The organism is Nonomuraea helvata, from assembly GCF_039535785.1.
GTDB lineage: Bacteria > Actinomycetota > Actinomycetes > Streptosporangiales > Streptosporangiaceae > Nonomuraea > Nonomuraea helvata.
In genome coordinates this window covers 1-55,175 of record NZ_BAAAXV010000002.1, presented here as the reverse complement: position 1 = coordinate 55,175, position 55,175 = coordinate 1, and the positions used below count along the sequence as shown (strand labels likewise).

The window sequence follows — 55,175 nt, the reverse complement described above, 5'->3', positions numbered from 1 at the left end:
GGCGCTCGCGCCCAGTTCGTCGGCGGGGACGTCGGCGGCGGTGAGCGGCGGGTGCAGGTTCTCGGCCCAGTGCTGGGCGGCGACACCGGCGATGGAGAAGTCACCGGGCACGCTCAGGCCCGCCTCGGCCAGCGCGCGGTACATGCCGGCGACGGCGGCCTCGTTGATGGTGGCGATGGCGGTCAGCTCCGGGTGCTGGGCGAGAAGCTGCCCGAGACAGGACTGCCCGGCCTGGGCGTCGTCGGCGCAGCAGACGTGCACGCCGTGCAGGCCGCGTTCGGCGATGGCGCGGTCGAAGCCGGCCTGCGCGCGGTGGCCGGGACCGTAGCCGGCGGCGACCAGTTCGGCGTTGCGGTTGACCAGCGCCAGGTGCCGGTGGCCGAGGTCGGCGAGGTGGTGGACGCACTTGGCGATGAGCGTCTCGTAGTCGATGTCCACCCAGGACATGTCCTCCGGGTGGCCGGTACGGCCGATGCCGACGAACGGCAGGCCGCTCTGCAGCAGCCGGGCGACCCGGTCGTCCTCCAGCCGGATCTCCATGAGGACGACGCCGTCCACGCGCCGGCCGGTGACGACGCGCTCGAAGGAGCGGTCGTGCTCGCCGCCCGAGGGCGACAGCAGGACGTCGAGATCGGCGCGGGCGGCGGCGTCGACCACGCTGGCCACGAAGCCGAGCTGCATGTCGGTCAGACGCCGGCCGGCCGGCGGTATGACCAGCCCGATCGTGCGGGTGCGGCCCTCCTTCAGCGCCCGGGCGGAGGCGTTGGGCCGGTAGCCCAGCTCGTCGATGACCGCCTGGATGCGGCTCTTGGTCGCCTCAGACACCGGGCGCTTGCCGGTGAGCGCGTACGAGACGGTGCTGCGCGACACGCCCGCCCGCTTGGCGATCTCTCCGATGTTCACCCGTGCTCCTCCGATCCGCCGGTCGCCGACCATGGTAGGTCGAATCGGTTCCTGAGGTGGACGCCGCCCGATTCACGGCAAGGGTATGCCGCCTGACGGATGAACTCCGTGACTCCTCGGCATTGACTTGAGCGGCAAAGCAGGCCTATGTTCGGGCGAACCGATTCGACGAATCGATTCGACATCGTTCGGAAACAGCCGCGTAACGCCTGTCAGCGGAGGTCAGCTCAATGAGATCAGCGGCAAGGAGCCGGCGTGCGGCCGGCGCGAGTCTGGCGGTTCTGGCCGCCGTGGGCGGGCTGGTCGCCTGCTCGTCATCGTCCGGAAACGGCGACGGCAACGGCGGCGGCTCGACGAGCGCGAGCCAGGCCGCCGGGAGCGGGACGTACACGGTCTGGGACCCCTACCCGCAGTACGACAAGAGCTCGGAGTGGGTGAAGCTGCTGGAGAAGTGCGGCACCGACGCCGGGGTGAAGGTCGAGCGCACCGGTTACGACACCAGCGACCTGACGAACAAGGCGCTGCTGGCGGCCCAGCAGGGCAACTCGCCGGACGTGCTGATCGTGGACAATCCGGTGGTCTCCACCCTGGCGGAGGCCGGGGTGCTCACGACCACCGAGGAGAACAAGCTCGACGTCTCCGCGATCGCGCCGAACCTGCTGGCGGCCGGCCAGAGCGGCGGCAAGACGTACGGCGTCCCGATCGGCGCCAACACCCTCGCCCTCTACTACAACAAGGAGGTCCTGAAGAAGGCCGGCGTGGACATCGCCTCGGTGAAGGACTGGGCCTCGCTGACTGCCGCGCTGGAGAAGGTGAAGGCGGCCGGCAAGAAGGGCATCACCTTCTCGGCGATCGGCACCGAGGAGGGCAGCTTCCAGTTCCTGCCCTGGTTCTGGGGCTCCGGCGCGAACCTCACCAAGCTCGACTCGCCCGAGGGCGTCTCGGCCGTGGCGCTGTGGGCCGACTGGCTGAAGAAGGGGTACGCCCCCAACTCCGTCATCAACAACACCCAGACGACGAGCTGGCAGGAGTTCGCCGGCGGCGATTACGCCTTCGCCGAGAACGGCACCTGGCAGCTCGCCAACGCCAAGAAAGCCGGCTTCGAGTACGGCATCATCCCGGTCCCCGGCAAGTCCGGCGGCACCGCGCTCGCCCCGACGGGCGGTGAGTTCGTCAGCGTTCCCGTGCAGTCCGACACCGGCCGCTACGCCACCTCCCAGAAGCTCGTGGCCTGCCTGACCAGCACCGACAACTCGCTGACCACGACCACCACCCTCTCCTACATCGCCCCGACGGAGGCGGTGCAGGCCAAGCAGGTGGCGGCCACACCCGACCTGAAGGTGTGGGTGGACGCGGTCAAGGCGGCCAAGGGTCGCACCAGCGACGACCTGGGCACCAAGTACCCGAAGATCTCCGAGCCGATGTGGGGCGCGGTGCAGGCGGCGCTGAGCGGGTCCAAGTCGCCGCAGGAGGCGATGGCGGCGGCCCAGTCCGCGGCGGCGAGCGCGATCCAGTAGGCGGGCATGAGCCGAGTCATACAGGAACCCGTGCGTACCGCCCGGACGACGGCACGGCGTCGCCGGGCGGCACGCGCGCGGTCAGGCCAGTGGGCAGCCTGGGCGTTTCTCGCCCCGGTCGTGCTCTATCTGCTGGTGTTCTACGCCTATCCGCTCTATCGCAACGTCGAGCTGAGCCTGCGCAACTACACCGTTCGCTCGTTCGTGCAGGGTGACGCCCCGTTCGCCGGGTTCGCCAACTACGCCAAGGTGTTCGCGGACGCGACGTTCGGGCCCGCGCTCTGGCACACGGTGGTGTTCACGCTGGTGTCGCTGGCCTTCCAGTTCGTCATCGGGCTGGCGCTGGCGCTGTTCTTCCTGAAGAACTTCCGGCTGTCGGCCACGCTCAGGGGGCTGTTCCTGGTGCCCTGGCTGCTGCCGCTGATCGTGTCCGGCTCGACGTGGTCGTGGATGCTCAACAGCGACTCCGGCGTGGTCAACGCCGTGCTGAGCTGGTTCGGGATCGGGCCGGTCAACTGGCTGACCTCGCCGGACTGGTCGCTGTGGTCGGTCGTCATCGCCAACATCTGGATCGGCATCCCGTTCAACCTCGTGGTGCTCTACTCCGGGCTGCAGGCGATCCCGCCGGCCATCTACGAGGCCGCGGCGCTGGACGGCGCGGGCGGCTGGCAGCGGTTCTGGAAGGTGACGTTCCCGCTGCTGCGGCCGGTGTCGGCGATCACGCTGCTGCTCGGCCTGGTCTACACGCTGAAGGTGTTCGACATCATCTGGATCATGACCAAGGGCGGGCCGAGCGGCGCCTCGACCACGTTCGCGACCTGGTCCTACCGGCTCGGGTTCGGCAACCTGGTGCCCTCCTTCGGGCCCGGCGCCGCCGTGGGCAACCTGCTCATCGTGACGGCTCTCGTCTTCGGGCTGGTCTACATCCGCGCGCAGCGAAGGCAGGCTCCCCTATGAGGCGCGTCAAGACCGCGGTCGGGCTGCTGCTCACCGCCGTGATGCTGTTCCCGGTCTACTGGATGATCAACGTGTCGTTCACCCGTGACCAGGACATGCGCAAGAGCCCGCCGAACTGGTTCCCGGCCGACGGCACCCTGGACGGCTACCGGGCGGTGCTGGACCAGCAGCTGCCGTACCTGGGGGTGAGCCTGGTCGTCGGGGTCGGCACGGTCGCGCTGACCCTGCTGCTCGCGGCGCCGGCGGCGTACTCGCTGGCCAAGCTGCGCCCGCGCGGCGGCGGGGCGCTGAGCTTCGTGCTGCTCATCGCGCAGATGATCCCCGGGATCATCATGGCGATGGGCTTCTACGCCATCTTCCTGTCCACCGGCGTGCTCAACACCGTTCCCGGGCTGATCGTGGCCGACTCCACGCTCGCCGTGCCGTTCGCGGTGCTCATCCTGACCACGTTCATGTCCGGAATCCCCGAGGAGCTGCTGCAGGCCGCCCGCACCGACGGCGCCGGGGTGGTGCGTACGTTCGTCTCGATCGTGCTGCCGGTCAGCCGCAACTCGCTCATCACGGTGTCGCTGTTCGCGTTCCTGTGGGCGTGGTCGGACTTCATCTTCGCCTCCACGCTCGACCAGGGCGGCGACCACCAGCCGATCACCCTCGGCATCTACCACTACATCGGCAACAACAACCAGGAGTGGAACGCCATCATGGCCACCGCCGTGATCGCCTCCGTCCCGGCCGCCATCCTGCTCGTCATCGCCCAGCGCTACGTCGCCGAAGGCGTCACCGCGGGCGCCGTCAAAGACTGACCTTCGCAGAAGGGACCTTCGCTTCATGACCGTCGCCGCTGCGGGCCCGGTGTTCTCCCTGCGGGAAATCCCGTTCAGCCATCGCGGATCCTGGTTCGGCTTCTCGCCCGTGGTGGCGGAGAAGACCTACGCCCAGGACGTCCACCTGGTCTCCCACCAGACCGGCATGCACCCGATCCTGCGCCTGGCCCCCACCGCCGAGGCCGCCGTCACCGCGACGCCGCACCTGCTCACCTGGGCCGGCGATGACGGGCGGATCGACCTGGCCTACGAGAACCCCGACACCGTACGCGTCAGAGGCAGTGGCCTCGGGCTCCGCCTGCTGGCCGCCGACCCCGTGCTGACGCCCTTCAGCGGCCCGTACTTCTACCAGGATCCCGCGGACGGCTCCTACGTCTTCACCGTCTACCAGACCGGCCGCCGCTACCGGGTCACCCTCCTCGGCGGTCAGGCCGAGCATCTCGGCGCGCAGGCGCTCGGCACCGCCGAACGCGGGCTCGTCCTCGGCGGCGCATGGGAGATCGCCATCGAGGAGTACGAGACCGCCCGCGCCCCCTACACGAGCACGGACACCTTCGAGCAGGTGGCCAAGGCCGCACGGGCCGAGTTCGACGCGTTCGCGGCGGCGGTCGCGCCCTGGCGCAGCGACCGCACGCCCGCCGCCGAACTGGCCGCGTACGTGCTGTGGTCGGCCACCGTACGTCCCGCCGGGTTCGTCACCCGGCCGGCCGTGCTCATGTCGAAGCACTGGATGGACAAGGTGTGGAGCTGGGACCACTGCTTCAACGCCATGGCCCTCGCCGAGGGCCTGCCCGACCTGGCCTGGGACCAGTTCCGGCTGCCCTTCGACCACCAGGACGCCGCGGGGGCGCTGCCCGACTCCGTCACCCACTCCGAGATCCTCTACAACTTCGTCAAGCCGCCCATCCACGGCTGGGCCGTGCGCCACCTCCCTCCGGCGCTCGGCACCTACCAGCTGCTGGAACGCTGGACATCGTTCTGGCTCGACGCCCGCCGCGCCCCCGGCCGCGAGCTGCCGCACTACCAGCACGGCAACGACAGCGGCTGGGACAACGCCACCACCTTCGACCCCGAGCGGGTGGTCGAGAGCGCCGACCTGGCCGCCTTCCTCGTGCTGCAGATGCGCGAGCTGGCCCGCCTGGCCGGCGACCCGGACATGTCCGCGCGGTGGACCGAGCAGGCCGACCGGACGCGCGACGCCCTCCTGGCCGAGCTGTGGGACGGCGAGCGGTTCGTCGCCCGCGGCGTGCACTCGGGTCGTACGTGGTCCAGCTCCAGCCTGCTCGACCTCATGCCGATCGTGCTGGGGGAGGAGCTGCCGCAACCGATCCGCGCGGCGCTGGCCGCGCGGATCGAGCGGCACCTGACGGCGTTCGGGCCCGCCACCGAGCTGCCCGGCTCGCCGCACTACCTGGACGACGGCTACTGGCGCGGCCCCATCTGGGCGCCCTCGACCGTCCTGATCGAGGACGGGCTGCGCCGCGCCGGATACCCGGACCTGGCCGACGAGGTCAGCGCCCGCTTCCGCGCATTGTGCGAGAAGTCGGGGTTCGCCGAGAACTTCGACGCACGCACCGGGGAGGGACTTCGCGACCGCGCCTACACCTGGACGGCCAGCGCGTACCTCATCCTCGCCGCCGCCCACGAGCGGCGGACCGGAGCAGGCGCGGTCACCGGCCCCAGAGCCGCCACGTCTGATTGAGCGGACTGGCCTGGCCCACCGGGTTGCAGGGCCACCGGTGGACAGGAGCCCTGGGCGCGGTCGAGATGGCGCTGACATCCACGCACTTGCCGCTGTGGCGGGCGACGAGCTGGTGGTCCCGGGGATCGTCGCCCCCATAGGTGACCCTGCGCTGGGTGAACCGCGCCAGAGGTGTTCCAGCACGTGGATCAGATCACAGACGATATGGATCGGCACGTGGCGGCGATCGGCTCCCAGTCGCGCTTGGCGCGCCTGCGGAATCTACGCCGCCCAACGAGAGTGCGCGACTTTCTTGGGCGGCTTGTGTCTCACACGGTGTGAGGTCGTATTCAGGAGGTGCCGACTTCAGGAGGTGCATCGTGGGAATGGCAGAGCGGGTCGATGAGGTCCTGCGTTCGGGTAAGGCGCCGAACCTGCACGGGCTCGTGGTGATGCGGGACGGGCAGGTGCTGGTCGAGTGGTACGGGGCCGGGCACGACTGAATGTAGCCATCGTCCCACAGGTCAATTCGCCCCCAGCCGTTGCGTCCCCGGAGGTCCGCATGTTTCCCTTGGCCGCTCATGAAAGAAGGGGGGTGCGGCGAACCATCTCCGGCCTCGCTGTTCCTCTTTTTGTGGCCGGGTCCCTCAATTTCGCTGCCCAGCTCGGAATTATCGCCATTCTGGGGCGTATGGGGGGAGAGGCCATTTATGTGCGTTCCCTGTATCAGCCTGTCAGCCTCATCGTTCTTGCCCTGAGTGCGGGCTTCGCGGTCTGCAACCAGGTCGCCGCCGCGATCAGCAAGGGGGCCGGGCGCCCCCAGGACGTCATGTCGAACGCCGCCAGCCTGGCCAGGGTATGGCTCGGGCTCGGCGCGGCCCTGTACCTGGTCCTCGCGGTCGCGGCTACTTCCCTGCCTGGTCTCCTTCATGTGGACGCCGGGCTGCGGGACACGTTTGCCTCCTTCCTGCGCTGGACCAGCGCCGCCAGTCTGCTGGCCGTCGGGGAGGAGCTGTGCGCGTCCAGCCTGCGCGGCTATGGGTATGTGCGACAGGCCACCGTCCTGGTCATCTGGACGGGGAGCGTGCGGATCGGCCTCGTGGCCGGTCTCGGGCTCGGTGCCGACATCGGGATCGCGGCGGTGCCCATCTCTGAGGCGGCAGCGGGTCTGACCGGTCTGGCCATGGGCCTGGTGCTGCTGCGCCGCACCGAGCTGTGGCATCTGCCGACCGTACGGATCTGGCGGCGCGAGGTGTTCACCGACCTGCGCCGCATCGGTGTGCCCATCGCCATGTCCTTTGGGTGCGGCTCTCCCTCAGTGAGTGCCTGAGCTGGGCTTTTGTAGACATGACTGTTTGATCCGGGAACCGCCTTTTACTGTGAGTGCAGACCCGTGAGGCGGTGGTGGCCATGAGCTCGTTGCTCGAGGAACTGGCACGGCGCGAAGCCGCTGCCCGCCGGCGAATCGAGGAGATCCGCGAGCAGATCGCCGCGCTCACCTCACAGATGCAGGACGAGCAGGACCGCTTGTCACGGCTGACGATCACACGGGAGACCGTCGAGGAAATCCTGGGCGAAGCGGCCCAGCTGCTCGATGAGCCCAAGGGACAGGCCGAGGCCGCCGACGCGGCCGGCACCGCGCCGTCGGCACAGCCGCCGGTGCTGGGTGTGGTTACGGTGCCGCACTGGCAACCCGGCATGAATACGGCGGTGCTGCCGCGCGCGTACCGGGACGCGGTGGAGATCATGGCCGATGCCGGGCGGGCGATACGGGCCGGGCAGATCGCGGTGGCGATGGGACTGCCGGATGAGGCCGCCAAGCGGGAAGGGCTGCGCTCTAAGCTGAAGCGGCTGGTGGAACGCGGCTAGGCGAAGGAAGAAGGGCCGGGACTGTTCACGGTGACCGATCCGGTGGCCCGTGAGATGGCCGGGCAGGATGGCGTGGCGTCACGGGACGCAATCGCGTCGTCACCGGGCGGGTGATTGTGGCGGGGCTCTCCCGCCGTCAGGTTCGAAGGTGCCACCCAATCGACCCCGACGAAGGAAGAGCCCTGTGCAGGCACCGTACGACACCGAGGCCACCGCTGACGTCTTTGCGAAGGCGAAGAACACATTCAACTGGCTCATCGGACACCTCACCGACGCGCAGACCGGGACGCTTGCCCATAACCGGCTGGAGGAGACCATCACCGAGCAGGGCCGGGAGCTGCAGCGCCTGCTGCTGCAGGCCCACCTTGACCTGCGCGCGCTGCGCGAGCTGGAGCAGGTACGCCACGCCCGTCACCAGGACGTCGGCGCTGCCGGGGTGATCGGCGCGGACGGGGTGCCGCGGCGGCGGGTGGAGCTCGGGCACCACCGCCTGCTCGCCACGGTGACCGGGACGGTGACGGTCACCCGGTGCGCGTGGCGGGCCCCGGGCGTCGGCAACGTTTATCCGGCGGACGCGGCGTTATCGCTGCCGGCGGTGCGACACTCGGCCGGGCTGGCGAAGCTCGCGGTCATCGAGACGGTGCGCGGCTCGTTCGACGCCGCCCTGGCGGCGATCACCACACGGTGCGGTCAGGTGATCGGCAAACGGCAGATCGAGCAGCTGGTCGCCCAGGCCGCGGCTGACGTCGACGCCTTCTACGCCGCGCGGACCGTGCTGCCGTGCACGGCGTCCACGGTGCTGGCGATCAGCGTGGACGGCAAAGGCATCGCGATGCGCCCCGAAGCGCTGCGGCCCGCGACCGCGAAGGCCGCCGCCCGCGCCCGAGCCACGTTCCGGACGCGGCTGGCGGCCGGGGAGAAACCGGCGCGCAAACGGATGGCGACGCTAGGGGTGGTCTACGACGCCGAACCGGCGCCGCGGCGGCCGCACGATGTGATCGCCGTCCCGGGCGGGCGATCCGGCCGGCGTCTGTCACGGGCCCGGCCGAACGCGACGCGCAAGTGGCTGTGTGGCTCGGTCATCACCGGCCCCGGCCCTGTGATCGCCAAGGTGTTCGACCATGCCGAGGCCCGTGATCCCGCGCACGCCCGTCCCTGGGTCGTGCTCGTCGACGGGGCCCGCCACCAGCTCGACCTGATCATCGCCGAAGCCGCCCGGCGCCGCATCCGCGTCCACATCGTGATCGATTTCGTGCACGTGCTGGAGAAGTTATGGGCTGCTGCGTGGAGTTTGCACCCGCCCGCGGCGCCGGCCGCGGAGGACTGGGTCGCCGGGCATGCCCTGGCCCTGCTGGCCGGGCACACCGGCCAGGTCATCAGCACGCTGACCGCGCAGGCCGCCACAGCCGGCGCGCAGCACCGTGACGGCATCGACGCGTGCATCCGCTATCTGTCCAACAACGCCGAGCATCTGCGGTATGACCAGGCGCTGGAAGCGGGATGGCCAATCGCGACCGGGGTGGTCGAGGGCGCGTGCCGTCATCTGATCGCCGACAGGTTCGACCTGGCCGGGGCGCGGTGGGGCCTGGCCGGGGCCGAGGCGGTGCTGAAGCTCCGCGCGCTGGTCGCCAACGGTCATCTGGAGGAGTACTGGACTTTCCATCTCGCCCGGCAACACGAGCGCGTCCATCAGACCGGCTACCAGGACGGATACGCCCTTACGGCTTGATCGCTTCAGTCACTCAGGAGGAGCCGCACCCATGTCCTTTCTCGTGCTCTCTGCGTACAACCTCGCGGTCATCGGCGTCCTCGGGAACTACGGGGAGAACGCCGTGGCCGGGTTCACGGTCGCTTCCACCCTGCAGAGCGTCGTGCTGCTGCCGGGCATGGTCCTCGGTACAGCCACAGCGATCACCATCAACCAGCAACGCGGCGCGGGCGAATGGCGGGGAATCCGTGAATCGATGCGCGGCGGCATCGAGGTCACCGTCGTGACCTACATGGTGATCGCGGTGCTGGTGTGGTCACTGCATGACCCGCTGGCGCGGCTGATAGGCGGCGACGCCGGGGTGGCCGCAGCTACGGGCAGTTACCTGAGCGCCGTGGCGCTCACCTACGCCGTCCAGGGACCCGTGCTCGCCTCGCTGACCGTCATGGAGGAGACCGGCGGCGGCTTCCGGGCCATCGCGCTCAACGCCATTTACTTCGGCCTGATCGTCGCGGTCGGCGCGGCGGCGGCACACGCCGCCGGCAGCGCGGACGCCTTCTACGCCGCGGTGGCGTACTGCAACCTGATCGGCGTGACGGTGCCCCTCATCGCCGTACGACACATACGAAAACTGTCGGCCAGGGGCAGCGCCGCTCAGGCAGCCGTCCCGACCCGCTGAAGCACAACGGGAGCCGGACGACGACGGGCACGGGGCGGTGTTCCGTCGCAGCCGCACCCCGTCGACAACCAGGCCACTCTCTCCGACTACGCGATCATCGGCTCCAAAAGCCTGTACGAGCCAGTGGGCCGTCACGCAACCTTGGCCATCTTCCAGCCTGATCTAACCAGTGCACCACTGCGGAAGAGCTACACCCATAGGCGTTGGCAGGACCGGGATCGGCGGGTCATGCGGCCGTGCCCAGTGCCAGGGCGACGACCACGGGCGCCAGGTACAGCAGAGGGAAGACGACGGTCTTGTACGAGCGGGCTCGCAGCACCGTGACGACCGCGCCGGCGAAGTACAGGATCAGGCCGATCGCGGCGGCGACGCCGATCGCGGGAACCGCCAGACCGGCCAGCAGGCCGACCGCTCCGGCGGCCTTGGCCGCGCCCAGCCACGGCCACAACGACTGCGGCACCCCGTACTCGATCAGCGGCTTGGCCACGAAATCGGCCCTGCGCAGCAGCGAGAAGCCGGAGAAGCCGACCCAGGCGGCGGTGAGGACGGTGACGATGACCTGAGTGGTGGACATGGGAGTTTCTCCTGTGGTTCGTAGCGGGGAGTCGGTGCGGAACACTCGTGTGCGTCCCTCACCTCTCCGAGTTTGGGGCGCGCCGTTAATACGATCCCTATGCGTTCGCAATGCGGGCCGGCCCTTCGCGGGCGCGCGCCTGCTCGGCAGCGGCTCCTGGTTCCCGGCGTCGAGCTCGTGTCGTACGTTCAGGGCACCGGCGAGCTTCGCCAGACCTTTGTCGAAGGAGGCGTGTGATGGCGCTGCACCGGCTCAGCTCGATCATCATCGGGGTGCCCAACCCTGCCGAGACCATCGCCTACTACACCGAATTCGGCCTGCGGCCAGGCGCGGACGGATGGCTGGCCACCACCGACGGCGGCGACCAGCTCCGCGTGGTCGCGGCCCCGACGCGCCGCCTGGTCGAGGTGCGGATCGGCGCCGACGACCACGACGACCTGGCGGCCGCCGCCTCCCGGCTGCGCGCCCTGGAGTTCCCCGCCCAGCTCGGCCTCACTGAGCTGGTGACTCACGACCCGGCCACCGGCGTTCGCGCCGTCGTCCGGATCGAGGACCGCCTCGCCCAGGATCCCCGGGTGGCCGGCCCGTACAACGGCCCTGGTCGTGACGACCGCGTCGGCAGCCGCGCGCCCGGGATCCTGCGCACCGACCCTGTACGGCCCCGCAAGCTCGGCCATGCCGTGCTGGCGACCACCGACCTCACCCTCACCACGGCCTTCTTCCGGGACGGGCTCGGCTTCAAGGCCAGCGACTACATCAAGGACGCCGGGGCGTTCCTGCGCTGCTCGACCGACCACCACAACATCCTGGTCCTCAACGCTCCCGTCACCTTCCTGCACCACACCTCATGGCAGGTCGACGACATCGACGACATCGGCCGGGGCGCGACGCACATGCTGGAGGACCACCCCGAACGGCACGTGTGGGGGCTGGGCCGGCACCACGCCGGATCCAACTTCTTCTGGTACCTCCAGGACCCCGCGGGCAACTTCAGCGAGTACTACTCCGACATGGACTGCATCGTCGACGACCAACTCTGGACCCCGGAAACCCTCGAAGGCGCCCGCGGCCTGTTCAACTGGGGCCCGCCACCGCCCCCGTCCTTCCTGCACCCCGAAGACCTGGCCGCGCTCATGACCGGGGCGCACAGCACCTGACCGGAACCCCGCTAGCGGTCCGCCGGGTATGAGGTGGCGGGCCGCGTTGCGGAAGCACGCGACCTGCTCGGCCTGGGTGAGCAGGTTGGAGATCGTGTTGAAGACCAGGTAGACGAGCGCGTACTTCCCCGGCGCGACGGCGGTCGCCATGTCGCCGGCGATCACCGGGATCGTCGCTTCGTCCACCTTCGTGCGCAGCTGGTCGATCATCGGGAGTGACAGCTCGATGCCGGTGACGGGCACGCCTCGAGCGGCGAGCGGCACGGCCACGCGGCCGGTTCCGATGGCGAACTCGAGCGCGGCTCCGTCGCCCGCGAGCTCGGCCAGGCGGGTCACGGTCGGCTCCAGGACCTCGGGCGCGAACATGCCGACGCCCGGCGTGTCATAGCGCTGGGCTGACCCGCAGACGCCACGCAGGGTCCCCGGCCGCGCCACGCCCGGCAAGGCCGGGACCATGCTGACCACTTTGCAGTCCCTGTTCCCCTTTCACGGAACACGGCGTACTATTTGGACAAGTGCCCAAAACACTTGCCCAAAACATTTGCCCAAGGAAGTGCCCATGGTGTCAGCGGAACGGGGTCAGGCCACCCGGCAGCGGCTGCTGGAGGCGGCGGTCCCGCTCATCGGCGAGGTGGGATGGGGCGGCGTGACCACCCGGATGGTGGCCGAGCGGGCCGGGGTCGCCCCCGGCGTGGTGCACTACCACTTCACTTCGGTGACCGGCCTGCTCATCACGGGAAGCATCGGCTTCACCCGCGCCATGCTCGACCAGTTCGCCCAAGAGCTTGGCGAGCAGCCCGGCATCGATGAGGGGATCGACTGGCTGCTGGGCCAGTTGTCCGGCTACACCGGCTCCGATCCTGTCTCACTGCTGGTCACGGAGATGTTCCTGGCCTCGACCCGGCTGCCCGAGCTACGTACGCAGCTCAACGAGCTGGTCGGCGAGTTCCGCTCGCAGGTGGCCGCCTGGCTGCGTATGCACGGCCGCCGATCCGACAGCCAAGCCGCGGCCACCGTGCTCGCCGCGGCCATCGACGGCCTGATCCTTCACCACGCCCTCGACCCCAGCCTGAACCTCACGGCCCTGGCCGCGCCGCTGCGAGCCATGCTGCTCAGACAGGAGGAAACACCGTGAAAGCCATCATCTGTGGCGCCGGCATCGCCGGGCTCACCCTGGCCTGGCACCTCGAGCGCTCCGGTTGGGAGGTCGAGCTGATCGAACGCGCGCCCGCCTTCCGCGGCAGCGGCTACATGATCGACTTCTACGGCCCGGGCCTCCAGGTCGCCGAGCGCATGGGCCTGCGCGAACGACTCCGCGCACTCCGCTACCCGGTCGACGAGCTGAGCTACGTCGACCGCGACGGGCGGCAGACCAGTCATCTGACCATGCCGCCCGGCATGCAGGAGGTCATCAGCGTGCTCCGCGGCGACCTGGCCCGCACGCTTCAGGACGACGTCCGCTCCCCGGTTCGCTACGCCACCAGCATCGATTCCGTTGAGCAGGATTCCGGCGGCGTCACCGTACAGCTGACCGACGGCACCCGGCGCCGGGCAGACCTGCTGGTCGGCGCGGACGGCGCCCATTCACGCGTCCGCGAGCTGGCCTTCGGCGACGGGAGCCGTCACCTGCGCTACCTCGGCCACCAGGTGGCCGCCTACATCCTGGAGGACCGGCGGCTGAGCGAGCGGATCGGCATGCGCTACCAGATGCTCACCGTGCCGGGGCTGATGGCGGGCGCGTACGCGCTCCGCGACGACCGGCTCGCGCTGCTGTTCCTGCGGCGTGAGCCGGAGCCGCGCATCCCCGGCGATCCCGCCGCCACGCTCCGCCGCCACTACGGTGAGCTGGGCTGGATCCTGCCCGAGGTGCTGACCCGCTGCCCGGACCCGCCCGAGCTGTACTACGACCAGGTGACCCAGGTCGAGATGGAGCGCTGGAGCCAAGGGCGGGTGGTTCTGCTCGGCGACGCCTGCCAGGCCGTCTCCCTGTTCGCCGGGCACGGCGCCTCCATGGCCATGGCCGCGGCCTGGATCCTCGCCGACGAGCTCGCCGGCTGCGAGGACCCCGTCGCCGCAGCCCTCCGATACCAGCGGCGCATCCAGCCCACGATCGGCGAAGTCCAGCGCTTCGGCCGCCGCTTCATCCGGTGGATGGCCCCGGCCGGCCGCCGGCACATCATCGCCCGCGACTGGATGCTCCGGCTGGCCGCCCTGCCCGGAGTGAGCAGGTTGTTCGTCAACTCGCTCAGCCCTGGCGGCCACAACCTGATCAGGAGCAGCTCGGAAGTGGCGAGTCCGCATCCAGCCTGAGGTCTTCCATCCTCAGGCGCGGAGGTTCTCGAGATGGAGCGTGCCGCGCAGCAGCGGGCGTGCCGCCAGGGCTACGAGCACCGCGGCGAGCACCCCGATGCCTGCCATGGCCACGGCCCTGGTGATCGCCCAGCCGAGCCAGTGAACCTGGTAGACGTCCAGCAGCGACAGGACGATCACCGCGGTTCCCGAGACGGCCGCCACGGCGCAGACCGGCAGTGCGGCGATGAGCGCCTGCCGGACGAGCACCCCGCCCAGCGCCCGCTCCGGCACCCCGGAGGCGGCCAGCGCGGCGAACGAGCGGTGGCGGTCGAGCAGCTCCTCCGCCTGGTGCACCACCAGGGCGGCCGCCGAGGTGACCAGAGCGACCAGGAGCGCGGCGTCCACGAGCGCGTGGGCATGGTGGTAGCCGATGCCCGCCTGCTGGGCTCCGGCGGCCGCCCCGAAGAACACCGTCAGGCTCACCACGGACAGGGCTCTGGCCCACGCCCTCGGGTCCGCCTCGACCAGTCGCGCGGCCAGCAGCATCTCCGGGGACCTGGCCCGTCGACCGGCCAGGCGGGCGTACGCTCTGATCAGCCAGGTCGCGGCCAAGGTCGTGCCGAACAGCAGGAGCACCATCCCGACGGTCATGGTCAGAGTCAGCCCGTACACCCCGGCGATCGGGAAGCGGACCTTCACCACTACTCCGAAAGTGTAGAGACCGACACCAGCCACGACGAGGAGCAAGTCGCGCGCTCGCGGCCCCCGCAGGCGCGAACGGCGGACCACGCCCAGCGGTGAGGCGACGACATACCGGCCGGCGCGCACCCCTGACAGGACCCCGCCGAGCACCGCCAGAGCCATCACCACCGGCACCTGGACCAGCGGCCCGGCCAGATGGGTGACCACGTAGACCACGGCGCCGCCCGCCGAGCCGAGCAGCGCCAGCAGGCCGCCCTCCAGCGCGCCGAGCAGGCGTACGTCGCCCGGCGTGGCACCGGCCAGCCGTAAGCCCGCCAGCCGTCGCTCTCTGGTGGCCGAGGCCAGCCGGTTGGCCTGGTGGACCAGGCCGGCGACCGGCAGCGTCAGCAGGGCCAGGGCGAGCCCGGTCAGCGAGCCGCTCTCGTCCCTGAAGTCGGCCAGGCTGACGGCCGTGCAGACCAGGAACGCCGCCACCCCGGAACCGGCGGCGACCAGCCACGCGCGTACCCGCTCGGTCCGCGACCGTCCCCTGTTCAGCATCCGCAGGACAGTGATCATTGGCTGATCCCCGCCAGCACGGCCCCGTCGCGCAGGGCGATCTCCCGGTCGGCGTAGGCGGCCACCCGGTTGTCGTGGGTGACCACGACAACGGTGGTACCGCTCGCGCGGGCCGCCCCGATCAGCGCGCTCATCACCTGCTCGCCCCCGAGCGTGTCCAGCGCTCCGGTGGGCTCGTCGGCGAAGACCACGCGTGGACCGGTCGCCAGCGCACGCGCGAGAGCCACCCGCTGCAACTGGCCCCCGGACAGCTCACCGGGCCGCTGCTCGGCGCAGTCGGACACCCCCAGCCGGTCCAGCCAGTCCGCCGCCACGTTCATCGACTCCTGCCTGCCGCGCCGGTTGAACAGCATCGGCAGCGCGACGTTCTCCGCCGCGGTGAGCTCGGGCACCAGCTCGCCGAACTGGAAGACCACGCCGAAGCTCTCCCGCCGCAGCCTGGTCAGCTCGGCCTCGGCCAGCGTGTCGATCCGCCTGCCGTCCAGCACGACCTCGCCGGACTCCGGGCGGATGATCCCGGCCAGGCAGTGCAGCAGCGTCGACTTGCCCGACCCGCTCGGCCCGGTGATCGCGACGATCTCGCCCTCCGCGACGTCGAGGGAGACGCCTGTCAACGCCCTGGTCCTGCCGTACGACTTGACCAAGCCTCTGGCCTCAAGCATCGTTCTCCTCCTTCAGCCGCGACAGTGCGGTCTCGATCCAGCGCAGGTCGGCGTCGAGGTGCTGAAGCGCGTAGTCGGCAGCCAGCACCTGGGCGGGCGCGCCGCCTGCCTTCGCGGCGGTCAGCTCCCGCATCCGGGTCAGATGCGCTTCTCGCTGCCGTACGAGGTAGGCGTCAGCGGCCCTTCCCGCCACGGCGACGCGGGTGAACAGCGAGCTGGCGACGTACGGGGCCGGTGGCTCCACGGTGTTCAGCCACCGGTCCAGCTCCGCCCGGCCGCTGCCGGTGATCGCGTACATCGTGCGTTCGGGGCCGCCCTCCTGCTGCGTCTCCGCCACCTCGGCGAAGCCGTCACGTTCCAGCCGCTGGAGCGTGGCGTAGACCTGTCCGTAGGCCAGCGGCTTGGCGCCGGCCAGGCGGTCATCGTGCTCCTTCTTGAGTTCGTAGCCGTGTTTCGGGCGCTCGGCGAGGAGGCCGAGCAGCACATGACCGGTCGACATGATCAGGACTATACATTGAATGAATAGGTGCCATCTCCGTGCGCCGCCAGTCCGGGCCGAGGGCGAGCGCGATCACCTCGTAGACCGTGACGTCGGCGCACACCTGCCCGGCCTGCGTGTGCGACGGCGAGTCGAGCAGGTGCCCGGCACGCTCACGCAGCGAGTAGAAGTTGCTGTGGAGGAGGGCCTCCAGGAGGGCCTCGCGGTGGGGAAGTGCCGGTAGAGCGTGCCGACCTGACCAGGGCCGGGGCCGCGGAGGCGCGCATCACTCTCGACGGGGCGAGCGGCTTCGACGCCGTGCTGGACACTGCCCTGCTGCCGGTCCGCGCCCACGGAGCCTACGAGGGGGTCTTCCCCGGTCTCGAGCCCACGTCTGAGCGCGGCATCACCGTCACCTCGGCGGTGGTGGCCCCCAATGGCGCCCTCCTGCGGGACCTGCTCGCGCCGACCGCGCGGGGAGCCCGGGAACCGCGCCGGGCCGGCACCGTGCCCCGGACGACGCCGCGTACGCGTACCGCGCCTTCCGCGCCGGCGGACACCGCGGCCGATGGTCATCGCGGGGTGATGCGGCCGGCGGGCCGCGCCTCGGCCCGCACGTGCCCGACCCGGTCAATCCTTGTCGGCGGTGCGCCTGCGGTAGGCCCGCTGGCGGCAGGAGGCCGAGCAGTACGCCCTGGGCCGTCCGGACGCGGGCTGGTCCACGGGCGCGCCGCACACGACGCACACCGCCCCAGTTTCGTCACGCGATTCGTAACGCTGCCCGATCAGGAGTTCAATGCCGTCCAGCAGCCGCGCGAGGCCGAACTCGAAGGGGTCCTCCGGCCGGTCGAAGCCGCCCTGCTCCCACAGCCGGGTGAGCGTGGGATAGCCGTACAGCCGCTCGAACAGCGTGTCGCGGCCTCCCCACCACTCCTCCTCGCTGACGCCGCTACGGCGCTCGGTCTCGGCCGCCTCCACCAGCAGCAGCGCCTCGGAGTCGACGAACCTGCCGACGAGGCCGACCACGGCGATCACCTCGGCGGGGGTCAGGCCGGTGTCGGCCACCGTGCTCAGCATCTGCTCGTAGCGGGCGATGGTGTTGGGGCCGGGCACGTGCCGGCCGCCCCGCACCTCCGCCAGCCAGGGATGGCGGCGGCGCAGCTCCCAGCCCGCACGGGCGCACGCCTCCAGCCGCGCCCGCCACCCCTCGCCCGCCGCCGCGGACCCGGCCGACACGGACCCGGCCGACGTCTCGCCCGCCACCTCGTCACACATGAGGTCGATGAGCTGCTCGCGGCCGGGCACGTGCCGGTAGAGCGACATGGTGGTGAAGCCCAGTCGTTCGGCCACCTTCCGCATCGACAGCCCTGCCAGGCCCTCGGTGTCGGCCAGCTCGACGCCCGTGCGCACGATCCGGTCGAGACTCAGCCCCGGCCGCGGCTCCGCGCCGCCTTCGCGCCACAGCAGCTCCACCACATGATCGGGATCTCCCGCTCTGTCTCGCGTCATGCTCTCCTCCTCTGTTTATGATATACACCCTGTGTACGACATAAACATGACTTGGAGGCGGTACCCCCGTGATCGAACTGTTCGTCGACCCCCACGGTGACGACTCCGCTCCGGGCACGCTCACGCGCCCGTTCGCCACCCTCAGCCGTGCCCGCGACGCGGCCCGCGCCCTCACCGGCGAGATCGTCGTCCAGCTCAGGGCCGGGACGCACCTGCTCACCGAACCGCTGGAGCTCACCGAGGCCGACTCTGGCCGCGACGGTCACCACGTCGTCTATCAGGCCCACGGGTACGGCACCACCGGGCAGGAAGAGGCCGTCGTCAGCGGCGGCCGCCTCATCACCGGCTGGCAGGAACAGGACGGCGTGTGGCTGGCCGAGGTGGGTGACCTGGACACCCGTCAGCTGTACGTGGACGGCCGCCGGGCCGATCGGGCGGGCATCGACGGTCTTCCCGGCCAGGTCACCATGACCGAGACCGGCTACACCACCGACAGCAGGGCGCCGCTGGCCTGGCGGAGCCCGGGCGATGTGGAGTTCGTGCATCGGGGCGTCTACCCGTGGACGGAGGCCCGCTGCGGCGTCGCCGAGGTGTCGGCCGGGGGAGAGGGCGCCGTGATCACCATGGCGCAGCCCGCCTTCGGCCGCGCCCTCGAGCTGTACAACTCCACCTGGGAAGGGCAGACCTCGCGAGGGCTCGGCCTGCCGACCCGGGTCGAGAACGACGCCGCCTTCCTCACCGAACCGGGCACGTTCGTCCTGGACCGCGCACGGCCGGGTCACCACGTCCTGCGCTACCTGCCCCGCCCCGGCGAGCACCCGGAACGCACGCGGGTGGTCGCACCCGTACTGGAGACGCTGCTCCGCGCCACCGGCGTGCGCGGTGTGACGTTCAAGGGGCTGACGTTCGCCGACGCCACCTGGCTCCGGCCGAGCGGTCCCGAGGGGTTCCTGCACTACCACGGGAGCGGTTTCCACGTCGGCGGCCCGATCCACACGGTCTCGCTCGGCGAGGGCGTCGGCTCGGTCACCGTCCCGGGGGAGTCCGCCACGATCCCCGCCTGCGTGACACTGACGGACGCCTCCGGCGTGCGGGTCGAGGGCTGCCGCTTCACCCGGCTGGGCGCCACCGGCCTCGGTGTGTACGGCGGCGCGGACATCACGGTACGCGGATGCGACTTCGACGCGCTCTCGGCCGGCGCCCTCGTGGTCGACGGCAGCGGTTCCACCTCCGTGGAGGACAACTGGATCCACCACGTCGGCCTGGAGTTCTCCGGCTCGCCCGGCATCGCGCTGACCGGCACGACCGGGTGCACCGTCGCGCACAACCACGTCGCCGACGTGCCGCACTGCGGCATCGTCGCCGGCCCCGGCCGGGGCACCCGGATCCTGCGCAACCTCACGACGGACACGATGCAGGTGCTGGCCGACGGCGGAGGCGTCTACCTGTCCGGCGCGCAGGGCGAGTCCCACGACTCGGGCGCGGTCGTCCGGGGCAACGTCATCGAGGACACGCGCACGCCGTACAACTTCGGCCTGTACACCGACTACGGCGCGGCCTGGGTCACGGTCGAGGAGAACGTGGTCGTCCGCGCCGACAGCACGGCCATCCTGCACGTGTCGCCGCCGCTGGACAACGTCGTCTACCGGGGCAACTTCTGGGACGCCGCTCCGATCGGCGCCGACGCACCGCCCTCCGGCGTCACATACGAAGGCAACACCGTACTCACCGGTGAAAGCGATCTGGCGGCCGCGGACGCGGTACGGGCCCAGGCCGGCCGCCGAGCCGCCGTCGGGTAACGGCCGTTGGGAGCCCCACCGGCTGATCGAGTTCGGGGCTCCCGCGTCCTCGGCCGCGACCTCGTCGTGAGCCGCCCACACGGACTCCGCCCGGGCGGAGGCGTTCGTCGAACTGGAGGACGGCGGGGCGCTCCATTTCCGGGTTCTCGACCGCGCCGCCACTCTCGTCGCGACTCTGAGGGCGTCCGGACCTGCTCGGCCCGGCCCCCGATCGAATGATCCGGGGCGGGGCCGGCATCGGCCTGTCGGTCAGCTCGACATACTGGCGAACATGCCCGGCTCGTAGGAGCCCCCCTGTGTGCGCACGATCACACCGAGCCGGTTGGCCGCGTTGATCATGGCGACCAGGTAGACCAGAGCGACGGTCTGGTCCTCGTCATAGTGCTTGCGCGCCTGGGCCCAGGTCTCGTCGGACACGCCGTGGTGGGCGTCGGCGAGCCGGGTGCCCTCCTCGGCGAGCGCCAGCGCGGCCCGCTCGGCCTCGGTGAACACGGTGGACTCACGCCAGGCGGCGACCAGGTTGAGCCGGACCGCGGTCTCCCCGGCGGCAGCGGCGTCCTTGGAGTGATAGTCGACGCAGAAACCGCAGCCGTTGATCTGGCTGACACGCAGCATCACCAGGTTCTGGGTGGCCCTGGGCAGCGTCGACTGCTCGATCGCCAGGCTGACGTTGTAGAACCGCTTGCTGATCTTGGCGCCGAGCTCGTTGGTGTACAGGTTCATGCGGGGTTCCATGATTTCGTCCTCATTCATGAAGGTGCGGGCCGCGCGGATCGTTCGCGCGGCGCCCGGACGAACATGAAGATGCCGGCGGCCCGCTCCCTGTGACAGCGCGGAGATGTGACGTGCGCCACCGACCATGGGCGTGTTCAGTGGCCGACGCTCTGGTAGTGGTCGAGCTGGCGTCGCCAGATGAGGTAGGCCAGCGCGATCAGGATCACGCCCAGGAGCGGGGCTGCCAGTGCCCAGGCGTTGCCGAGCTTGCCCAGCAGAATGCTCGAGGGTACGTAGGCCACGAAGGCGACGGGAAGCACGAACGTGAGCAGCCACTCGACGGTCCCGCCGAAGATCTTCATCGGGTAGGAGCCGAACTTGCTGAAGACGTCGTCGACGAAGACGCGCAGGGCGAACGTGTCGATCATGCGCAGCGCCAGTGAGCAGAGCGCGAGGAAGAAGGCGGCCTCGATGAGTGCGCCGCCGACGACCGACACCAAGCAGTAGGCGATCAGGGGGACGCTCCACCGGACCTGTGCGTTCTGACCGGCGACGACGAGCAGCGCCACGCCGACGAGCAGGTCGCCGAACTGCGCGATGCCCATCCTGTTGCCCATGAGCTGGACCAGGGGGTTGAGGGGACGCAGCAGGAAGCGGTCGAACTCCCCGTCGCGCACCACCCATTGGATGTCGTTCACGCTCATCATGGGGATCATCGCCAGCGCGTGCGCGGTCAGCCGCAGGCCGTACAGGAAGGCGATCTCCGCCAGTCCCCACCCCGCCAGCGAGGGGAACGTGTGCATCACCACCCAGATGAAGGCGAACCCGGTGCCCTGCCAGACCGCGCCGCTGAGGATGCCGATCACGGTGTTCAGGCGGTACTGCATGGCGCCGCGGGCGGAGGCGCGTTGGAGCAGGACGTACAGGCGCAGGGAACGGAGGATCTCAGCCACCCTGGATCACCACCCTTCGATGGGCTCGGGACCACGTCAAGGCGAGCAGGCCCCACAGCCCCGCGACCCAGGCGAGCTCGACCAGGACAGGACCTGAGATGTCGGTGATGTGGCCGACGTAGATCGCCGCGGGCACGTACCCCATGTACTTGAAGGGCAGGATCTCGGCCAGCACGCCCAGGAAGCCGGGGAAGAAGGCGAGCGGCACCATCGTCCCGGCGAAGAACTGGCTGACCAGCCGGTAGAGCAGCGAGATGGCCCCCGTCTCCATCGTCCAGAAGCCGATCAGGCTGATCAGCAGCGCCAGCTGCACGGCGATCACGTACCCGAGCGCAAAAGTGAGCACGTACCCGAAGCCGTTGACCGGCACGGTGATGGATCCGACCAGCAGCACCACCGGGATGACCGGGGCGAGCAGCAGGAGCCCGCCCGCGGTGTTGCCGACCTGGAAGGCGGCCATCTGCCTCAGGTAGCCGACCGGCCGGGCCAGGTCGAAGAAGACCATGCCGGTACGGATGCGGTGGTGCATGATGCGGGAGACGAGGGTGTGGGTGGCGAAGCTCTGCAGGTTGGCCAGCGTGAGATAGGCCAGCAGCGCCTCCAGCGAGAGCCCGGCGGCCGAGGGGCGCGAGCCGTACACCGAGGTCCAGATCATGCGCAGCAGGAACACCTGGGCGACCAGCGTCACGCAGGTCATGATGATGTTGCTGCGGTAGGCCAGGGCGAGGCGGAAACCGATGCGCGTCATCGGGTGTAGATCCCTTTGATCACGCTCTCGAGGTCGGGTTCCTCGATCGACATGTCGCGGATGGTGTGTTCGGCGGAGATCGAGGCGATCATGCCCGGCAGATCGTCATGGATGTCGAACACGTAGCGGCCCTCGGCGTCCCGCCACGCCCCGCGCACCTCCTCCGGCGCGGACTCCAGCAGGACCACCAGCCGCCGGGGCTGGTCGACCAGCGCGTCGATGGCGCCGTCGAAGAGCACCTTGCCGTGGTCGATGAGGATGATCCGCTTGCACAGGGCTTCGACGTCGGCCAGATCGTGGGTGGTCAGGATGACGGTCGTGCGCCCGACGCGGTTGGTCTCGACGATGAACTCGCGCACGGCCTCCTTGGCCAGGACGTCCAGTCCGACGGTCGGCTCGTCGAGGTAGAGGAGCGGCGGTTCGTACAGCACGGCCGCGGCGAGATCGCCGCGCATCCGCTGCCCCAGGCTGAGCTGACGGACCGGTGTGTCGAGGAACGCGTCGAGCCCGAGCAGGTCGCGCAGCTTCTTCAGCGAGCTCTCGAAGCGCGGAGCGGGAACGTCGTACAAGGAGCCCACCAGCCGCAGCGACTCGATCAGCGGCAGGTCCCACCACAGCTGGCTGCGCTGGCCGAAGACCACGCCGACGTTGCGCGCGTTGGCCGAGCGGTTGCGCCAGGGCACCAGGCCGTTGACCTCCACGGTGCCGCTCGTCGGGGTGAGGATGCCAGTGAGGATCTTGATGGTGGTGGACTTGCCGGCGCCGTTGGGCCCGAGGTAGCCGATGACCTCGCCCTCGCCGATCTCGAAGCTGACGTCGTCGACGGCGGTCTTCTCCTCGTACTGGCGGGTGACCAGCGTGCGTAACGCCCCGAAAGGGCCGGAGAAGGTGCGTGGCCGGCGGAAGACCTTGGTTAACCCCTCGACCCGGATCATGCCGAAATCTTTTCTGTACGGCACTCGCACTGCAACTTATTTTCATGACCTTCCGCAGAAGGGAGTGACGGCAATTACTGTGATTTTCTGCGTATTGGTCATGCCCCACCCCCGCCTCGGCAGTTCTGCGACCATCCTTTTAGGAGGCGTCCCTCTGTGACCGAGACCTTGTTGAAGAACGTGAGGGTCGTCACCCACGATCGGGACGAGCCCGTCGACGCGGACATCGCCATCGTGGGCGGCCGCATCGTCCGGGTCGAGCCGCGGCTCTCGACCGACGGCGAGGTGATCGACGGTGGCGGCAAGCTCGCCTTCCCCGGGGTCGTGGACGCCCACCAGCATTGGGGGATCTACAACCCCCTGTCCGAGGACACCGAATCGGAGAGCCGGGCCTGCGCCCAGGGAGGCGTCACGACGGCGCTCACGTACATGCGGACCGGGATGTACTACCTCAACAGGGGCGGCCCGTACGCGGAGTTCTTCCCGGAGGTGCTCAAGCAGTCCGAGGGCAGGGCCTACGTCGACTACGGATTTCATCTGGCGCCCATGTCGAGCGGGCACATCGACGAGTTGCCCACGCTGGTCGAGCGGTTCGGGGTGCCGTCGTTCAAGATCTTCATGTTCTACGGCGGGCACGGGCTGCACGGGCGCTCCGACGACCAGAGCTCCTTCCTCATGCTGCCCGAGGGGGAGCGCTACGACTACGCGCACTTCGAGTTCGTGATGCGCGGAGTGCAGGCGGTCAGGGAGCGCCTGCCCGACCTGGCCGGCGAGATCTCGCTGTCGCTGCACTGCGAGACAGCCGAGATCATGACCGCCTACACCAAGCTCGTCGAGGAGGCCGGTGAGTTGGACGGGCTGGCCGCCTACAGCGCCTCCCGTCCTCCGCACTCCGAAGGGCTGGCGGTCTTCGTCGCGTCCTACCTCGCCCACGAGACGGGACTGACCAACGTCAACCTGCTGCACCTGTCCTCTCGCAAGGCCATGGACGCCGCCGTACGCATGGCGGCGACCTTCCCGAACATCGATTTCCGGCGCGAGGTCACGATCGGCCATCTGCTCGCCGACGTGGACACGGCCGACGGCATCGGGGGCAAGGTGAACCCGCCGATCAGGCCGCGCGAGGATGTCGAGGCCCTGTGGGAGTACGTGCTCGACGGCACCGTCGACTGGGTGGTCAGCGACCACGCCTGCTGCCGCGAGGAGGCCAAGTTCGGCACGCCACGGGAGAACGTCTTCCTGGCGAAATCCGGCTTCGGCGGGGCCGAGTACCTGCTGCCCGGCCTGGTCACCGAGGGCCGCCGCCGGGGCCTGCCGTACGGCCGGATCGCCGCGCTGACCTCCCGCAATCCCGCCGAGCGGTTCGGCCTGCGCGGCAAGGGCGTGATCGCCCCCGGGTTCGACGCCGACATCTGCCTGGTCGATCCCGCGCGAACATGGACGGTGCGCGCGCGGAACTCGGAGTCGAGACAGGAATACACGCCGTTCGAGGGCTTCGAGATGACCGCCAGAGTGACCGACACGTTCGTACGCGGCAGCCGCGTGCTGGACGACGGCAAGATCATGGGCGCTCCGACAGGCCGTTATCTGCCCCGGCCGGCGTGACGGCCTGCGCCGGCAGGGGTTCATGAGGCCGGTGCGCGCGGCCTTCTCCACGCCGAAGCAGCGGGCGAGCTCGGCCATGCCTCTGGGGCCGTCGAGCAGCACGCACAGGAGCTTGGCCTGGACGGGCCTCAGCCCGGGCTGAACCAGCGGGTGAGGGCCGCCTTCAGGCCGTCGGGGTCCGCGCCCGCCCAGGCGACGTAGCCGTCGGGCCGGATGAGCAGCGCGGGTGCCGGGGCGTCGCCGGCGGTTGCGGTCACGTGGCGCACTCGGTTCTTCCAGGGCTCCGCGGTGGCGGCGAGGTCGTTGCCGCCGGTCAGGTCAAGCAGCAGGGCGCGGGCGTCGCGCAGGAGCTCGGCGAGGCGCCGTTCGTGCCCGTCGTCGGTGGTCAGGCTGATGGGTGGCACGAACCAGCCGGTGGGCGCGGCGGGGTGCTCCTCGCCCATGTCGTAGCGGACATCGGCGCCCGCCATCAGGGCGGCGACCAGGCGCAGGTTCTCGGTGCGGTCGAGGAGCTCCGCGAAGAGCAGGCGCAGTGCGGTGACATCGGCTCCGGGCGCCATCAGGGCGGTCGCGGCCCGGGTGTGCATGAGCACGCGTTCGCCGCACGCGCGGCGTTCGGTTCCGTAGCTGTCCAGCAGGCCTTCCGGGGCCCATCCCCGCAGTGCGGCGGCGAGTTTCCAGGCCAGGTTGGCCGCGTCCTGCAGCGCCAGATTCAGTGTCGGCCCGTGGCTCACCTGCGCGGCGTCGCCGGCGATGAAGACCCGGCCGTCGCGGTAGCGGTCGGCGAGCCGGGAGTTCCGGCCGCACAGGCGGCGAAGCATGGTGGGCGCGCCCTCGGGCGGCGGAGACAGGGGCAGGCGCACTCCGAGGACCCGTTCGACGCTCTCCTCCATCTCGGCCGCCGTCATCGGCGCACCCGGCCCCGGGGAGTTGCCTGCCGGGTGATCTTCCCATTCGGCCGTGTTGACCAGCGGCCGTTCCGGATCGTGCGCGAGGAGGGTGAAAACGCCCCGGTCGGTGCGGTGGAAGTGCGCCGGGATCTCGCCGAGGCCCTCGATCACGACACGTCCCCCCGGTGCGAAACGGAAACGGTCACTCGGCCCGATCAGGGCCGACCGGTCGACGACGTGGTCGTCGCTGATGCCGGGGAAGGCGATGCCCGCCTGCTTCCGGACCAGGCTGTGGCCGCCGTCGCAGCCGACGAGGTATCGGGTGGTCAATGTCCTCTCGACTCCGTCCGAACCGCGTGCCACGACATCCACCCGGTCATCGGTCTGGGTCAAGGACAGCACCTCCCACCCTCGGCGGACATCCGCGCCGAGCTCCGCCGCGCGCTCGTTGAGCACCTGTTCCAAGTCGCGCTGGTTGACCGGCAGGAGGTGCATCGGGTTCTCCGTGCCGAGTGCGTGCAGCGGCAGTGGCATCCCGCCGAAGAAGAACCCGGGCGCGGGCGCCGGGGCTCCGCGGCCTCCGCAGCGTTCGAAGAGGCCACGGTTGTCCAGCAGCCGTACGACCTGGCCGGCGAGGCCGTGTGCCTTGTCTGCCCTGTCCGGTTCCGGCCGTCGTTCCAGCACCAGAGGTTGAATCCCCGCGAGGCGGAGCTCGCAGGCGAGGAAGAGGCCGGTGGGTCCGCCTCCGACGACGATGACGTCGAACATCACTGACGCTCCCTTAGGATACGCGACTGTATCTAATGGGGGACACCGTAGGTGGCCGCGATAAGATACGCAAGTGGATCGTAAGCACGAGCGGAGCGCGGGTGAGGGCCGGGCAACGGGGGCGCAGGCGGCGGAACGTCGTACCGACGGCGGCACGACCCGCGACAGCGGCACGACCCGTCGCCGCGGCCCCAGACTCGAGGACGCGATCCTCGACGCCGCGTGGGACGTGCTGGTCGAGCACGGCTATCACGGCTTCACCTACGAGGCGGTGGCCGCCCGCGCCGGCACGAGTCGTCCTGTGCTCTACCGGCGCTGGCCGCAGCGCGACGATCTGCTGCTGGCCACTCTCGCCAAGTTCTGGCAGCCGATCGCGGTGCCCGACACCGGCAGCCTCCGCGATGACGCGATCGGCTTCCTGCGCAACGCCGACGCCGACCGCGCGGGCATGATCACGTTGATGAGCGTGCAGCTGGTGGACTACTTCCGCGACGCCGGTACCAGCCTCGGCGAGCTACGTGACACCCTCCTCGCGCCGGGCCAGGCGACCGCCTTCGAGATGATCGTCGCCCGCGCGGTCGAGCGCGGCGAACTGCCCGACGTGCCGCGCTCGTCCCGCGTGGTGAACCTGCCGCTGGACCTGTTGCGCCACGAGATGTTCATGACGATGCGCGCGGTGCCGTACGAGTCGATCGTCGAGATCGTGGACGAGGTGTGGCTGCCGCTGCTGGGAGTGCCTGGAGCCCCGTCCGCGTCCTCATGATCCGGTGGTCCGTCGGGTGGCAGGGGAGTCGGCGGGTACGGCTTGCAGCAGTGAACGCAGCAGTTGCGCGGCGGTGCCGGCGGACACTTCGCCGGGTGTGTTCATGATCTGGGAGGCGAGTCCGTCGACGAACGTGTGCAGAAGCGCCGCCCAGAGCTCGACCTGGGCGTCAGGGTGCGGGAGCGTGGCCTGGTCAGGTTCGCGGGTCGGCTCGTATCCGCGCAGGGCGGCGATGCACCGGCGGTACAGTGCCCGTTGGTCGTTCCACGTCACAGAGCCTCCTTCCGGAGGATGCCGGCGTTCCCATTCCACGACGGCCGACCACAGTGCGTATTCCTCGCGCCGCCCGGCATCGAGCGGCAGCATCTCCTCCACGATCGTGGCGACCCCCTCCACCACCGAACCTGCGGTGCGGGGCCGCTGGACGCGGGGGAGGGCCCGGCGACGGAGGGTGTCGGTGGTCTGCTGCTGGCCAGGCCACGCCGCGTGGGCGCGCTGCTCGGCGGGCACGTGACCATCATGGTGATCCCGGGCGGCCGGGACGGGGCAGCGCCGTACCTGGACGCCGAAGTGGGCAAGCTGCCGACAGTGCCCAGCGCTCACCACGTCATGAGCCCACCGCGCCGCCGTCCGGCGACTCGTCCGCGGCGAGGCGCAGGATCGGATCGAGCAGACCCGGGAAGCGGTCGCGTAGATCGTCGGCGCGCAGCCGGATCCGCCGGTGCCGGCCGTCGACGGACATGCTGATCAGCCCCGCCTCGCGCATGATCCGCCAGTGGTTGGTCAGCGTCGACAGCGGCACGTCCATGCCGTCGGCGAGAGCGGAACAGGTCGACTCGGGCTTGACCGAGGCGCGCCGCACCAATTCCAGGCGCACCGGATCGCCGAGCGCGTGCAGCACCGGTGCGAGTGTCAGAGCCGCACGCGCGGGCTCGGGGAGCTGTCGCATGCCTTCACGATATCCCATTGTTCGACAGTTCGGGATTATCGAACTATGGTGGCGAAGACCACCCCACCATGAGAGGGAACAGCGTTGGCCGTCCACGAAAGCACGACAAAGGCTGGATCGTCCGAGGCCGGAGGCATTCGATCGAACCGGGCAGCGTTGCTCACCGTGACCTGCCTCGGCCAGTTCATGGTGCTGCTCGACAGCACGATCGTCGGTGCGGCGCTGCCCGATATGCAGCAGCGGTTACACACCCAGTTGACCGGTCTGCAGTGGATTGTCGACGCCTACGTGCTGCTGGTCGCCATGCTGTTGCTGTCCGGCGGCGTCTTCGCCGACCGCTTCGGCCGCAAGCGGGTGTTCCTGGCCGGTGTCGTGGTGTTCACCGCCGCGTCCGTGCTGTGCTCTGTCGCGCCCTCGATCGGTTGGCTGATCGCTGGACGGGTGGTGCAGGGGATCGGGGCCGCGGCGCTGAGCCCCGCCTCGCTGGCGCTGCTCGCCGCCGCGTACCCCGTTCCGCAAGAACGGGTCAAGGCGATCGGGCTGTGGGCCGGATTCAGCGGAATCGGCCTGGCCGCCGGACCGTTGGCCGGTGGCATCCTGGTGGACGCCTTCGGCTGGCCCGCCATCTTCCTCGTCAATGTGCCCATCGGCGCGGTCCTGCTGGTGGCCGGTCTGCGCATCCTGGGCGAGTCCCGCAATCCCGGCGCGCCGGCGATCGACATCCCGGGGACGGTCCTGTCCGTCCTGGGGGTAGGGGCGCTGACGTATGGGCTGATCGAGGGCGGCTCCCGCGGCTGGACCTCGCCCCTGATCCTGGGCAGCTTCGCCGCCGCGGTGGTGATCCTCGCCGTCTTCGCCGTCGTCGAAGGACGTGGTACGACGCCGATGCTGCCGTTGCGGCTGTTCCGGCAGCGGCTGTTCACGGTGTCCAACACGGCGATGGTCGTGGTGGGTTTCGGGCTGATGGGTTCGGCCTTCTTCTTCTCCCAGTTCTTCGTGTACGTCCAGGGCAGCTCGATCCTGCGTGCCGGCCTGCAGACCCTGCCCGCCACTCTCGCCATGGTGATCGTCAGCCCGTTCGCGGGCCGGTTCGCCGCCAAGTACGGCTTCCGGATCGTGGTCACCATCGGCCTGGCGCTGGCCGGGCTGGGGCTGCTGGCGCTGGGCTTCGCGCACGCGGACACCGCCTACGGGAATGTGTGGTGGCGGCTGGCCGTCGTCGGCATCGGTTTCGCCCTGACCATGTCCCCGCTGACCGGTGCGGCCATCCAGGCGGTCAGCCCGCAGGAGGGCGGCCTCGCGTCGGGCATCAGCAGCACCACCCGGCAGATCGGTGCGGTGCTCGGCGTGGCGGTGCTCGGAGCCGTCGTCCGCACCCGGGAATCCGGTGGCGCGTCGTTCGAGGCCGGCCTCAACAGCGCCTTCGTCGTGGCCGGGGTCGTCACCGTGGTGGGCGCCGTGTTCACCGGACTGTGGCTGGCGAGGTCGAGGCCCGCGGAAGTCTCGGCGCCGCAGGCACAACCCACCGACTCACCCACGGCCACGACACCGTCCTGACCTGCCCCGTCCGAACGCCGCCCAGTGCCTGCGCGCCGACGGAGCCTCAAATGGCGGCGAGTCACCGTCCCGCGTTCTTGAGCGATATCCCAAAGCCACGGCGGCGTGGGTTCGGTGGCTTTCACCACCAGACCCACGCCGCCGCTTCGTCGTGCCGATCTAGCTCGCCGGCGCGAGTTTGACGGTCAGGGCGCCGGTCTTTTCGGCCTTGGGGTCGAAGAGGATGGTGTAGGTGCCCGTGGCGGGCAGAGTCGTCGCGGAGATGGTGCAGTTGCGGCCGCAATAGGTGGGGGAGCCCAATGCGGTGCCGTCGGGCTTCTTCACCGATACCTGGGCGTCGACGGAGCTGCCGAAACTGGAGTTGGTGAAGGTGAAGGTCACCTTCTGGTTGGCGGTGCCGTTGAAGGTCCAGGTTCCGTTCTGGCCTGGGGTCGTGGTGGTCAGGGTCGAGGTGGCACCACCGATGGTGATGCTCACCGGAGAGAGGTCGGCGACCAAATAGGTCTTCAGCGTCAGCTTGCCGACCTGTTCGTCTCGCGGGTTGAATTCGACGGTGTAGGTGCCTGTGGCCGGAAGGGCCACCGGGTCGAGGAAGCAGTTGCGGCCGCAGTAGGTGGCCGCCACCAGTACGGTGCCGTCAGGCTTCTTCACCGTCACCTGGGCGCCGGTGCTGTTGGCGAAGGTGGCGTCGGTGAAGTTGAACGAGACGAGCCGGCCCGAGGTGCCGCTGAAGGACCAGGTTCCGTTCTGGCCCGGCGTGGTGGTCGTGAGGCTGGATGCGGCGCCTCCGACGGTGACGTTGCCGGTCAGGTGGGTGATCGAGTAGAGCTGAGCGGTCAGCTTTCCGACGTTCCCATCCTGCGGGTCGAATTCCACCGTGTAGGTACCCGCGACCGGGAGAGCAATCGGTTCCAGGAAGCAGTTGCGGCCGCAGTAGGTGGCCGCCACCAGTACGGTGCCGTCAGGCTTCTTCACCGACACCCGAGCGCCGGTCGTACTGGCGAAATTCGCATCCGTGAAGTTGAACGAGACGAGCTGGCCCGAGGTGCCGGTGAAGGACCAGGTTCCGTTCTGGCCCGGCGTCGTGGTCGTGAGGCTGGACGCGGCGCCTCCGACGATGAGGCTGCCGGTCAGGTGAGTCACCGTGTAGAGCTGCAGGGCCAGCGAACCCGTCTTGGCGTTCTGCGGGTTGAGCTCGACCGTGTAGGTACCGGTCACCGGCAGCACGGTCGGCTCGAGCAGGCAGTTGACGCCGCAGCGGGTGTCGGCGACCAGGTCGGTGCCATCCGGCTTCCTGACCTTGACCTTGACGTCCGAGCTTGAGGTGAACGTCGAACCGGTGAAGTTGAACGACACCTGCTGGCCCTCGGTGCCGGCGAACGTCCACACACCGTGCTGCCCGGCGATCGTGGTCGTCAGCGTGGACGCCCCCCCACCGACGGTGACCTGCGCCGCCACGTCCTGCGCCACGAGGTTCGCCTGGGCGGAGGCCGAGCCGGTGTAGATGCCGGACGGGTCGACCACCACCTGGTAGGTGCCGTCCGCCGGCAGTACGGTCGCATCGAAGAAGCAAGAGGTGGAGCAGGACTTCTTCGGCAGGAAGACCGAGCCGTCCGGTCCGAGCACCGACGCCTGCGCGCTGGTGAACGTTCCGCCCGAGATCGTGATCGAGATCCGCTGCCCGGACTTTCCTGCCAACGACCAGGTCGGGTTCTGCCCCGGATCGGTGGTGGTCAGCTTGACCGCGGCGCCGCCCGGCGTGAGCGTCCCGGTGACGTCGCCCGCGACGACCTGCGCCGAGATCGAGCCCACGGCCGTTCCATACGGGTCGGCGACCACCGTGTACGTTCCGGTCACCGGCAGCGTGGAGGTGTCGAACGCGCACGACGGCTGGCAGTAGGTCGGCTTGAACAGGTCCGATCCGTCGGGATTGCGCACCGACGCGCGTGCGTAACCGTTGTTGTCCCACGTCCCGCCCGTCAGGGCGAACGCGATGCGCTGACCGGCCGTCCCGGCGTACGACCAGGTGGCGTTCTGCCCCGGCCCGGTGGTGGTCAGCTTGACCGGTGCGCCGCCGGCGGTCAGGGAGCCGGTGACGTCGCCCGCGGTGACCTGCGCGGAGATCGAGCCCACGGCCGCCCCGTACGGGTCGGCGACCACCGTGTAGGTCCCGGTCACCGGCAGGGTGACCGTGTCGAACGTGCACGACGGCTGGCAGTAGGTCGGCTTGAACAGGTCCGATCCGTCGGGATTGCGCACCGACGCGCGTGCGTAACCGTTGTTGTCCCACGTCCCGCCCGTCAGGGCGAACGCGATGCGCTGACCGGCCGTCCCGGTGAACGACCAGATGGCGTTCTGCCCCGGCCCGGCGGTGGTCAGCTTGACCGGTGCACCGCCGACGGTCAGGGAGCCGGTGACATCGCCCGCGATCACCCCTGCCGTCATCGGCCCCGGCCGCGCGGCGGTCGGATCGACGACGATCGTGTAGGTGCCGTCCGCGGGAAGCGCGACGGTGTTGAAGGCGCAGGCCGTCGAGCAGTAGGTGGAGCCGTACAGCGGCGTTCCGTCCGGTTTGCGGACCGAGGCGTAGGCGGAACTGGTCAGCCCGCTGACCCCGAACGCGATCTGCTGCCCGGCCTTACCGGCGAACGACCAGTACGCGTCCTGTCCGGGAACCGTGCTCGTCAGTGTGGAGGGCGCTCCGAGCGCGACCGTCCCGGTGAGGTCGGTCACCTCGAACAGCTGCAGCGCGAGCGAGCCGGTCTTGGCGTCCTTCGGATCCCACACCACCGAGTAGGTGCCGGTGACAGGCAGGGTCTCGGTGTCGATGAAGCAGGTCTTGCCGCAGCTCTGCGACGCCAGGACGGCCCCGTCGGGTCGCTTCACCCGCAGGGTGGCGTCGGTGCTCGAACTCAGGGTGCCGTCGGTGAACTCGAAGGAGACCTTCTGGCCGGCTGTTCCGGCGAACGTCCAGGTGCCGTACTGGCCCGGCTGTGTGGTCGCCAGCGACACCTTCGGCCCGCCGATCGCCGCGGTCTTGACGACGTCGGGCGCGATCGTGCTCACGCTGAGCTTGTAGGCGCCGAACTCGTCCTCGTGCGGTGAAACGCGTAGCCGGTACGCGCCCGCCGCGAGGCCGTCGAGACGCTTGCCACCGCACAGAGAGTTGGAGGCGACGCTCGCGCCCGCGGCGTTGAACAGCTCCCAGTTGAACCAGAGCCCCGGGCACTCCTGCGCGTCAACGAAGATCGAACCCGGCTGGCCCAGCGTGAACTGGTACTCGTCGCGCGCGACCTCGCTCTCCAGATTGCCCGCTCCCGCGGCCGGGACGCCGTCCGAGGCCGTGAACGGCAGCGACACCGTGAACGTCTGCGGCGGCGTGACGTCCAGGTCGAGGTTGACGTTGTCGATGCCGAGCGCCTGGTTCGAGATGCCCGCCACCCCGGTGGCCGTGGTCTTGAACTCGATCTGGCTCTTGTTGTGGGTGACCGGCATCGTGATCCGGTACTTGGCCCACGGCAGGCCCGTCGCCAGGTTCCCGGTCGCGGCGGGCGTCAGCGTACTCGGCGTGATCGTGTACGGGGTGCCGCGGTCGGTCTCGACCTGGACCGTCTCGGTGTCGGAGTCGGACGCCCAGTCGCCGACGGCCAGCAGGTCGAAGCTCAGCGTCCCGCTCTTGTGCGACGGTAGCGCCTGCGCGTAGAACCGGTACGAATCCGTCCCGCTGAACGGCCCGGCGAACGTGCTCACCGCCGGATCGGTCGACACCCGCGACGGCCGCACGTTCGAGCTGAGCGCCCCCTGGAAGTCGATCGCCAGGTCCCCGTCCTCGTTGACGGCCAGCGCCGTCGGGTCGAGGATGGCTTTCGTCTGCTCGGCGGCGGCCTTCGCGAACGAAGTGTCCGCCGTGAGCGCGATGTCCAGGATGCAGTCGTTGAACTGGAGGCCCGCCGGGACGCCGTTCGCCTCGCACTGCGTGGTCGCCAGCTGGACCTGCTCGGGCGTCAGATCGGCGACCGAGACGATCTTGGCCGGGAACTGCTTGTTCGTGAAGGTGGCGGTGCTCTGGCCAGGACCGTAGGTGAACAGCGACTCGTTGTCGTCGATCCGCCAGGAGTCGGCGAAGCTGCTGTGCAGCACGGTCGGCGAGGCGTTGGCGGGCAGCTGGGTGCCGTCCCGCAGACGCAGGTCGTTCTTCGGGTTGCCGTCGGCGTTGCCGAGCAGTCCCACGAGGTCGCTGTCGGGGGTCGGCGGCATGTAGAGGCTGGCGGCGCCCCTCCTCCAGGACAGGGCAGGGCCGGCCACGCCGTCGAACATGACGGCCCACTTGTCGTCCTTGCGCAGGATGAACGCGTTCTTGCCCAGGTGGAGGAGCTGGCCGGTCGCGAGCGTGCGCTTCTGGTTGTCGATGTACAGGTCGTCCTCGTGGAACTCGACCAGGTGGTCGCCCGCCTCCATCGCGGCGTCGAACATCACCGAAACGTCCCTGCCGCCGCTGGCGGGGCTGAGCCGGCCCTGGATCTCCAGGTTCCACTTGTCGGACTGGGCGAGGATGAACTCGCCGACGGACTGCAGGTCGTAGCCCAGGTTGTCCGGGGTGGTGAAGTGCGGTTCGCCCTTCACCAGACTGCCGTGGTGGGTGAAATACCACCACAGGATGAGGCCGACCAGCGCCACCACGCCGAGCGCCAGCGCCGCCTCGACCGTGATGAAGCCGGCGTCGATCAGGAACGCCCTGCCCGCCTGGCTGGCGAGGAACAGCTCGATCTCAGCGGTCAGCTCGGCCGCGGCGAGTTCGACGCTGCCATAGGCGCCGATGTCCTCGGCGAGTGTGGTCGGACCGACGGTCCGGATGCCCCTGATCAGCGGCAGAAGGTAGTCCGGGGGCTCCCACTTGAAGTCGTCGTCGTCCTCGTCCACGGCCGGGATCTTGGCGGGCGGGCTGTTGGGATCCGCCGGGTCCTTCTGCCTCTCGCACTTGCGCTCCTTCTTCACCTCCCGGATGTCCAGGAGGCCGGAGGCCGGCGAGGTGGCTCTGTAGGTGGACAGCTGGTATCCCTTGTCGCCGCCACCGAGCGGGCACGTCTTTCCCTTGCCGTAGACCTGGAACCAGTCCTCGTACCCGCCCCAGCGGTTGAGGACCGACCCGGCGCGGACGCCGTTGACGCCGTTGGCGGCGATCGCCGCGACGTACCGGCCGACCTGGCGTCCCCAGCCCTCATAGTCCGGGTTGCCCTTGACCTTGGCCTCGACCACCTCGGCGAAGCTGGTGCCAATTCGGTCGTAGTAGACGATGTCGGGCCGATCGCGGCCGTTGTTGAGGTACGTCTCCCACTGGACGTCCGGGTTGATGACCGCGCCGGGCTGTGCGGGCGGCGGGACGCCGAGGTGGTCGTTCAGGTACTTGATGGCGCGCGCCTGCCCGATGGACTCGATGCCGCCGCCGGCGCTGCACTCGTTGGGCTGCTGGTAGATGTAGGTGCCGAGCGCCGGACGGGCGGTCAGGCAGAAGCCGTTGTTGATGCGGCGGCGGGTGGCGTACATATTGTTGAACACGCAGCGTTTTTCGCCTCTGCCGGCGTTCGACCAGTCGTTGCTGTTCGGGGGGCAGGCGGCGGCTGCGGTCACCGCCGCCGCCATTCTGGCCGTTAACGTCTCGTGGACGGGTCCTAATAAGGACGCCACGAGCACGCCCACCATGATTACGCAGAGACGCCGCATGCATTCACCCCGGATAAAAGGGACATAAAGATCCAGCGGGGAACGTACACCATGAAGATCGGCTTGCGGCAGATCTTGAATCACCACGTTCCGTGATCATTGACTATGCTGCGGGTCGGATCCGCTCTTGGGAGGTACCGTGGTCGTCCACCGGTCGTGGGAGATCGCATTCGACGCGCCGGCTTCACGGCCGGTGCGGGCGGCTCGGATGGTCGTCGCGGCTCATGGCCTCGATCGGGACGCCGTGCTCGTGCTGGACGCCGACAGCGACGAGTTCGTGACCGTCCCGGGACTCCCGGCCCACCTCGCCCGCAATACGGTGTCGCTGTCGTCCGACGGGACCCGGCTGGTGTTCCTGTCGCGGCAGGACGACGGCGCCGGACCCATGCGGGTGGTGCTGCACGCGCTCGCCACCGGAGCGCGGCAGGAGTTCGTCTCGGACGATTTCGTGCGGGCGGCGCTCTCGCCGGACGGCAGCCGGATCGCCGTCCTGGCCGACCTGTCGAACGGACCCGGAATCCCCGGCATGGGCGACGAGATCGCCGGCATCGTGCTGATCGAGACCGCCACCGGCGCCCGGCAGCCGCTCTGGTCGGCCGAGGGCTACTGGCAGGAAGACGCCATCAGCTGGTCCCCGGACGGGCGGCTCCTCGCCGTCACCTATCTGACGCTGGACGACGTCATCACCACCGTCGTCCTCGACCTCTCCGGCAAGGTGATCGGCGTCCACGAGGATAGGGTCGCCCTGCCCGGGGCGCACTCCGTCTGGATGTCCGACCGGGAACTCATCGTCTACCCGGAGCCCGACGACGACAGCCCCCTCATCGCGATCGACGTCCAGACCGGAAGCGAGCGCCGCTTCACCAGGCGAAACTTCAGCGGCTACCTCGCCATCGCCGGTGGCCGGGTCGTGCGTCCGGGATCTTCGCCCGAGCGGGTCGTCACGACCGACCTGAACGACACCGACGAGCGTCCCTTCCTTACCTTCCGCGCCGCCGTGTCGATCGAGGCCATCGACATCGTCCCGTCCGCCGTCAGGTGACCCGATCCTGGCCGCGCTCCTGTCGTCGTCACCACGCGAGGTCTTGCGCCGGCTGCGGCTCCTCGTGCGTCCGGATACCGTCCCTCGCCGGCACCGCGATCTGCTCAAGCAGCGCCACGCCGCCGGCGTCGTAGTCCGGTGTCCTGCCGCCGACTCGGACGGACGCGTCTCCGGCCGCAGGATTCCGACCGGCCGCCGCTAACTCAGCGCCGTCGACAGCCACTTGCCGTTTACTCGTACGTAGAGGCGTCTGTTGGTCGAGTCGACCGCAAGTGTCCCGTCGGCCGGGGTGTGCGTGAACGAGGCGTCGCTGACCGCGCCCGCGACCATCCGCAGCGGCGGGTTCGGCTGGTTCTTGGTGGGGATGGTGCCGCCGGACTGCCCTCCGATGTTCGCATAGCAGTTCTCCACCCGGAAATCGCCGGTGCTTGAGGCTTCGTAGTAAATGTGACTGCCGGTCGGCTTTGTTAAGTAGCGCCCCACGACGTTACGCAGGACGGCGGTCGAGCCGGAGCCGGAGTAGAGATCGATCCCGGAGTTGACCGTCGCCGCCGACGAGTTGTTGGCGATCAGCACGTTCTCCAGGGCGCCGGCGCTTCCCGCCCAGGCGATGATGTTCTGCGCAGTGGAATACCCGGAGGCGAAACCACCCGCGTAAGCATAGATGTTGGACGCATAGACGTGCCTGCAGGACGCGTCGACCTTCAGATGAGGGCCGCCCTGCATCCTGGAGGTCTCGAATTTGCAGTCCGTCAGATAGATCCCGTTGGGATTATTGGTCTTCGCGGTGCCCTGGGTGATCCACAAGGCGCCGGTGCCGAATGCCTCCATGCGGCATCCGATGAAATGGATCTGGTTGACGTTGTCGGCACTGTATCCCCAGCCGGTCATGGCCGAGGAGTTTCGAAGCCACACGTTGGGCTGAGTAGTGCTGTTCGCTGTGCCGGTGCTCTCCTCGATCACCAGATTGTAGAACCTGGAGTCCCAGAACTCGACGGCGTCGATGCACAGGTCGTTGTTGCTCGACATGAAAACATCGCGAAAGTAGGAGTTGTCATTGTAGTAAAGCTCGAGCAGCAACCCGGTCTTGCCATTGCCGTTGAACCCGAGGTTTTCGATCGAACAGTAGCGCCGATGTTTCGACCCGCTCGTGTCGGTAGGGGCTCCGGACATGCGCAACAGGATGCCGTTCGCCTTCTTGACCAGCGTGGAGGCCTTGCTGCTCGCGCCGACCAGTCGGATTCCGTTGCCGCCGATGGACAGGGCCGGGCCGTCGGCCGTCGGGGTGACCGCGTACGCCCCCGTGGGGAAGTACACGGTTCCGCCTCCAGCGGCCACCGCTGCGTCGATCGCGGCCTGGATCTTCGGGGTGTCGTCATCGGCCCCGTTGCCGAGCGCCCCGTAGTTCTTGACATTGAACCAGTCCAGCGGGGCCGTCTCCGCCGCCGCCGCAGACGGGGTCTTCGCGATCATGGCGGCACCCGCCAGCCCTGCGGCGGTGCCCCACAACGCCCTACGCCCCATGCTCGGACTCTTCGGCTCCGTCACGCCACAGCCCCCTCCTAGAGATCAACTTGAGGATTAAATCAGCTCTGCGCCACCCCCGGCACCGCCTGGTGACCGCATCGGTCGAGCAGCTTTGATCTACAATGTAAAGGCGGTCCCCAGCAGGCCACCGGCCTGGCATGGGGTTGGGACGACGAAGGCTCTCCCGACCTGGTGCTGTGGACGATCGCCCGGCAGAGCGCCGAACTGCTCGCCTCACCCAAGGCCCGGAGGGCTGTCACCGTGACATTGGCCGCGGCCTGGCGCTCTGTCGAAGACCGGCGGTCATCGGGGTCCCGGGGGCCCACCGGGTCCGGCCGTGTCGTCGTCTGGTTCGCGCTTCATCTTCCGTACGTCCGGGACGGCGAGGACCAGGGCGGTCGCGGCCACGATGGCTCCGGTCGCGAACCACAGCGTTCGATCGAGGCCGAGTCGGTCCGCAGCGGGGCCGGCGGCGGCTGCTCCCAGCGGGGTGAGCCCGAAGGAGCCGAGTGCCTCGTAGGCCGCGATGCGCGAGAACTTCTCGTGCGGCACTTCCTGCCTGAGCGTGGTCATCCAGTTGACGCTGAAGATCTCCACGCCGATCCCGGCGAGCAGAGACGCCGCGCAGACCACCAGGAGCGGCGCCCCGGCCGCGAACGCTGCGAGCGGCAGCGCCAGCAGCAGGGCCCCGGAAGTGCCGGAGACCAGCAGCCGCTGCGGCCGCAGCCGCACCATCAGCAGGCCACCGACAATCATGCCGATCGCGTCACAGGAGAGGATGAACCCCCAGTCGCGCGCCCCGTCGAACTGCCGGTCGGCGGCCAACGCGCCGAGCACCGCGAAGGCCCCGACGCCGACTGCGTTCACGACGGCGAACTGCGCCACCACGCTCCACAGCCACCGTCGCCCGGTGAACTCGGTCCAGCCTTCGCGCAGCTCGGTGACCAGACCCGCACGCTTACGCAGCCGCCCTTCGACCTGCATCCGCACGCCGACCACGGATGCGAGCAGGAAGGTGGCCGCGTCGAGGGCGAGCACCCAGCCCGGACCAAAGCCCGCGACCAGAACGCCGCCGAGTGCGGCACCGGCGACCTGGGCGCCGTTGAGGCCGGTCCGGAAGATGGCGAATGCCTTGCTCGCGTGCGCCCGGTCGACGCTGCGCATCAGCAGCCCCTCGGTGGCGGGCATACGGAAGGCGATGGCGAGTCCGTTGACGGCGGCGAAGATCACCAGCTGCCAGAGCTTGACCGTATGGGTGAGAACCACCAGCGCGAACAGCGCCTGTGCGAGCGCGCTGACCAGGTTCGCGACGACGATGACCAGGTGTCGTGGCAGCCGGTCGGCCACGACGCCCCCGATCACGAAGAACAGCACCGCGGGCACCGTGCCCGCCGCGGACACCAAGCCGACTGCGGTGCCCGAGCCGCCCGTGTCGAGGATCGCGAACGCGCTCGCGACCGGTGCGGCGGCTGTGCCCAGCGCCGATATGACCGCGCTCGCGATCTGTAACCGGTAGTTGCGGCTCTGCCACGGCCCCACCTTCACTGTGGACGCCGTGCTCGTTCTGCTCGTGTTCATCCAGTCTCCTGAAATAGTTACAAGCCGGATAGTTTCAATTACGTATATCAGGATTGTCTGTATCCTGAGAGGGTGTCAAGCGAGAAAGCGTCGGCACCTCCCCGGCAGGAGGCATCCCCGTCAGGAGCGGAGCTGGCTGAGGCGCTCATGCGCACCACGCATGCGCTGCGGCGGTTCGCCGGACAGCCCTACCTGCAACGCGGCTGGTCCACGTCCAGGGTTCTGCTGATGCTCGCAGTCGACGAAGCGGGCACGCCGCGGATGGGCGAGCTGAAGGACCGGCTGGGCATCACCGGCAGATCGATCACGTCCCTGGTGGACGGTCTGGAGGACGAGGGCCTGCTGCGTCGGTGCGACGATCCCGACGACCGAAGGTCCACCCGGCTCGAGATCACCGCCAAGGGCCATGAACATCTCGGCGAGATCAAGGCACTGCACGCCGCGCACGCCGAACTCACCTTCGGCATCCTGGATGACGCCGAACGGAGTGCCCTGCTCGACATGCTCGACCGGCTCCGTGCCCACGTCGCGGGCCAATCTGCCCGCGTCTGAATGCGAGACTCCGCTGTGATCTTCGACCGGGCACGGCTGGTGAACGTGGACTTCACCGAGACGCGGTTCGTCGGCTTCAACGCCTACGGCAGCGAGTTCGACGGATGCGACTTCTCCGGCACCGCCTTCGAGCAGCCATTGATGGGCAGCACCGGCACGGGCATCGGCGGACAGCAGTGGGACGGCGCCACATGGCCGCAGACGGTCTACCGCAACTGCACCTTCCGCCGCACCCGCTTCGCGGAGCAGACCTCCTTCGGCAACGTGCGGTTCGAACGATGCGTGTTCGACGGGTCCCGGCTACGGGGGCAGACGGCCACCTTCGAAGCCGAGCTCGACTACGTCGCCTTCCGCCACATCGACCTGCGGGCCCAGCGCTTTCCCGGCCTGCCCGGCTACGTGCTTCTCGATCGGATCACCGAACGGGCAAGGTCGGTGCTGTCGTTGGTGGACGGCTGGGCGGACGAGCGGCACCGCAAGGAGGTCCGCTCCGCGCTGGAGTTCCTCGTCGGCACGGCACGCGAATGGAACGATGACCAGGCGCTCGTGAGCCCGGCGCACATGGGCCGCAAGCTGCCGCCCGCCCTCCGGGAAGAGCTGTTCGACGCGTTCAGGCGCACGACCAGCGATACATCCCCTGATTGAGCCGCCTCGCCTGGCGGGCCAGGTCCCGCAAGGCGGTGATGCGTTCGACCTCGTACTCCTCGAGCAGTTCGCCCTCGGCATATTCGCGCAACCGCGCATCGTCCACCTCGGCGAGCGCGGCGACCGTCTCCGGCGTGATCCGCTCCACGCCCGCCGCTTCACCGTCGTCCACGACGACCTCGCTGTCGCCGAACTCGCTGAGGTCACGCCCGCTGATCTCAGCGACCATGGTGTCGAGCTCGTCAAGCCAGCCCTTGCAGTCGACATACGGCAGGTTCACGGCTCCCGGCCCGCCGGACAATGCCTGCCGGGCCACCTGCTCAGAGTCCGCAGCGAAGTAATCGACCAGAACACCCATGGTTCTTGCTCATTCGACTCTCCAGTCCTCCTCGCGCGGTGGATAGGTGAATGTCTGGGGACCGGTCCAGCCCTCCCCGGCGATGCGGTAGTCGTGCGCGGCTTCGCTGGCGGCGTGGTGGGGGCCGACGTCGACCGTGTCGGCGGTCGACCAGGCTCCGTTGACCCTCTGCTCGACGACGTAGCGGAACTCGTTGAAGCCCAAGGAGGAGGAGACGAACCTGTTGACGATGGTGAGAGAGCGCCGGCCCGCGGTCAGGGCTCGCGGGAGTTCGACGACCTGGTCCCTCCACTTGTAGGTGCTGTCGCCGGGCAGCCCACGCCACGCCCCGGCCGGTTCGCCGTTCACGGTGATGGTGGCGTGTTGCCAGGCGACGCCTACGTCCAGGCGGCGGATCAGGCGTACACCGGTGTTGGCGGGATCGACGGACACCGTGAACCGGCTCGACCCGCGGGGGCCGAACGCACGGCCGTCGTCGCTTACGACGTGGCCGGGATCCACAGAGCTGCCAGAACGGTCGGGCGCATCGCGTTGCGGTGCCGCCAGCTGATCGATGATGACGCTCACGGTCAGTGCTGCTGCCAGCACGGTCAGTACGGCCGACACGACGGCTCGACGCGGGCCCCGTCTGAGGACGCCGGTCGGCCCCGACCGGCCCGGCCCGGCCGTCTGGGCGGCAGGCGCCGCGCCGCCGGGAGGTTCGATCCGGCGATCCTCCTCTCTCCCCGCGGGCATCCGGCTGACGCGCAAGCGCTCCCACGCCCGTTCCCAGGCCGGAAGCTGACCCTCGGGCACCTGGCATGCCCGCAGGAAGGCCACCATCAACGCCTTCTTGGGGAAGCGCCGGCCGGCCAGCATGTCCGCGCACGTCGCCCGCGGCAGGCGGGTCCCGCCTGCCTTGTCCGCCCGCAGCTGCAGCTCCCGCAGTGAAGTGTCGGCCCGCGCGAACTGCTCGGCCAGCAACTTCACCAGATCCTCGTGACAGGTCACGGACTCCAGCTGGGATGGGGGCGCCTGCCTGACGGCGCCGGAACCCTTGCCACCTTCCGGATACTCGCTCATCGCGCCCAGCTCTTGCCCTTTCCGCTCGGGCCGCTCCGCCTCACGGCCGACTCTTGGCGCAGAGTTTACAAGTGATTACGGAACGCGTCCGATGGGTGCCGGCAATGGCGGCCTGCCGTCCAGGTCTGGCCATCGGATGGCTCGATTGCGGACGAGTCCGTCCGCGCCCCTGTTGGACACCTCGCACACCGGGCTTCGCTGACTCTCGACGCGGCGAACCCGCCGCACCTGTCGCAACAGAAAGGCAGACCACCACCATGACGATCCGCAATCGCGCGGCCGGCGCGCTGCTGACCGCGGTCCTGTCCAGTGCCCTTTGGGGCGCCGGGACCCCCGGGGCCGCCACCACCACGGCTCTGGCGGCCACGACGGCCGAGGAATGCGGGGTCCGCAGCGACGGCAGGCTCTACTGCCGCAACACCCCCAACGTCACCCTGTCCTACGACGCCTCGTACCAGACCGCGGAGACCGGCGTGCTGAAGAGCGGCTTCAGCTGGTTCCAGTGCTGGGTCGAGGGCGGCCCGCACGCCGGCGGCAACAGCATCTGGTACCTCGCCGCGGGCGACGAGGCGGTGCCGCCCTACCGCGGCTGGGGCTTCCTGCCCGCCGTCCACGTGGCCACCGCGCATGACCCCGCGCCGGGACTGCGCGAGTGCACCTCGGCCGACTACGACCTCGTCGGACCGTGACGCCCGCACGATCCGCATCCCCGAGAACGACACCGAATGAGGCACCACAGATGAACAAGCACCAAGCCATCTCCACGACCATCGCCATCGCGGCATTCGCCCTGCTCGGGCTCGCCCCAGCCGATGCCACTGCCACAGCCACTGCCACAGCCACTGCCTCCTCCGCCGCCTGCGGAGTCGACCCGCACGACGGAAGGCTGTACTGCGGCAACGACGGCGGAGCCCCCGTGTTCCACGGGCCCCGGCCCGTCGACGCGGTGGACTACCTCGACACCACGCAGAGCTGGTTCACCTGCTGGGCGCAGGGAGAACTCCATCCGGGCGGCAACACCACCTGGTACGGAACCGTCGGTGACAGGTTCGGCAACTTCGGGTACGTGCCGGCCTCCGTGGTGCACACGCCCAGCGCCTTCGACGCCGACCCCGGCAGGTACGGCCTGCGCAGATGCTGACCCTGCCGGCCTGAACCGGCATCAGAACGCATGAACCAGGGCGGGCGGGCACTGCTGAGCAGCGGTTCTCGCCCGCTCCTGCGAGCACCACGGACCAGTGACCGCGATCACGGGCCAAGCTCAGAGCAGCCGCCGTTGCACGACGTCGGCGAGCACGGTGGTCACGAGTTTGTGGACGGTGGCCGTGGTCGGAGGGTCTTGGTGGCGGTCCGCGAACAGCAGGTGCCCGCCTCCGACCAGGGAGAGGGTGAGTGACTCGATGTCGGCGTCGGCCGCGATGCGGCCGAGTTCGCGCTCGTCGGACAGGTAGGTGGAGACCGCGGTCGCGACCTGGGCGAGGATCGCGATGCCGCCTCCGGGCCTGGCTTGCCGCAGCCGTGCGCGCAGCTCGTCCCGGAAAGTGATGAGCGGGATGATCGCCACCGGGACCGGTCCGAACAGGGTGGTCAGTGCGCCGGTGATGTTGTCGGCCACCGTGCCGGTGCCGGCGGCCTCGTGCAGCGCACGTGCCTGGGTCTCGAGCTGTGCGGCGCGGTCGAGTACGAGCTCGGTGAGGAAGGCGTCGAAGTCGGGGAAGTGCCGGTGCAGGACGCCTTTGGCGCAGCCGGCCTCGTCGGTGACGGCCCGGCTGGTCAGCCCGTTCGGGCCGTCCCGCAGCAGCACGCGTTCGGCGGCGTCGAACAGTTGCTGTCGGGCGTCGCGAAGGTGCACCCCAGTTGGCACTTACTGATCCTCTCTCGTCCGGCAGGCGTTGCTTAGTGGGCGCTTGCCCACTAAGGTGAACGCATGCCCACTCTACCGCGAGAGCAACCAGAACCAGCGCAGCTGCATCAGGCCCGGCGGATGGCCGAGTCGTTCGGCACGGACGCGCAACGCTACGACCAGGCCCGACCCGCTTACCCCGACGCCTTGGTGGCGCGTATCGTCGCCGGGAGCCCAGGACCCGACGTGCTGGACGTCGGCTGCGGCACCGGCATCGCGGCCCGCCAGTTCCAGGCCGCCGGCTGCGCCGTGCTCGGGATCGAGCCGGATGCGCGGATGGCCGAGTTCGCGCAGGCCCGCGGCCTGCACGTCGAGGTGGCGACCTTCGAAGCCTGGCAGCCGGCCGGCTGCAGGTTCGACGCGGTGGTCGCCGCCCAGTCGTGGCACTGGGTGGACCCCGTCGCCGGCGCTGTGAAGGCGGCCCAGGTGCTGCGTCCGGACGGGCGCCTGGCGATTTTCGGGCACGTATTCGAGCCGCCTGCCGAGGTGGCCGAGCCGTTCGCCGCCGCCTACCGCCGGGTGGCGCCCGACTCGCCGTTCGGCAACCAGCCGGCTCGACGTCCGCTGGACCTGTACCGGGCGGGGTACGCGAAGTTCGCCGACCAGATCTGCGAGACCGGCCAGTTCGCCGAGCCGGAGCAGTGGCGATTCGACTGGGAGCAGTCCTACACGCGCGACCAATGGCTGGACCTGCTGCCCACGACCGGCGCTCTCACCCAGCTCCGTCCCGACCAGCTGGCCGAGATACTGGGCGCGGTCGGAGGTGCCATCGACGCTCTGGGGGGGCCGCTTCACGATGCACTACACCACTCTGGCGGCCACCGCCGTACGCGTCGGCGCCTCTTGATCCGCCGCCGCTCGGTCGACGTCGCCGGTCAGGCGCGCATGTTGGCGCCGCCGTCGATGGCCCACACCTGGCCGTTGATCCATTCGGCGTCGTCGGACAGCAGGAAGGCGACGACCGCGGCCAGGTCGCCCGGACGGCCCAGCCGGGTGGTGGGGACGTGCTCCAGGAACGCGGCCTGCTTCGGACCTCTCCTCGACCGCGGCCGCGCGGCCGGCCTCGTCCAACCCGTCGTCGACGTCGACGACCTGATGCTCGCCATCTCCATGGGCGAGGCCGCCGTCAACACCAAGGACACCGCCCAGCGCGACAGCCGCCACAAACGCGTACGGGAAATGCTGCACCGCGCCCTTTTCACCCGCTGACGGCCGCCCTTGGTGGGTCACGGGTCACGGGACATGAGTCGCGCCGCGTTGGGAAACGAAGATGCAGAACGGGTGTCCAGCCGGGTCGGCGTACACACGCAGTGGCTCCTCGGCGTCGTCCATACGGTCCAGCAGCAGCCGGCCGCCGAGGCGCAGGACGCGTTCGTGCTGTGCCGCCAAGTTCTCGACCGACGTCACGGTCAGGTCCAAGTGCAACTGCTGGGGCACCCGGTCGTCCGGCCAGGTTGCTTCAGGTAGCCGGTCAACCTGTTGAAAGGCCAGGTGCGGAGCGCCGTCCGGCGTCCTCAGCACCAGCCAGTCGCGGCCCCGCTCGTCGTCGCCTCCCACGTCGGGCGGCTCATCGCCGGGTCGGTAGACCAGGCCCAGCAGGGAACGGTAGAACTCCGCCAAGGCCCTGGCGTCGGTGCAGTCGAGCACCACCTGGCACAACGTGGGCCTGTTGTCCTGATCGGTCAACCGAACCTTCCTCCTTGTGATCGATTTCCGCATATGCCGTCACGTCTTCTGCACGCAGCGCCCGGGTTCAAACGGGAGGAGTAGATGACGCCCATCGAGACCCCGCACAGCACCAGCCTCCCGGAAACAACCGTCATCGCCACGCCTTCTCAGCTTGATCCGGCCGTCTCCGCCTTCCCCTGACCCTCAAGGAACAGCCGTAACAGCACCGGGACGACCGGAGAGGCTGGGGGCGTCACAGGGCGTCGGGGTCGACGGCTTGGGCGATGGCGTCGTAGCCGGCGTCGTTGAGGTGGATGCCGTCGCCCGAGTCGTACTCAGGGCGCAGGGAGTCGGAGTCGGCGGGCTGCCGGACGACGGCGTCGAAGTCGGCGACGTGGTCGTAGGCACCGCTGGTGCGGATCCAGTGGTTGACCCGGTCGCGTACGGCCTCGGCGGCGGGGGAGTAGGCCAGGGCCGAGCCCTTGATGGGCGTGAGGGTGGCGCCGATGGCCTTGATGCCTCTGGCGTGGGCGGCCCGGATCAGTTCCTTGTGGCCGTCGATGATCCGGCGGGCGTCCGCCTGGTGGGGTCCGTTCCATTCGGCCAGGTCGTTGATGCCGTCCATGATGATGACGGTACGGACGCCGGGCCGCTCCAGGACGTCGCGGCGTAAGCGGGCCAGGCCGGCGGTGCCGTACTCGGGAGAGTCCGTCAGCAGGCGGTTGCCGCCGATCCCGGCGTTGACCACGCCCAGGCCGCGCCCGGTCAGGCGCTCGGCGAGCTGGTCGGGGTAGCGGTTGTCGGCGCCGACGGCGGAGCCGACGCCGTCGGTGAGGGAGTCGCCGAAGGCGGCCACGGTGCCGGTGGCGCGCGGACCGGTGACCTCCACACCGGTCAGGTAATACCAGGAGTTGCCGGTGTCGGTGAAGGCGCCGCCGGTGGTGTCGGCCAGGTGGTCGCCGCGGGCGCGGTAGGAGGTGGCCTGGGCGAAGTGGTGGAACGTGACCGGGCCGGTGGGGCCGGTGAAACGCAGGGTCACGGCGAGCTTGTCCAGGGGGCGGACGGGGAGAGGCATGGGATCGCTGAGGCGTTCCCGACCGGGTGGGATGACGGCGCGCCGCTGCCAGTTGGGGCCGTACCAGGAGGTGCTGGGGGTGGCCGGCTGGGCGGCGGTGGCCCAGGCCGTCGCCCACTGCCGCGCGGAAGCCTGGGCGGGGGTGGCGGTGGCGGCCGAGGTCAGGGCGAGGGCTGCGGTCAGGGCCGGGATGGCGAGCTCACGCATGATGTGCTTTCAGAGGGGGTCAGGCGGTCTTGACGGCGGACACGTCGAACTCGAGCGCGATCTTGTCGGAGATCATCACGCCGCCGGTCTCCAGGACGGCGTTGTAGGTCATGCCGAAGTCCTTGCGATTGATCGCGGTGCTGCCCTCGAAGCCGACCCGGGTCAGGCCCTGGGCGTCGACCGCGGTGCCGGTGTAGTCGAGGGGGATGGTGATCCGGCGGGTGACGCCGCGGATGGTGAGCTGTCCGGTGACGTCGAAGCTGTCGCCGTCAAGGTGCTTGATCTCGGTCGAGGTGAAGGTGATCGTCGGGTGGGCGGCGGCGTCGAGGAAGTCGCCGGTGCGCAGATGGTCGTCGCGGAGCTGGTTGCCGGTCTGGATGCCGGCCACGTCCAGCACCACGTGGACGGTGGAGGCGGCGGGGTCGGCGGCGTCCAGGTGGGCGGTGGCCTCGCGGGCGGGGATGCTGCCGCGCACCTTGGTCACCATCGCGTGGCGGGCGACGAAGCCGAAGCGGCTGTGGGCCGGGTCGAGGGTGTAGGCGCCGGTGAGCTCGCTGGGGTACATGGTCGTGCTCCGTTCCGATGTATTTCAGCACTGGAAGATTCGGCACGACAGTACATAGATTTATTTCAGTGCGCAACTTTCAAGTACGATCCCTTTCATGACGCGATGGCTCACCGACGACGAACAGCACGCCTGGCGGACCTTCGGGCTGGCCACCCGCCTGCTGACCGACCGCCTCGAACGCGACCTGCTGGCCGCGGCCGACATGCCGCCCACCTACTACGAACTGCTCGTCCTGCTGTCGGAGGCGCCCCAGCGCACCATGCGCATGAGCGAACTGGCGCACTGGACCAACTCCAAGCCCAGCCGCATCTCGCACGCCGTGAACAAGCTCGAACAGAAGGGCTGGGTACGCCGGGACCACTACGCCGACGACCGGCGCGGCTGGCTGGCCGTGCTCACCGACGACGGACTCGCCGCGCTCCGCGCCGCCGCCCCTCGGCACGTGGCCGGCGTCCGCGAGCACCTGATCGACCTGCTCACTCCGGAACAACTGCGGCAACTCGCCGACATCAGCCAGGTCCTGCTCGACCACCTGACCGAGCGGGACCGGGACCGTACCGGCTGACAGGGAGCGGACTCGCTTACTTGCTCTGCAGCTTGCCCAGCGGCTGGGAGTCCTCCTCCAGCGCGGAGCTCGCCGCCTGCCAGCTGGTGTCTCCGGGGTAGAGGGCGCTGCGCAGGTACGCCCAGGTGAGCTGCTGGATCAGGGCGACGCGTTCGGGGCTTTCGTCCGTCGTCTCCGCGACCTCGTACCCGGGGATGCCGCCGAGCGAGTGCTCCGCGCCGAACAGCGTGAGCAGGCTCTTGCTTCCCGGGCTGAGGAAGTAGGGGTCGGTGAACCAGTCCGGCCCCCGGGTGGACAGCGCGGACTGGTCGTGGTCCCCGGCGACGATGAGCGCCGGCGCGGCCATGTGGTCGAAGGACGGCTTCATGAAGGGGAGGTGCTCGGCCGCGAACGGAGTCAGGTCGTCGCCCCGGCCGGGCACGGCGAACAGCACGCCCGCCTTGACCCGCGGGTCGGACAGGTCTTCCCCGGGAACGCCGTCGGAGTCGAGGACGCGCGCGCCCAGCAGCGTGCTCGCCGTCTGGGCTCCCCAGGAGTGGCCGGCCACGGCGATGCGGTGGCGGTCCAGGCGCCCCTTGAGGCCCGGCACGGAAGCTTCCAGCTGGTCGAGCTCGTCGAGGACACGCTTGAGGTCCTCGACGCGGAAGCGCCAGATGCGCGGCGTACGGGGATCGTCGGCAGGGAGGCCGAGCGTCCTCGAGTCGAGGTGGGTGGGCTGCACGACCACGAAGCCGCGGGCGGCCCAGAAGTCGGCCAGGGGGGCGTAGCCGTCCATCGACCAGCCGACGCCGTGGGAGAAGACGATGACGGGCAGGTCGCCGCCGGTCGCGGGGGCGGACACGCGGACCTGGAGGTCCTCGCCGCGGTCCGGGGCGGACAGGACGACCGGCTTCGCGGAGACGATCGTGGTGGGTGCATTCGCGAACTTCTGCGTGTTCGCGATGGTCGAGTTCGACATGGAAGTGCCTTCGTTTCAGTTTCTGCGGGTGGCCGGCCGGCAAGCAGTGGCACCGCGGTGGTTCGGCTGTTGCGGATGGAGCGTGGTGGCCGTGCAGGGCTTGGTCATCGGCCCCTGATCTGGCATGATGAATAAACGGGACCGTGTCCCGTTTTGACGATACGGGACATTGTCCCGTTTAGCAATCCCGGGTAGCGGAGGAAACGGCGCGATGAACGACGGCGACCGCGGCGCAGGACGCGTGGCCCAGCCCAAACGGGCGGACGCCCGGCGCAACAAGGAGACTCTGCTCGACGCGGCCGCCGCGATCTTCGTGGCGTCAGGCGTGGAAGCGCCGATCCGCGACATCGCCGCCAAGGCCGGGGTCGGGACGGCTACGATCTACCGCCACTTCCCGACGCGAGCGGATCTCATCATCGCCGTCTACCGGCACCAGGTGGAGGCCTGCGCCGAGGCCGGCCCAGCCCTGCTGGCGGGCAGCGCGACCCCTTACGCCGCGCTCCAGCAATGGATCAACCAGTTCGTCGACTTCCTGGTCACCAAACACGGGCTCGCCGCCGTGCTGCAGTCCAAAGACGCCGGTTTCGACGCGCTGCACGCCTATTTTCTCGACCGCCTCGTACCTGTCTGCACCCAATTGCTCGAGGCCGCGGCCGGTGCGGGCGAGATCCGCCCCGGCCTGGAGGCCTACGAGCTCATGCGCGGCGTCGGGAACCTCTGCATAGGTGCGGAGAGCGATCCCCGCTACAACGCACGTCGACTGGTCGAACTCCTCATCGCAGGACTGCGTCTGCCGCAATGATTCGACCTCGTCACAGCAGGGTTCCTCCTGAGGCGTCCAGCCAGTGGCCGGTCACCCAGCGGCTGTCGTCGGAGGCCAGGAAAGCCACCGCGCCGGCGACGTCCTCGGGGGTGCCCACGCGGCCCAGGGGTGACAGCGACGACAGCCAGGCCAGCGCGTCCCCGACGAGCCTGCCCTGGTGCATGTCGGTGTCGATGACGCCGGGCGCCACGGTGTTGACAGTGATCGCGCGTGGTCCGAGCTGCTTGGCGAGCGTCGAGGTGAGCACGTCGAGCGCGCCCTTGGACATGGCGTAACTGATGGATCGGGGCATCGCCGAGCCGCGGGTCAGCATCGTGGAGATGTTGACGATCCGGCCGCCGTCGCGCAGCCGTGGCAGCGCGAGCTGGGTGATGAAGAACGGGGCGGTGGCGTTGACCGCGAAGATCCGCTCGAACTGCTGCCTGGTCACGTGCTCGATGCCGGGCTCGTCGTTGAGGATGCCCGCGTTGTTGACCAGGATGTCCAGCCCGTCGGCGCACGTGTCGAAGGCGGCCCACAGGCGTTCGGCGTCGCCGGGAGTGCCCAGTTCGGCCTGCAGGCAGAAGGCCTGCCCACCGGCCGCCTCGATCGCGGCGACGGTCTCCTTGGCGGCTTGCTCGTTGCCGCCGTAGTGGACGGCGACGCGGGCGCCGTCATGGGCCAGGCGCAGGGCGATGGCCCGGCCGATGCCCCTGCTCGCGCCGGTGACGAGAGCGGTCTTGCCATGAAGGTTGTGCATGATGTCTTCCTGCTCATCGGTGCCGGAGGGGGATGTCACGTCCGAGGCCGGCGGTCCGAGATTTCGGACTGGAGAAAGTCGAAGGTGGCCAGTTCGTTCACGGTCGCTTGAAGCTGGCTGATGCGGGCGCGGCCCATCCGGACGAGCTCTTCACCCGCGGCGACCCACTGGTCGAGATCGCGTGAGAGGGGCGGGATGCCGGCGAGGATGTCGGCGCTCTCCTTGAGGGTGATTCCCACGCGTTGCGCGGCGAGTGCGAGCCTGATCCGGCAGATCGCGTCGACGGTGAAGCGGCGGGCGTTGCCGCTGCTCCGGTAACCGTTGATCACGCCGTAGCGCTCGTAGAAGCGGACGGCGTTGGCCGTCACCCCAGCGGCCCTGGCCACCTGCCCGACCGTGAGTGAGGCCTGACTCGCGTCGTGGCCGGAATGCTCGGTGGTGGTCATGGCACCCGTCCCGCGTTCGCTGGCGACTCTTGCCGGTCCAGTATCGCCGGGGCCCGGCGGGGGGAGCGCACGCACACGACCAGGGCAAGCGACATCACGACGAGGGCCGTCGCCTGGGCCAACCGCTGGGAGCCCACGATGGCGGCCGCGTCGGCGGCACGTGCCGCCGCTCCCAGGCCTGGCAGTGCCGCGAGCGACCCGCCGCCGGTCATCGCAGCGGTCAGGACCGTGAACAGCGCACTGACCGCCGCGGTGCCCATACCGTTGGCGATCGTGGTCACCAGCGACAGGAGCGCGGAGCCCGAGGCCAGGTCGGGAACGTCGAGATCGCGGCTGGAACTGGACATCGTCGGCATCATGATCGCGCCTGTGCCCGCTCCTTGGAGGAATCCGAGCAGGCCGAGCACCAGGTACGGGGTGTCCGGCCGGAGGATGACCACCTGGACGAGGCCGGAGCCGATCGCGAGGCCGAGCCCGGTGCCGACGACCAGCCGGGGACCGAGCCGGTCCAGGAGCCGGGCAGCGATCTGCAGGCTGATGCCCATGCCGACCGCGCCGGGGATCGTCAACGCGGCCGTGACCGATGCGCTGTCGGAGCGGAGCACCTGTACATAGGCAGGCATCAGCAGAGCCGAGCCGAAGTAGGGAGCCGCATAGAGGGCGAGGATCGCGGCGCCCCGGCCGAAGGTCGGATTCCGCAGGAGACCGATCCGCAACAGCGGTTCAGGATGAGTCAGTGCCCGGGCCGAGAAGACCGCGACCGACACCGCGCCGATGGCAGCCGCGGCGATCCGCACCCAGGCCGGGCCGTCTTGGGCGCTGACGCCGTAGGCCACGGCGACAATGCCGGGGACCAGCAGCATCGCTCCGGCCAGGTCAAGCCGGACCCGCCGTCCGCGTGCGGCATCGGCCGGTAGCCAGGCCAGCGTGCCCGCGATGCCCACCAGCGCCAGCGGCACAGTGATGAAGAACAGCGCCCGCCACGACCCGGTGCCCAGGAGCAACGCGCCGAGTACCGGGCCCAGGATCGGTCCGATGAGCATCGGCAGGCCGGCGACCGCCAGCATCCGGCTGCGGCGTTCGGGCGCCACCGCGCCGAACCCGATCGCCATCCCGAGCGGTGTCATCAGGCCGCCGCTGAGGCCCTGCGCCGCTCGCGCGGCGATCAGCCAGCCCAGGCTGTCCGCCGCGCCGGCGGCGGCGGAGGCGATCGCGAAACCGGCCAGCGCCCCCAGGTACACGCGACGGGCTCCCCATCGTGCGGCAAGGCCGGCGGCGAGCGGCATCGTCGCGACCATCGCGAGCGTGTACGCGGTGATGATCCACTGGGCGGCGGTCAACGACGTACCGAACGTCGCCATCAGCTGCGGCAGGGCCACCACGACGATCGTGGCATCCAGCACCGCCATCAATCCGCCGCACGCCAGCACGGTGGCGGTGCGCAGTTCCGGTCCTGTCAGTCCGGTCATGCCCGACCGGCCAGATCTGTGACCCGATGGGGGCGCAACGCGCGCGCCCACGTACGCAGCTCGTTCATCATCACGTGCAGCGCCTGCACCGTGCCCGGCGGAGGAAGAAAACGGCCGTCGGCGTCAAGGCGCTCCCACGCCATCGGCAGCAGGACCGACTCGCGGACAGTTGTGGCCCGCAGCTCCGGGAAGATCACCCGCAGCTGCTCGACGGCCCTGATGCCGCCGGAAGCGCCGTATCCGACGAACGCGACCGGCTTGTACGCCCACTCGGTGAAGTGCCAGTCGATCGCGTTCTTCACCGGCGCCGGGAAGCTGTGGTTGTACTCCGGTACGAGGAACACGAATCCGTCGGCGCCCGCGAGCCGACCCGCGATCGGGGACGCAGCCGCCCCGCCCGGCTGCATCTCGTGCATCGGCAGCGAGACCGAGGCCAGGTCGATCATGTCGAGGTCGAGCCAGTCGATCGCGGTGAGCTCGCGCTCCAGCCACGCGGCGAGCGGATCGGCCAGTCTGGGCCTGCGCACGCTCCCGATCACCACGGCGATCCGGAGCCGGCCATTGACGTTGTCTTCTGTCATGGTGTCGACGCTAGATATTCGCCTATAGGCGAACTCAAGTCGATCGGCGACCACCGGCCATAATCGCATCGTCCGTTTCCGACGCGTGGGTGTGCGGTGGATCGGCGGTGGGCCGCTGCGAGGAGGCGTCGCAGTGCGGCGTAGGCAGGTGGAGCCCAGGTGGGCTTGCCGTCGGGGTGTCGACGGCCGAACGCCGTCCAGACATGTCGTATCGACGACAACGACATGTCCTCCGGCATTTCTACGATCTCAGAACTTCACGCTGCACGTCACTCTCGTTGAGAGGGGTGTATACGTTGGAGGGCGCATAGTAAATGGCAAACATGTGGGTACGGAAGCCGTGGCCGTCCTTGCCCAGGGTTTTGGTGAGCTGGTATTCCCATTCGTACGGCTGGTCGTACTGGCTCTGCGGAATGCACTGGGGCGGCGGGATCGCCGCCGGCGGCAGGTTGGGCGGCGCGGATGCCGCTTGGGCCGGTGCCGTCAGAGCGATACCGCGACGGCGAACGCCGAAGCCACTACTGCGATCCTCTTGCCGATGGTCATGTTGAAGCTCCTTCCTGTCCATGCTCGACCTGTACACGCTCGGCTTTCTTCGTGAATAAATTCTTGCCGTCCCCGCCGAGGGCGGACCAGGACAACGACAGGACATCGGCCGGACATATGTCAGGGCACCCAGAGTTTGTGGATTTCTGCCGTGCCCGTTCCTCGGCCCGCACAGCGCTAGCATCGGATCCCGTGATCGTATGGCTCAACGGCACCCATGGGGCAGGCAAGACGACGACCAGTGCGCTCGTGCAGCCGCTGATTCCGGATTCACGGGTGTTCGACGCCGAGAAGGTCGGCGAGACACTCATGGACATCACGCCAAGGCTGCCCTCGATGGGCAATTTCCAGCACTGGCCGCCGTGGCGGCCGCTCGTGGTCGAGACCGCCCGCCGCGTGCTCGACTACATCGGCGGCACTCTGGTGATCCCTATGACGGTCCTGGTCGAGCAGTACTGGCGCGAGATCAGCACGGGCCTCGCCCACCATGCCATCCCGGTGAGGCACTTCGTCCTCCACGCTGACCAGGACACCCTGCGCGAGCGCATCGAGGGGGACACTGTTCTTGGCCCCTCCTCGTTCCGCCTCGAGTACCTCGAGCCCTACGCCGAGGCGGCCCGCACGTGGCTGCACGGCGAGGCCGAGGTCGTCGACACCACGCACCTCACGCCCGCCGAGGTCGCCCTGCAGATCGCGGAGGCCGTCAAGAGCTGAGGTCCGCACGCATCCAGGGGCCCAGCTCAGCCCAGCACCACGGTGTCATCTGCGGGCGGGCAACCCGAATGCCGAGTGACGGGATCGTGACCCCTTATCCTGGAAGGGAGCCGCCGTGCGCGCGGACATCACGCTCGCCACCCCCGTACGCCGCACCGCCCGGTTCTCCAGCTTCAGGGCATGTTCGACGTGCCGCTGGAGGAGAAGCTAACGAATTCCGGGTCGGCCGTGCTCCCGGTGGAGGAGCGGCGGTGGAATGCCGGTCTGTTCGTGGGCCCGTCCGGCGCTGGGAAGACGACACTCGCCCGCACCCTCAGCCGCGCCGCTCGGGACGCCACTGGCAAAGGGTGCGTGACCTGATTGACGAGCGGCGCCTCCTTGAAGCCCGGCGCCTGCTGGGAGGTGCCCGGTGGGAGGCCCGTGGTGGCGCAGAGCCTGGAGGTGGCGCCGTTCGCCAAGCTCTGCTGTTCTTCGGACGTGTGGGGTCCGGCCGAGCTGCACCATCTCGGCGCGACGCCGTGGCTCCGGGCGCTGGCGCGGGTCCTGGGCGAGTTCGTGGCCGACGGGGAATGGTCGGCGGGCCAGGCGGCGCGGGTGGCGGCCATGGTGGGCGCGGGGAACGCCCGCCGCGTCTACGACCTGACCGCCCCACAGGCCCTGACGCCGTCCCGCTCCAG

General features: G+C 69.5%; 54 protein-coding genes and 3 pseudogenes (1 of these 57 running past the window's edge). 26 read left to right on the top strand and 31 right to left on the bottom strand.

The window, feature by feature from the left end:
- Positions 1–903, bottom strand: the 5' portion of a protein-coding gene (locus tag ABD830_RS16080; RefSeq protein ID WP_344987806.1) for a LacI family DNA-binding transcriptional regulator. Its footprint begins 114 nt before the window's first position; only the first 903 of its 1,017 coding nucleotides appear in the window; it begins with the start codon at positions 901–903; its stop codon lies beyond the left edge, outside the window.
- Between the two features lie 230 nt (positions 904–1,133).
- On the opposite strand from ABD830_RS16080, the gene ABD830_RS16075 reads away from it, so the two are divergent.
- The 4 genes from ABD830_RS16075 to ABD830_RS16060 are packed head-to-tail and all read left to right on the top strand — an operon-like array spanning position 1,134 to position 5,903.
- Complete coding sequence (locus ABD830_RS16075; RefSeq protein WP_344987804.1) at positions 1,134–2,420, top strand: sugar ABC transporter substrate-binding protein; 1,287 nt, start codon at positions 1,134–1,136, stop codon at positions 2,418–2,420.
- Between the two features lie 6 nt (positions 2,421–2,426).
- Positions 2,427–3,377, top strand: coding sequence for a carbohydrate ABC transporter permease (locus ABD830_RS16070; RefSeq protein WP_344987802.1), 951 nt, complete (start codon positions 2,427–2,429; stop codon positions 3,375–3,377).
- Positions 3,374–4,180 (top strand): carbohydrate ABC transporter permease, encoded by an 807-nt coding sequence (locus tag ABD830_RS16065; protein ID WP_344987800.1) that lies wholly within the window; start codon positions 3,374–3,376, stop codon positions 4,178–4,180. Before ABD830_RS16070 ends, ABD830_RS16065 begins: the two co-directional genes overlap by 4 nt.
- A 25-nt stretch (positions 4,181–4,205) precedes the next feature.
- On the top strand, positions 4,206–5,903 hold the full coding sequence (locus tag ABD830_RS16060; protein WP_344987798.1) for an amylo-alpha-1,6-glucosidase: 1,698 nt from the start codon (positions 4,206–4,208) through the stop codon (positions 5,901–5,903).
- On the opposite strand, the gene ABD830_RS54645 is transcribed toward ABD830_RS16060, so the two are convergent.
- Positions 5,872–5,985, bottom strand: a complete 114-nt coding sequence (locus ABD830_RS54645) for a hypothetical protein (protein WP_486348593.1) — start codon at positions 5,983–5,985, stop codon at positions 5,872–5,874. The genes ABD830_RS16060 and ABD830_RS54645 overlap by 32 nt on opposite strands.
- A gap of 277 nt (positions 5,986–6,262) precedes the next feature.
- Between ABD830_RS54645 and ABD830_RS16055 the strand changes: the two genes are divergently transcribed.
- The 5 genes from ABD830_RS16055 (at position 6,263) to ABD830_RS16035 (ending at position 10,138) form a co-directional block, all read left to right on the top strand.
- Positions 6,263–6,385: a hypothetical protein gene (locus ABD830_RS16055; RefSeq protein ID WP_344987796.1), complete on the top strand. Its 123-nt coding sequence runs from the start codon at positions 6,263–6,265 to the stop codon at positions 6,383–6,385.
- A gap of 59 nt (positions 6,386–6,444) precedes the next feature.
- Positions 6,445–7,212 carry an MATE family efflux transporter gene (locus ABD830_RS16050; RefSeq protein ID WP_344987794.1) on the top strand — a complete coding sequence of 256 codons (768 nt, stop codon included), beginning with the start codon at positions 6,445–6,447 and terminating at the stop codon, positions 7,210–7,212.
- Positions 7,213–7,292: 80 nt separating this feature from the next.
- Positions 7,293–7,751, top strand: coding sequence for a hypothetical protein (locus ABD830_RS16045; RefSeq protein WP_344987792.1), 459 nt, complete (start codon positions 7,293–7,295; stop codon positions 7,749–7,751).
- 184 nt (positions 7,752–7,935) lie between these two features.
- Positions 7,936–9,480, top strand: a complete 1,545-nt coding sequence (locus tag ABD830_RS16040) for an ISKra4 family transposase (protein WP_344987790.1) — start codon at positions 7,936–7,938, stop codon at positions 9,478–9,480.
- A 31-nt stretch (positions 9,481–9,511) separates the two neighbouring features.
- Positions 9,512–10,138: an MATE family efflux transporter gene (locus tag ABD830_RS16035; RefSeq protein ID WP_344987788.1), complete on the top strand. Its 627-nt coding sequence runs from the start codon at positions 9,512–9,514 to the stop codon at positions 10,136–10,138.
- A gap of 226 nt (positions 10,139–10,364) precedes the next feature.
- Here the strand turns inward: ABD830_RS16035 and ABD830_RS16030 are convergent, their stop codons facing one another.
- On the bottom strand, positions 10,365–10,712 hold the full coding sequence (locus ABD830_RS16030) for a DoxX family protein (protein ID WP_344987786.1): 348 nt from the start codon (positions 10,710–10,712) through the stop codon (positions 10,365–10,367).
- A gap of 236 nt (positions 10,713–10,948) precedes the next feature.
- Between ABD830_RS16030 and ABD830_RS16025 the strand changes: the two genes are divergently transcribed.
- Positions 10,949–11,869 carry a VOC family protein gene (locus ABD830_RS16025; RefSeq protein WP_344987784.1) on the top strand — a complete coding sequence of 307 codons (921 nt, stop codon included), beginning with the start codon at positions 10,949–10,951 and terminating at the stop codon, positions 11,867–11,869.
- Between the two features lie 72 nt (positions 11,870–11,941).
- Here ABD830_RS16025 and ABD830_RS16020 read toward each other — a convergent pair.
- Positions 11,942–12,235 (bottom strand): annotated as a pseudogene (locus tag ABD830_RS16020) (class I SAM-dependent methyltransferase); the annotation flags it as partial.
- 193 nt (positions 12,236–12,428) lie between these two features.
- Between ABD830_RS16020 and ABD830_RS16015 the strand changes: the two are divergent.
- Both ABD830_RS16015 and ABD830_RS16010 read left to right on the top strand, forming a co-directional pair.
- A complete protein-coding gene (locus ABD830_RS16015) occupies positions 12,429–13,004 on the top strand; it encodes a TetR/AcrR family transcriptional regulator (RefSeq protein WP_344987782.1) in 576 nt (191 codons plus the stop codon).
- Positions 13,001–14,179 carry an FAD-dependent oxidoreductase gene (locus ABD830_RS16010; RefSeq protein WP_344987781.1) on the top strand — a complete coding sequence of 393 codons (1,179 nt, stop codon included), beginning with the start codon at positions 13,001–13,003 and terminating at the stop codon, positions 14,177–14,179. Before ABD830_RS16015 ends, ABD830_RS16010 begins: the two co-directional genes overlap by 4 nt.
- Before the next feature lie 12 nt (positions 14,180–14,191).
- Here ABD830_RS16010 and ABD830_RS16005 read toward each other — a convergent pair whose 3' ends face one another.
- From ABD830_RS16005 to ABD830_RS15990, 4 genes are all read right to left on the bottom strand, one after another.
- Entirely contained in the window at positions 14,192–15,421 is a 1,230-nt protein-coding gene (locus ABD830_RS16005) for a hypothetical protein (RefSeq protein WP_344987779.1), read from the bottom strand.
- On the bottom strand, positions 15,418–16,083 hold the full coding sequence (locus ABD830_RS16000; protein ID WP_344987777.1) for an ABC transporter ATP-binding protein: 666 nt from the start codon (positions 16,081–16,083) through the stop codon (positions 15,418–15,420). Before ABD830_RS16000 ends, ABD830_RS16005 begins: the two co-directional genes overlap by 4 nt.
- The gene (locus ABD830_RS15995; RefSeq protein ID WP_344987775.1) at positions 16,076–16,582 is read right to left on the bottom strand and encodes a PadR family transcriptional regulator; all 507 of its coding nucleotides are present in this window, start codon (positions 16,580–16,582) and stop codon (positions 16,076–16,078) included. The genes ABD830_RS16000 and ABD830_RS15995 overlap by 8 nt, the downstream gene beginning before the upstream one ends.
- 609 nt (positions 16,583–17,191) lie before the next feature.
- The gene (locus ABD830_RS15990; protein ID WP_344987773.1) at positions 17,192–18,070 is read right to left on the bottom strand and encodes a TetR/AcrR family transcriptional regulator; all 879 of its coding nucleotides are present in this window, start codon (positions 18,068–18,070) and stop codon (positions 17,192–17,194) included.
- A 68-nt stretch (positions 18,071–18,138) separates the two neighbouring features.
- Here ABD830_RS15990 and ABD830_RS15985 point away from each other — a divergent pair, with 68 nt between their 5' ends.
- Positions 18,139–19,869: a right-handed parallel beta-helix repeat-containing protein gene (locus ABD830_RS15985; protein WP_344987771.1), complete on the top strand. Its 1,731-nt coding sequence runs from the start codon at positions 18,139–18,141 to the stop codon at positions 19,867–19,869.
- 249 nt (positions 19,870–20,118) lie between these two features.
- Here the strand turns inward: ABD830_RS15985 and ABD830_RS15980 are convergent, their stop codons facing one another.
- The 4 genes from ABD830_RS15980 to ABD830_RS15965 form a co-directional block, all read right to left on the bottom strand.
- Positions 20,119–20,604 (bottom strand): carboxymuconolactone decarboxylase family protein, encoded by a 486-nt coding sequence (locus ABD830_RS15980; RefSeq protein ID WP_344987769.1) that lies wholly within the window; start codon positions 20,602–20,604, stop codon positions 20,119–20,121.
- A 134-nt stretch (positions 20,605–20,738) separates the two neighbouring features.
- Positions 20,739–21,536 (bottom strand): ABC transporter permease, encoded by a 798-nt coding sequence (locus ABD830_RS15975; RefSeq protein WP_344987767.1) that lies wholly within the window; start codon positions 21,534–21,536, stop codon positions 20,739–20,741.
- Entirely contained in the window at positions 21,529–22,284 is a 756-nt protein-coding gene (locus ABD830_RS15970) for an ABC transporter permease (protein ID WP_344987765.1), read from the bottom strand. Before ABD830_RS15970 ends, ABD830_RS15975 begins: the two co-directional genes overlap by 8 nt.
- Positions 22,281–23,219 carry an ABC transporter ATP-binding protein gene (locus ABD830_RS15965; protein WP_344987763.1) on the bottom strand — a complete coding sequence of 313 codons (939 nt, stop codon included), beginning with the start codon at positions 23,217–23,219 and terminating at the stop codon, positions 22,281–22,283. Before ABD830_RS15965 ends, ABD830_RS15970 begins: the two co-directional genes overlap by 4 nt.
- A gap of 156 nt (positions 23,220–23,375) precedes the next feature.
- Here ABD830_RS15965 and ABD830_RS15960 point away from each other — a divergent pair, with 156 nt between their 5' ends.
- Positions 23,376–24,824 (top strand): dihydroorotase, encoded by a 1,449-nt coding sequence (locus ABD830_RS15960; RefSeq protein WP_344987761.1) that lies wholly within the window; start codon positions 23,376–23,378, stop codon positions 24,822–24,824.
- Between the two features lie 128 nt (positions 24,825–24,952).
- Here ABD830_RS15960 and ABD830_RS15955 read toward each other — a convergent pair whose 3' ends face one another.
- Positions 24,953–26,482 (bottom strand): FAD-dependent monooxygenase, encoded by a 1,530-nt coding sequence (locus ABD830_RS15955; protein ID WP_344987759.1) that lies wholly within the window; start codon positions 26,480–26,482, stop codon positions 24,953–24,955.
- Positions 26,483–26,555: 73 nt separating this feature from the next.
- Between ABD830_RS15955 and ABD830_RS15950 the strand changes: the two genes are divergently transcribed.
- A complete protein-coding gene (locus ABD830_RS15950; RefSeq protein ID WP_344987757.1) occupies positions 26,556–27,245 on the top strand; it encodes a TetR/AcrR family transcriptional regulator in 690 nt (229 codons plus the stop codon).
- Here the strand turns inward: ABD830_RS15950 and ABD830_RS15945 are convergent.
- Entirely contained in the window at positions 27,240–27,755 is a 516-nt protein-coding gene (locus ABD830_RS15945; RefSeq protein ID WP_344987755.1) for a TetR family transcriptional regulator C-terminal domain-containing protein, read from the bottom strand. The two genes, ABD830_RS15950 and ABD830_RS15945, sit on opposite strands and share 6 nt — an antisense overlap.
- Positions 27,756–27,852: 97 nt before the next feature.
- Positions 27,853–28,194, bottom strand: a complete 342-nt coding sequence (locus ABD830_RS15940; protein WP_344987753.1) for an ArsR/SmtB family transcription factor — start codon at positions 28,192–28,194, stop codon at positions 27,853–27,855.
- A gap of 165 nt (positions 28,195–28,359) precedes the next feature.
- Here ABD830_RS15940 and ABD830_RS15935 point away from each other — a divergent pair, with 165 nt between their 5' ends.
- Positions 28,360–29,751, top strand: a complete 1,392-nt coding sequence (locus tag ABD830_RS15935) for a DHA2 family efflux MFS transporter permease subunit (protein WP_344987751.1) — start codon at positions 28,360–28,362, stop codon at positions 29,749–29,751.
- 159 nt (positions 29,752–29,910) lie between these two features.
- Here ABD830_RS15935 and ABD830_RS15930 read toward each other — a convergent pair whose 3' ends face one another.
- A complete protein-coding gene (locus tag ABD830_RS15930; RefSeq protein ID WP_344987749.1) occupies positions 29,911–35,472 on the bottom strand; it encodes a VWD domain-containing protein in 5,562 nt (1,853 codons plus the stop codon).
- 139 nt (positions 35,473–35,611) lie between these two features.
- On the opposite strand from ABD830_RS15930, the gene ABD830_RS15925 reads away from it, so the two are divergent.
- A complete protein-coding gene (locus ABD830_RS15925) occupies positions 35,612–36,514 on the top strand; it encodes a TolB-like translocation protein (protein WP_344987747.1) in 903 nt (300 codons plus the stop codon).
- A gap of 198 nt (positions 36,515–36,712) precedes the next feature.
- On the opposite strand, the gene ABD830_RS15920 is transcribed toward ABD830_RS15925, so the two are convergent.
- Positions 36,713–37,987: a glycosyl hydrolase family 28-related protein gene (locus tag ABD830_RS15920; protein WP_344987745.1), complete on the bottom strand. Its 1,275-nt coding sequence runs from the start codon at positions 37,985–37,987 to the stop codon at positions 36,713–36,715.
- Between the two features lie 357 nt (positions 37,988–38,344).
- Positions 38,345–39,619, bottom strand: coding sequence for an MFS transporter (locus ABD830_RS15915; RefSeq protein WP_344987743.1), 1,275 nt, complete (start codon positions 39,617–39,619; stop codon positions 38,345–38,347).
- 72 nt (positions 39,620–39,691) lie between these two features.
- Between ABD830_RS15915 and ABD830_RS15910 the strand changes: the two genes are divergently transcribed.
- Together ABD830_RS15910 and ABD830_RS15905 are read left to right on the top strand one after the other, a co-directional pair.
- Positions 39,692–40,171: a MarR family winged helix-turn-helix transcriptional regulator gene (locus ABD830_RS15910; RefSeq protein ID WP_344987741.1), complete on the top strand. Its 480-nt coding sequence runs from the start codon at positions 39,692–39,694 to the stop codon at positions 40,169–40,171.
- Positions 40,172–40,816, top strand: a complete 645-nt coding sequence (locus ABD830_RS15905) for a pentapeptide repeat-containing protein (protein ID WP_344987739.1) — start codon at positions 40,172–40,174, stop codon at positions 40,814–40,816.
- Here ABD830_RS15905 and ABD830_RS15900 read toward each other — a convergent pair.
- Complete coding sequence (locus ABD830_RS15900; RefSeq protein ID WP_344987737.1) at positions 40,782–41,174, bottom strand: hypothetical protein; 393 nt, start codon at positions 41,172–41,174, stop codon at positions 40,782–40,784. The genes ABD830_RS15905 and ABD830_RS15900 overlap by 35 nt on opposite strands.
- A gap of 9 nt (positions 41,175–41,183) precedes the next feature.
- Entirely contained in the window at positions 41,184–42,236 is a 1,053-nt protein-coding gene (locus tag ABD830_RS15895; protein ID WP_344987735.1) for a hypothetical protein, read from the bottom strand.
- Between the two features lie 257 nt (positions 42,237–42,493).
- Between ABD830_RS15895 and ABD830_RS15890 the strand changes: the two genes are divergently transcribed.
- On the top strand, positions 42,494–42,925 hold the full coding sequence (locus ABD830_RS15890; RefSeq protein WP_344987733.1) for a hypothetical protein: 432 nt from the start codon (positions 42,494–42,496) through the stop codon (positions 42,923–42,925).
- A 50-nt stretch (positions 42,926–42,975) separates the two neighbouring features.
- Positions 42,976–43,377 (top strand): hypothetical protein, encoded by a 402-nt coding sequence (locus ABD830_RS15885; protein ID WP_344987731.1) that lies wholly within the window; start codon positions 42,976–42,978, stop codon positions 43,375–43,377.
- 120 nt (positions 43,378–43,497) lie between these two features.
- Here ABD830_RS15885 and ABD830_RS15880 read toward each other — a convergent pair whose 3' ends face one another.
- The gene (locus tag ABD830_RS15880) at positions 43,498–44,100 is read right to left on the bottom strand and encodes a TetR/AcrR family transcriptional regulator (protein WP_344987729.1); all 603 of its coding nucleotides are present in this window, start codon (positions 44,098–44,100) and stop codon (positions 43,498–43,500) included.
- Positions 44,101–44,163: 63 nt separating this feature from the next.
- On the opposite strand from ABD830_RS15880, the pseudogene ABD830_RS15875 reads away from it, so the two are divergent.
- Positions 44,164–44,535, top strand: a pseudogene (locus ABD830_RS15875) (class I SAM-dependent methyltransferase); the annotation flags it as partial.
- A gap of 479 nt (positions 44,536–45,014) precedes the next feature.
- Here the strand turns inward: ABD830_RS15875 and ABD830_RS15870 are convergent.
- The 4 genes from ABD830_RS15870 to ABD830_RS15855 all read right to left on the bottom strand — a co-directional run bounded on the left by ABD830_RS15870 (position 45,015) and on the right by ABD830_RS15855 (position 47,654).
- Positions 45,015–45,245, bottom strand: a complete 231-nt coding sequence (locus ABD830_RS15870) for an SDR family oxidoreductase (protein WP_344988700.1) — start codon at positions 45,243–45,245, stop codon at positions 45,015–45,017.
- A gap of 127 nt (positions 45,246–45,372) precedes the next feature.
- The gene (locus ABD830_RS15865) at positions 45,373–45,825 is read right to left on the bottom strand and encodes a VOC family protein (RefSeq protein ID WP_344987727.1); all 453 of its coding nucleotides are present in this window, start codon (positions 45,823–45,825) and stop codon (positions 45,373–45,375) included.
- A gap of 235 nt (positions 45,826–46,060) precedes the next feature.
- A complete protein-coding gene (locus ABD830_RS15860) occupies positions 46,061–47,089 on the bottom strand; it encodes an SGNH/GDSL hydrolase family protein (protein ID WP_344987725.1) in 1,029 nt (342 codons plus the stop codon).
- Between the two features lie 19 nt (positions 47,090–47,108).
- Complete coding sequence (locus ABD830_RS15855) at positions 47,109–47,654, bottom strand: YceI family protein (protein WP_344987723.1); 546 nt, start codon at positions 47,652–47,654, stop codon at positions 47,109–47,111.
- A 97-nt stretch (positions 47,655–47,751) separates the two neighbouring features.
- Between ABD830_RS15855 and ABD830_RS15850 the strand changes: the two genes are divergently transcribed.
- Positions 47,752–48,222 carry a MarR family winged helix-turn-helix transcriptional regulator gene (locus tag ABD830_RS15850; protein WP_344987722.1) on the top strand — a complete coding sequence of 157 codons (471 nt, stop codon included), beginning with the start codon at positions 47,752–47,754 and terminating at the stop codon, positions 48,220–48,222.
- Between the two features lie 16 nt (positions 48,223–48,238).
- On the opposite strand, the gene ABD830_RS15845 is transcribed toward ABD830_RS15850, so the two are convergent.
- Complete coding sequence (locus tag ABD830_RS15845) at positions 48,239–49,180, bottom strand: alpha/beta hydrolase family protein (protein WP_344987721.1); 942 nt, start codon at positions 49,178–49,180, stop codon at positions 48,239–48,241.
- A gap of 211 nt (positions 49,181–49,391) precedes the next feature.
- Between ABD830_RS15845 and ABD830_RS15840 the strand changes: the two genes are divergently transcribed.
- Positions 49,392–49,982 carry a TetR/AcrR family transcriptional regulator gene (locus ABD830_RS15840; RefSeq protein ID WP_344987720.1) on the top strand — a complete coding sequence of 197 codons (591 nt, stop codon included), beginning with the start codon at positions 49,392–49,394 and terminating at the stop codon, positions 49,980–49,982.
- Positions 49,983–49,992: 10 nt separating this feature from the next.
- Here ABD830_RS15840 and ABD830_RS15835 read toward each other — a convergent pair whose 3' ends face one another.
- The 5 genes from ABD830_RS15835 to ABD830_RS15815 form a co-directional block, all read right to left on the bottom strand.
- A complete protein-coding gene (locus ABD830_RS15835) occupies positions 49,993–50,742 on the bottom strand; it encodes an SDR family oxidoreductase (RefSeq protein ID WP_344987718.1) in 750 nt (249 codons plus the stop codon).
- 35 nt (positions 50,743–50,777) lie between these two features.
- A complete protein-coding gene (locus ABD830_RS15830) occupies positions 50,778–51,188 on the bottom strand; it encodes a MerR family transcriptional regulator (protein ID WP_344987716.1) in 411 nt (136 codons plus the stop codon).
- Positions 51,185–52,657: a DHA2 family efflux MFS transporter permease subunit gene (locus tag ABD830_RS15825; protein WP_344987714.1), complete on the bottom strand. Its 1,473-nt coding sequence runs from the start codon at positions 52,655–52,657 to the stop codon at positions 51,185–51,187. Before ABD830_RS15825 ends, ABD830_RS15830 begins: the two co-directional genes overlap by 4 nt.
- A complete protein-coding gene (locus ABD830_RS15820; RefSeq protein ID WP_344987712.1) occupies positions 52,654–53,238 on the bottom strand; it encodes an NADPH-dependent FMN reductase in 585 nt (194 codons plus the stop codon). Before ABD830_RS15820 ends, ABD830_RS15825 begins: the two co-directional genes overlap by 4 nt.
- 241 nt (positions 53,239–53,479) lie before the next feature.
- Complete coding sequence (locus tag ABD830_RS15815; RefSeq protein WP_344987710.1) at positions 53,480–53,806, bottom strand: hypothetical protein; 327 nt, start codon at positions 53,804–53,806, stop codon at positions 53,480–53,482.
- Between the two features lie 170 nt (positions 53,807–53,976).
- Between ABD830_RS15815 and ABD830_RS15810 the strand changes: the two genes are divergently transcribed.
- Together ABD830_RS15810 and ABD830_RS15805 are read left to right on the top strand one after the other, a co-directional pair.
- Positions 53,977–54,498, top strand: coding sequence for an ATP-binding protein (locus ABD830_RS15810; RefSeq protein ID WP_344987708.1), 522 nt, complete (start codon positions 53,977–53,979; stop codon positions 54,496–54,498).
- 360 nt (positions 54,499–54,858) lie between these two features.
- A pseudogene (locus ABD830_RS15805) lies at positions 54,859–55,175 on the top strand (hypothetical protein); the annotation flags it as partial.

What these genes read in the sequence shown, in the direction of transcription:
- ABD830_RS15905 (WP_344987739.1), top strand. Translation starts at nt 40,172, where the DNA reads ATGCGAGACTCCGCTGTGATCTTCGACCGGGCACGGCTGGTGAACGTG.
- ABD830_RS15815 (WP_344987710.1), bottom strand. Translation starts at nt 53,806, where the DNA reads ATGGACAGGAAGGAGCTTCAACATGACCATCGGCAAGAGGATCGCAGT.
- ABD830_RS15825 (WP_344987714.1), bottom strand. Translation starts at nt 52,657, where the DNA reads ATGACCGGACTGACAGGACCGGAACTGCGCACCGCCACCGTGCTGGCG.
- ABD830_RS16030 (WP_344987786.1), bottom strand. Translation starts at nt 10,712, where the DNA reads ATGTCCACCACTCAGGTCATCGTCACCGTCCTCACCGCCGCCTGGGTC.
- ABD830_RS15830 (WP_344987716.1), bottom strand. Translation starts at nt 51,188, where the DNA reads ATGACCACCACCGAGCATTCCGGCCACGACGCGAGTCAGGCCTCACTC.
- ABD830_RS16065 (WP_344987800.1), top strand. Translation starts at nt 3,374, where the DNA reads ATGAGGCGCGTCAAGACCGCGGTCGGGCTGCTGCTCACCGCCGTGATG.
- ABD830_RS15855 (WP_344987723.1), bottom strand. Translation starts at nt 47,654, where the DNA reads ATGTACCCCAGCGAGCTCACCGGCGCCTACACCCTCGACCCGGCCCAC.
- ABD830_RS15955 (WP_344987759.1), bottom strand. Translation starts at nt 26,482, where the DNA reads ATGTTCGACGTCATCGTCGTCGGAGGCGGACCCACCGGCCTCTTCCTC.
- ABD830_RS15845 (WP_344987721.1), bottom strand. Translation starts at nt 49,180, where the DNA reads ATGTCGAACTCGACCATCGCGAACACGCAGAAGTTCGCGAATGCACCC.
- ABD830_RS15870 (WP_344988700.1), bottom strand. Translation starts at nt 45,245, where the DNA reads ATGGCGAGCATCAGGTCGTCGACGTCGACGACGGGTTGGACGAGGCCG.
- ABD830_RS15995 (WP_344987775.1), bottom strand. Translation starts at nt 16,582, where the DNA reads ATGTCGACCGGTCATGTGCTGCTCGGCCTCCTCGCCGAGCGCCCGAAA.
- ABD830_RS15885 (WP_344987731.1), top strand. Translation starts at nt 42,976, where the DNA reads ATGAACAAGCACCAAGCCATCTCCACGACCATCGCCATCGCGGCATTC.
- ABD830_RS15930 (WP_344987749.1), bottom strand. Translation starts at nt 35,472, where the DNA reads ATGCGGCGTCTCTGCGTAATCATGGTGGGCGTGCTCGTGGCGTCCTTA.
- ABD830_RS15900 (WP_344987737.1), bottom strand. Translation starts at nt 41,174, where the DNA reads ATGGGTGTTCTGGTCGATTACTTCGCTGCGGACTCTGAGCAGGTGGCC.
- ABD830_RS15920 (WP_344987745.1), bottom strand. Translation starts at nt 37,987, where the DNA reads ATGATCGCGAAGACCCCGTCTGCGGCGGCGGCGGAGACGGCCCCGCTG.
- ABD830_RS16035 (WP_344987788.1), top strand. Translation starts at nt 9,512, where the DNA reads ATGTCCTTTCTCGTGCTCTCTGCGTACAACCTCGCGGTCATCGGCGTC.
- ABD830_RS15820 (WP_344987712.1), bottom strand. Translation starts at nt 53,238, where the DNA reads ATGACAGAAGACAACGTCAATGGCCGGCTCCGGATCGCCGTGGTGATC.
- ABD830_RS16000 (WP_344987777.1), bottom strand. Translation starts at nt 16,083, where the DNA reads ATGCTTGAGGCCAGAGGCTTGGTCAAGTCGTACGGCAGGACCAGGGCG.
- ABD830_RS16015 (WP_344987782.1), top strand. Translation starts at nt 12,429, where the DNA reads ATGGTGTCAGCGGAACGGGGTCAGGCCACCCGGCAGCGGCTGCTGGAG.
- ABD830_RS15835 (WP_344987718.1), bottom strand. Translation starts at nt 50,742, where the DNA reads ATGCACAACCTTCATGGCAAGACCGCTCTCGTCACCGGCGCGAGCAGG.
- ABD830_RS15990 (WP_344987773.1), bottom strand. Translation starts at nt 18,070, where the DNA reads ATGACGCGAGACAGAGCGGGAGATCCCGATCATGTGGTGGAGCTGCTG.
- ABD830_RS16025 (WP_344987784.1), top strand. Translation starts at nt 10,949, where the DNA reads ATGGCGCTGCACCGGCTCAGCTCGATCATCATCGGGGTGCCCAACCCT.
- ABD830_RS16075 (WP_344987804.1), top strand. Translation starts at nt 1,134, where the DNA reads ATGAGATCAGCGGCAAGGAGCCGGCGTGCGGCCGGCGCGAGTCTGGCG.
- ABD830_RS16070 (WP_344987802.1), top strand. Translation starts at nt 2,427, where the DNA reads ATGAGCCGAGTCATACAGGAACCCGTGCGTACCGCCCGGACGACGGCA.
- ABD830_RS15850 (WP_344987722.1), top strand. Translation starts at nt 47,752, where the DNA reads ATGACGCGATGGCTCACCGACGACGAACAGCACGCCTGGCGGACCTTC.
- ABD830_RS16005 (WP_344987779.1), bottom strand. Translation starts at nt 15,421, where the DNA reads ATGATCACTGTCCTGCGGATGCTGAACAGGGGACGGTCGCGGACCGAG.
- ABD830_RS15860 (WP_344987725.1), bottom strand. Translation starts at nt 47,089, where the DNA reads ATGCGTGAGCTCGCCATCCCGGCCCTGACCGCAGCCCTCGCCCTGACC.
- ABD830_RS15980 (WP_344987769.1), bottom strand. Translation starts at nt 20,604, where the DNA reads ATGGAACCCCGCATGAACCTGTACACCAACGAGCTCGGCGCCAAGATC.
- ABD830_RS15840 (WP_344987720.1), top strand. Translation starts at nt 49,392, where the DNA reads ATGAACGACGGCGACCGCGGCGCAGGACGCGTGGCCCAGCCCAAACGG.
- ABD830_RS15965 (WP_344987763.1), bottom strand. Translation starts at nt 23,219, where the DNA reads ATGATCCGGGTCGAGGGGTTAACCAAGGTCTTCCGCCGGCCACGCACC.
- ABD830_RS15970 (WP_344987765.1), bottom strand. Translation starts at nt 22,284, where the DNA reads ATGACGCGCATCGGTTTCCGCCTCGCCCTGGCCTACCGCAGCAACATC.
- ABD830_RS15915 (WP_344987743.1), bottom strand. Translation starts at nt 39,619, where the DNA reads ATGAACACGAGCAGAACGAGCACGGCGTCCACAGTGAAGGTGGGGCCG.
- ABD830_RS16050 (WP_344987794.1), top strand. Translation starts at nt 6,445, where the DNA reads ATGTTTCCCTTGGCCGCTCATGAAAGAAGGGGGGTGCGGCGAACCATC.
- ABD830_RS15940 (WP_344987753.1), bottom strand. Translation starts at nt 28,194, where the DNA reads ATGCGACAGCTCCCCGAGCCCGCGCGTGCGGCTCTGACACTCGCACCG.
- ABD830_RS16060 (WP_344987798.1), top strand. Translation starts at nt 4,206, where the DNA reads ATGACCGTCGCCGCTGCGGGCCCGGTGTTCTCCCTGCGGGAAATCCCG.
- ABD830_RS16045 (WP_344987792.1), top strand. Translation starts at nt 7,293, where the DNA reads ATGAGCTCGTTGCTCGAGGAACTGGCACGGCGCGAAGCCGCTGCCCGC.
- ABD830_RS15895 (WP_344987735.1), bottom strand. Translation starts at nt 42,236, where the DNA reads ATGAGCGAGTATCCGGAAGGTGGCAAGGGTTCCGGCGCCGTCAGGCAG.
- ABD830_RS15890 (WP_344987733.1), top strand. Translation starts at nt 42,494, where the DNA reads ATGACGATCCGCAATCGCGCGGCCGGCGCGCTGCTGACCGCGGTCCTG.